Genomic DNA, 55614 nt, shown 5'->3' with positions numbered 1-55614 from the left:
AAGAGGCGCGCGAGCTGCACCGGCGCGCGATGCTCGCCGAGGCGCGGGCCAAGTACGAGGAGGCGCTGGCTATCTGGGAGCAGCCCGAGCTCCGGCTCTATCTCGGGCGGGTGTTGAAGCTCATGGGCCTGCCCCTCCTGGCCCACGAGAACCTGCGCCTCGCCCTGCGCTGGGGGCCCGGCTCGCTCGACGCCGAGAAGGAGCAGGAGGCGCGCGCGGCCATGCGAGCGCTCGCCGAGCGGGAGCTCGCCGCCATCCGGATCCGCTGCGACGAGCCGGGCGCCGTCGTGCTGATGGACGGCCAGCCCTGGTTCGTCGGCCCCGGCGCCGAGCGCCGGATGGTCATGCCGGGAGAGCACGTCATCACGGCGAAAAAGAGAGGCTATTTCACGGTCGTCAAGCCCATCCTCGTCTTCGCCGGCCAAGAGGCTTCGGGACAGATCGCCCTGAGCGCCGACACCGTCGTCGGCAGGCCGCGGTGGGCCACGTGGCTCCCGTGGGCCACGCTCGGGGCGGGCGCGGCCCTGGGCGTCGCGGGCGGCGCGCTGATGCGGCATGCCGCCGCCGAGCAGAGAGCAACCGACGGTCGCCTCCAGGCCCGCTGCGATCCGTCGTGCAAGCCGTTCGCGTCGGACGCGTACGACGGCACCGACCTCGAGAACGGGCTGGGGATCGGCGCCCTCCTCGTCGGCGGAGCGGCCGTGATCACGGGGACGGTCCTGCTCTTCGTGAACGGGCCCGAGGCCCACCGCACCCCGGATCGCGGCGGTGTGAAGATCGAGCTCCGGCCCGCCGCGTCGCCCGATGCTGCGGCGCTGTCGGCGCGGCTCGTGTTCTGATCCCGCGGAGTCGCCGAGCTCGGCTCGGCCGCTGACTGGGCTCCCACCGTCGAGGATTGCTTCGCCATGGACTCGTGCGACGGCGGCCTCGGCGCGTCCGGCGGCGGCTGCTACAAGTGGGCCGACGGCTCCGACGAGGACCGGTATCCGCGGTGACGCTCACGGCCCGCCCGAGCGCTGGAAGGAGAGCCCCGTACCCGGGGCATCGGTGTTGATATTTCCGGGGCGCCCTCCCGCGTGACGAAGCGGCCAGAGAGCCTCCGGGCGAGCGGAGCCCGCCCCTCACGCGCCCCGCTTTCCCTCTTTCCCCTCCCGCGCCGAGATGCCGTACTGCTTGAGCTTGAAGGTGAACGTGCGGACAGGCATCCCGAGGAGCGCCGCCGCCCGCTTCTGGACCCCGTCCGCGGCGTCGAGCGCCTGGCGCATGCGCGTGCACTCGATCTCCCGGAGCTCCTCGGCGATGGGCTTGAAGCGGGAGGGCCCCGCCGCGGGCGGCGCCGACGGGTCCGCCGCGGGCCGCGGCGGGAGCTCGAGCCCGGCGATGCGCTCGGGCAGACCCCAGGGCTCGATCACCGGGCCGTCCGCCGTGGCGGCGGCGTACTCCATCGCGTTCTTGAGCTCGCGCACGTTGCCGGGGAACGGGTGCGCGAAGAGCGCGGCGAGCGCGGCCTCCGAGAGCTCGAGCGCGGGCCGACCGGCCCGGGCGCACGCCTCGGCGAGGAACAGGCGGGCCAGGATCGGCAGCTCACGCCGCCGGTGCCGGAGCGGGGGCAGCTCGACGACGGCGGCGCTCAGGCGGAAGAGCAGGTCTTGACGGAAGCGGCCGGCGCGGACCTCCTCCTCGAGATCGCGGTTCGTGGCGGCGACGATGCGGATGTCCACCTCGCGATCGCGCACGTCGCCGAGGCGCGTGATCCGCTTCACCTCGAGCGCGCGGAGCAGCTTGGCCTGCGCGCCGAGGGGCAGCTCGCCGATCTCGTCGAGGAAGACGGTGCCGCCGTGCGCCCGCTCCAGCAGGCCGGGCTTGGGCGCCCGCGCCTCGGAGAACGCGCCCTTCTCGTAGCCGAAGAGCTCGCTCTCCACCAGCGTCTCCGGGAGCGCGGCGCAGTTGAGCGTGATCATCGGCTTCTGGGCCCGCGCCGACCAGTGGTGCACGGCGGCGGCGGCGTTCTCCTTGCCCGCCCCCGTCTCGCCGAGGACGAGCACCGGCAGATCGCTCGCCGCGAGGCGCCGGATCAGCTCGAACAGGCGGATCATGGCCGAGTCGGCCACCACGACGGTGCGCCCGCCGATGACGTGCCGGACGGCGGCCTCCGAGGCGGAGGCGATCGCCCCGGGGGCGGCGATCGACGCGGCGGTCCGCGCGCCCGCGAGGAGCGCCTCGGTGTCGCCGCCGTCGAACGGGTAGCAGGCCAGCCCGGCGCGCGCCTCGGGGGAGAGCGGCGCGATCGCCTCGAGCACCTGGAGCGCCGCGGCGCGCGCCGCCTCGCCGCCGAGCTCGGGGAACCCGATGGCGAGGTGAGAGGCGCCGTCCCAGGCGACGATGTCCACGAGCCGGAGCGCCGAGAGCGCCCGCTGCTCCAGCGTCGTGCGCATCTGCACGGACCCGAGGGACACCACCGCCAGGCCGAACGGTCGCGCCGAGTCGGCGGCGCGCTCGACCTCCTCCTCGACGCGCCGGCGCAGCCGGGCCATCTCGATGAGGGCGCTGCCCCGGGGCGGCGACTCGCGCCGGAGGATCAGCGTGGTGTCGCCCATGGTGATGACGTCGCCGGAGCCGAGCGCGCGCGAGCCCTCGATGCGCTCGCCGTTGACGAGCGTGCCATTGTGGCTGCCGAGATCGGCGATCCGGATCTCGCCCCGGGAGAAGACGAGCTCGGCGTGCCGCCGGGACACCGCGGCGGTGTCGAGCCGCACGTCGGCCTCGTCGCTGCGCCCCACGACGAGCACGCCGTCGTCCGGCAGGGCGCGCCGGTACGACGAGGAAGCGCCGATGACGAGGAGGTAGGAGTAGATTCCACGGCTGTCCGGGGACTGCCGCAGATCGAAGGTCTGCGTCGTCAACGGCGAGCTCGCGAGGCCGCTCATCAGCCCGAAGCTATACTCGAAGCGCTCGCGCATGCAAGGCGCGAGCCTCCCTCGTCAACGCCGGCAACAGCGCTCTCGACGGCTCGAGCGTCGATGGCGTGAACCGGACGTTTCCGAGGGATTCGCCCTCCCGCGCCGGAACCTTCGGCGCCAGCGCCTGTCAAGAGCGCTAGTCAAGGAGGCGCTCGTCATGGTTGAAGCGTTCCACATGGGCGGCTGGGGGATGTATCCGACGTTGGTCTTCGGTCTCCTGCTCCTCGCCGCGTCCGTCCGTTATGCCGTCTCGCCCGAGCGGCGGTTCGTGCCGCTCCAGATCAGCCTCGGTATTCTCACGCTCGTGTCCGGCGGCCTCGGGTTCGTCAGCGGCACCATCAAATCGCTCACCCTCATGGGCGCGGTGCCGCCCGACGCGCGCTGGCTCTGGATCGTCGGCCTCGGCGAGTCGCTCAACAACGTCGCGCTGGCGCTCGCGCTCCTCATCCTCTCGTCCCTCGCCGCGACCGTCGGCGCTTATCGCATCTCGCAGACGAGCCCTGCCCGCTGACGCCCGCGCCCCGAGCCCCGCTCTCGCGGCGCCGCCGGGCGCGGCGGCACGGCTACGTGCGCTGGGCGGCGGCGAGGGTGACGCGCCGCTCGATCCCGAGGAACAGGAGCGGGAGCGCGAGCGTGAAGGCGATCGAGAGCGCGGCGACGGCGGGCATGCCGTCGAGGCGCCGGTCGGGCAGCTCGTGGAGCATCCTCGCCGACCAGAACGCCGCGATCGCGGACGCCATGTGCTGCACGGCCGACTGCATCGAGGTGAAGCGCGCGCGCTCGGCCGGGCGCGGCACCTTGGACGTCAGCGTGTTGTGCGAGACGTTGCGGAACGTCATGCCGAGCATGAAGGCGATGAAGATGGCGAGCACGGGCAGCCCCGGCACGTACGAGAGGAACCCGGCGTAGAGGACGCCCACGAGCACCGCCGCCCCCACCGAGCCCGTCTGGAACGCGCCGAAGCGGTCGACGAGCGGCCCCACGGCGCGCATCGAGAAGAAGCTGACCAGGCCCCCCACGAAGTAGAGCAGCCCGAGCCGCTCGCGCGGGTACCCGAGGTTGTACTGCACGTAGGCGGAGATGTTGGGGATCACGAGGAACGACGCCATGGTCACGGTCGCCGTCGTCGCGTACGAAAGCATCACGATCGGCCGGTTAAGGAGGGTGCGGAGCTCGCTCAGGGCGCCGCCCGACGGCTGCTCGCCGGCGAGGTGATCGCGCATCGAGGGCAGCAAGAAGACCGCGAGCCCGGCGACGAGCAGCCCGAGCGCCGCGACGGCGAAGAACGGCAGCGGGAAGCCGCCGCGCCGGGCGAGCTCCAGCCCGGCCGGGATGCCGAGCACCGAGGCGACCGAGAACGAGCCCATCACGACGCCCATCGCCTTGCCGCGCCGCTCGGGCGGGATGACGTCCGCGACGATGGAGAACGCGACCGAGGTCGCGGGCCCGCCGAACGCCCCGGCGAGCACGCGCGCCGCCATGAGGCTCGGCAGCCCGGTCGCGAAGCCGCCGGCCGCGGTGCCGATGACGAGGCCGAGCATCGCCACCGCGAGCACGCTGCGCCGGTCGAACCGATCGAGGAAGAACGCGCCGGCGAGGCCCGACAGCGCGGCCGACGCCGTGTAGCTGCCGCCGATGAGGCCGATGTCGGACATCGGGATGCCGAGGGCGACCGCGAAGTCCGGCCCGAGCGGCATCACCATCACGAAGTCGAGGATGTTGATGAACTGGACCGCAGCGACGAGGAAGATGATGCTCCGCTCGGAGCGAGGTGTGGACACGAGGATCGACTGTAACCCTCGGCGAGGTGCTCGGACGAGGAGAATACGGACCGAGCACGTTGCGCGCGGGCGGCTCGATGGTTGCTCGATGGTTGCTGGCCACGCAACGCCGCGTTGCGCGCGCGCACCGTTGTCGCTTCCGGGGGGGCACCTTACGATGGCTGCCATGGATCGCCGCACTGCCCTCGGCGCCCTCGCCGCCGCGCCCGTCGCGGCCGCGTGCGCCCGCACCGAGCCCTCGCCCAGCCGCACCGATGAAGCCGCGCTCGCCGCGGAGGACGTGGTCCGCGGCGTCGCGCCGCTCGGAACCCCCTGGGAGACGCTCGACCCCTTCCTGTTCTGCGTCCACCACGACGACGCGTACCCGGCCGGCAACGAGCGGATGGGGCCGGCCGCCTCGCTCGCGGGCCGCGCCATCGGCCGCGATTTCGCGGGCAAGGACGGCTGGCGCATGTACCACGGCGCGGTGGTCCCCGGCTTCCCGCAGCACCCGCACCGCGGCTTCGAGACCGTGACGGTCGTGCGCCGCGGGCTCGTCGATCATTCGGACTCGCTCGGCGCGGCCGCGCGCTACGGCCGCGGCGACGTCCAGTGGCTCACGGCGGGGAGCGGCATCGTCCACGCGGAGATGTTCCCGCTCGTCGAGGAGGGCGGGCCCAACCCGCTCGAGCTCTTCCAGATCTGGCTCAACCTCCCGCGCGCCGACAAGCTCGCCGATCCGCATTTCGTGATGATGTGGGGCGACACGATCCCGAAGCAGCTCGTGCGCGACGCCGCCGGCAGGGCGACCGAGATCACCGTGGTCGCCGGCCGCTTCGGCGAGCTCCGCCCGCCGGCCCCGCCGCCGAGGTCGTGGGCGGCCCGCGCGGACGCCGACGTCGCGATCTGGACGCTCAAGATGGCGCCGGGCGCGCGGTTCGCGCTGCCGGCCGCCTCGCCGGGGACGAACCGCGCCCTCTACTTCTTCCGCGGCGCCGAGCTCGGCGTCGGCGCCCGCCGCGTCCCCGGGGGCCAGCGGATCACGCTCCGCGACGGCGCCGCCGCGCTCCTCGAGAACGGCCCCGACGAGGCGGAGATCCTGCTGCTCCAGGGCCGGCCCATCGGCGAGCCCGTCGCGCAGCACGGCCCCTTCGTGATGACCTCGATGGCCGAGGTCCAGCAGGCCTTCCTCGACTACCGGCGGACCGGCTTCGGCGGGTGGCCGTGGCCGAGCGACGATCCGGTCCACGGGCGCGCGGAAGGCCGGTTCGCGCGGTACCCCGACGGACGCGTCGACAAGGCCGGGTGACCGTCGCCCGGCCGCGAGCGGAGGCGCCGGCGCGGAGCCAGGCGCCCGCGGACGCCGCGCCTCACGGGCGCTCCGGGCACCTGCCCGCCTGCGGCGCCGCCTCGAGCTCGACCTCGCGGACGCGGCCGGGCGCGCCGGGATCGAGCTTGAGCTTCATCACCATGTTCCCGCCGCGCTCGCACACGAGGCGAAACGAGTGCTCGTGCTCCCCGTCGGACTCGATCGATCCGCCGAGCTTGCACCGCCCGTGCCCCGCGCGCAGCTCGGAGAGCTCTCGCTGGACGGCGCCCTCGTCGACGGCGCGCGAGAACACCTGCTGGAAGGGAGCCTTGTTCTGCCCGGAGGCGAGCGCGACGACCTGCTCCGCGCTGCGCTTCATCGCCTCGGTGGGCGGCGCGACGGCGCTGAAACGAAAGGCGCTGATCTTCGATGTCTCGGCGTCGAGGGTGAGCTTGGCCGCCATGCGCCCCCGCTCGCAGGCCATCGCGAACCGCGCCTCGCGCGCCCCCTTGGAGGAGATCAGCGCGCCGGGCTTGCAGGCGCCGTGGTCCTTCCGCAGCCGCTCGACGATCTCCTCGAAGGCGCCAGGCGAGACGTGCTCGACGAAGCCCTTAGTAAATAGCTCTTCGTAGCGCGCCCGCTCGAAGCGGTCGTACAGGGCGACGGACGCCTGGAAGGCCGACTCCAGGCGAGGGCTCGGGCGCTCCTTCCGCGGCGCGGTGACGCCGGCGCGCCGGAGCGCCGCGCGCACCTCGCCGAGCAGCGCCTCCCGGTCCGTGTCGACGAGGCTCGAGAGCAGCACGAGCCCCACGCCGGCGCGCGGATAGAGCTCCAGCCAGGCGGAGTATCCGTCGACCGCCCCGCTGTGCAGGACGACCTCTTCGTCCTCGCAGCTCTCGAGCGCGCGCCAGGCGAGCCCGATCGCGCTCGCCCTCGCGTCGACCGCGTAGCGGCCCCCGGGGCCCGCCGCCTCGACCGAGAGGTGCGCGGGCCGCGCCGCGGTATGGGCCTCGCGGACCGAGCTCCGCCGGAGGGGGCCCGCCTCCGCGCCGCTGCGCGCCGGATAGGCCGAGAGCTGGAAGGCGGCGTAACGTGCCATGTCGCGCACCGACGCGTAGAGCCCGCCGGCCGCCTCCGACGCGCCGAACCGCCAGTGGGGCTCCGGCTTCAGCTTGCCGTGCTTCTTCACGTGCCCTGTCGCGAGGCGCCCCGGGGGGGCGGCGCCCTCGTCCCAGACCGAGGACGTCATGCCGAGCGGCGCGAGGATCGTCTCGCTCACGTAATCGCGGTAGCGGCGCCCGGAGACGCGCTCGACGACGAGCCCGAGGAGGGAAAACCCGAAGTTCGAATAGACCTCCTTCGTCCCGGGGACGTACTCCAGGGCGGTGCCGGGCACCGCGGCGCGGACCTCTGCCGCGGTGACCTCGCGCGTCGAATCCGAGTAATCGAACCGGCCGAGCCGCGGCAGCCCCGAAGCATGGGTGAGCAGGTGCCGCAGCGTGATCCGCGGCGAGTCGGCGGTCGGATAGACGACCTCCGCGAGCTCCGGGAGGTAGCGCGACGCGGGGTCGTCCAGCGAGAGCTTGCCCTCGTCCCGGAGCTTCAGGATCGCGGCCGCGGTGAAGGTCTTCGTGATCGAGCCGACGCGGTAGACGGTATCGGCGTCCGGCGCCGCCCCGGTCGCCGGATCGATCGCGCCGAAGCCCCGGGAGACCGCGAGCTCGCCGTCGACGACGATACCGAGGGTGAACCCCGGGAGCTTTTGCCGATCGAGCTCGGCGCCGAGGTGGGCCTCGATCTGCGGCACGATCGCGAGGAGCTTCGCCCGGCGCCCGGGGTCGTCGACCCACGCGGGCGGCTCCTCCGCGACGAGGATCGGCGCGTCGGTCGGCGCAGGCGGCGCGGGCGCGGCCGGCGCCGCCGCGCGGGGAGCCGGCCGCGGCGCCGGGGCCGCGGGCGCGACGGGCCGCTCGCCCGCGGCGCAGCGGGTCAGCGTGAGGAGCAGCGACAGGAGGGCGGCGCGGCGCATGGCGAGGCGCGAGGCTACCAGGACCGGGTGGCCGGGGTCATCGCTCGCCGCGGGCGCGAACCGGGGGCGGGGCGCGCGCCCGTCACCCGGCGCGGGCGGCGGGCGGCGGCTCGGGCGGCTCGCTCAAGCAATCGTTCGCGCCGGCCCGGTGCTGCGCGCGGTACTCCGACGGGCTGACGCCCTCGGAGCGCCGGAACTGCTCGGCGAAGCGCGACGCCGAGTCGTAGCCGCAGGCCGTCGCGACCTCCAGCACGCCGTGGCGCCCCGAGCGCAGGAGCGTCTTGGCGAGCTCGAGGCGCTCCTTCCACAGCAGGGCCCGGAACGAGACCCCCTTCGCGCCGAGCCGGCGGCGCAGCGTCGCGTTGCTCACCCCGAGCGCGCGCGCCACGTCCTGGGCCGCCCAGGGGCGCGCCGGATCGCGGCGCACCAGCGTCCGGACCGCGAGCGTCGGATCGAGCGCCAGCGTCGACGCGGCGGCGCGCCCCGCCTCGAGCTGCTCCCGGTGCTGCAAGAGCAGGGTCAGGACGAGGTCCTCCAGCCGGTGCTCGAGGAGCAGCGCGTGCGCGCCGGGCAGGAGGAGGGTGCTCACGAGGTGGATCATCGCCTGCATCGACGGCAGCGCGGAGCGCAAGAGGTGCGGCCGATCCGCCTCGAAGCCGCCGAGCCCCCGCTGGACGCAGAGCGTGGGGTAGCGGCGCTGGAGCCGCGCGTCGACCTCGCCGAGGAGCTCGACGGTGAACGCGCGGTAGACGCCGCGCTCCGGGTCGGGCTCGTTCACGAGCTCGAGGGGGATGCCCTGCGGCACGAGCAGGATCTGCCCTTCCCGGGCGACGAGGCGCGCGTTGCCGTCCGGGCCGTCGAGGAAGATCCGCTTCGTGCCGTCGAGGATGAGCACGATGAGCGGCCGGGAGAGCCGCTGGATCGAGACCCGCTCGCGCGTGCGGGAGAAGACGCCGATCCACCGGGCCAGGCCGGCGCCGTTCGCGCCGCCCGCCGCGGACGCGCGCTCCAGGCGGGCCAGGGCCTCCCGGAGCGCGCTCCAGGCCTGGGCGTGATCGGAGGGCTCGAGCAGTCGGGTGAGCTGGGTCGTCATCGTCGCTCCTGATTCCTGGACCGTGGCTCGCTCGCCGCGGGACGCCCGCCGCCCCGGCCGGGGCGGCAGAGCGTAGCCGCGATGGTACGCGGGCCGAAGCGCTCTTCCGCCGGATCATCGGACGTCGAGCAGGACGACCTCGTCATCGTTGAAGAGCGGGACCAGCAGGCGGTTCCTCGATCGGTCCCAGCCGAGGTCGGCCGGGCTCGGGAGCCCCTCGGCGAGGGTGGAGACGCGCGGCGCCGCGCCCCCGGCCGGGTCGATCGCGAAGATGGCGCTCGCGTCCCAGCTCGACACGAGGACCCGGCCGTCGTCGAGGCGCACGAGGCCGTCCAGCGAGCCCGCCGGCAGCGCGAGCTCGCGCCGCCTCTCGCCCGAGGCGTCGTACACGTCGACCCGCGCCGCGCCGAGGTAGGCGACCCAGATTTCGCCGTCCGCGCACGCGACGCCGTTCGGGTGCGGCAGCGCGGGGTCGGCGACGATCCGCGACACCTGCCCGCCCGGCGTGATCACGACGAGCGCGTCCGTGCCGACGCCGGTGATGGCGCCGCCCTCGAGCGTCACGCCGGTGTCGGACACCACGATCGCGCCGTCGGGCATGACCGCGATGTCGTTGAGCAGGCCGGCGCCGGGCACCTCGATGTCCTGGATCGGCGCGCCGTCGCCCGCGTCGAAGACGCGGACCGCATCGATGTCGGCCACGTAGAGCTTTCCGCCCGCGATGGCCATGCCCTTGGGGGCGCTCAGGGTGACGCCCTCCGAGGCGCCGTCGATCCACGTCGGGTCGAGGACCTCGCCGTCCGGAGAGACGCGCGAGATGAAGCCTCGATCGTCCTTGTCGACGGGCGAGCCGACGATGTTCGAGACCAGGTACACGTCGCGCTCCTCGTCGTGAAGCACGGACTCGGGCGTGGTGAAGCCGCCGACGCGGCGGCGCTCCGGCGCGGCCGGCTCCGCGTCTTCGGCGCACGCCTGGAGGACGACGGCGGACAGGGCGATGAGGACCGGGGCGAGGCGCTTCGGGTGCGTTGTCATGAGGGCTCTCTCGGTTGAACACGGCCGGCGACGCGCCGGGTGTGCGCCTACCGTGCTCCCGGTCGCCGCGCGGCGCGCGCCCGCGGCGCTCATTGGCGCGCCTGAAACGCTCACGGCGGCGCCGAGCTGCCCGGCCTCGCGAGATGAAGAGTCCTCTCCTCGGCGCATTGGCGCCTCATCTCCTTGTCTGAGCAGCGCTCCCGAGCTCCGTGAGACAAGCACGGTAATCACCCCCGGCTCAGGCCCCATGGGCGCGCTCCGAGTACAGCTCGAACATCGCGCCGCGCGAGGGCCGGCGCCGCGCGAGGGCCGGATCTCCACGAGGTCGACGAACGTCTTGGTCGAGATCGATAGAGCACGCCTGCCCGCCAGGACGACGCCACAACGCGACGATGCGCGACGATGCCAAACGCCCAGACGCGACGAGAGCGACACTGGGACCTCGCTCGACCAGTGTTGCGCTCCAGACAATCATGCGCTAAATGTGGCGGCCAGCACGTGGTACACTGAATGCGGTCCGAGCCCGACAACGACACGCCGAACGACACGCCGCTGGACGAGCAGGTAGCCGCGCTGAGGAAGCGCGTCGCAGAGCTGGAGGGGGAGCTGGCCGAGGCGCGGCGGTCGCACGAGCAGCGGCCTGCCGAGCAGCAGCACGGGCTCCTGGCCAGGTTCTTCTCGGTGGACGCCTCCGGCCACGCCGCGCTGCTCGACGCGATCCCGGCGATGGTGTTCTTCAAGGATCGGGACCACCGCTACCTCGCCGTGAACAAGGCCTACGCCGAGCACTATCGCCTCTCGGCCGACAAGATCGTCGGGAGGCGCGACGAGGAGATCTTCGTCCCGGAGGTCGCGCAGAGCTACCGCGAGAACGACGAGATCATCATGTCGGACGGCGTGCCGCGGCTGAACGTGGAGCTCCGGTGGAAGCTCGAGGACGGGAGCGACGGCTGGACGCTGGAGAACAACGTCCCCTTCCGCGACGACAGCGGGCGCGTGATCGGGATGGTGGGGGTCGTGGTCGACATGACCGCACGAAAGCGGACGGAGGAGGCGCTGCGGCAGATCGAGTCCGACCTCCTCGCCAGCCAGTCGCGGCTGCTCGAGACGATAGCCGCCCTCTCGACGCCGGTCCTGCCGATCGACGAGGGCGTCCTCGTCCTGCCGCTCGTCGGGCACCTCGACCGGGCGCGCTGCCGAAAGCTCATGACAGCGATGCTGCAGGGCGTGGAGCACCATGACGCCGAGTTCGTGATCCTCGATCTCACCGGCGTCCCGCTCATCGACGGCGACGTCGCGAATCACATCTTGCGCGCGGTGCAGGCCGTGTACCTGCTCGGCGCGCAGTGCGTCCTCGTGGGCATGTCCGCGCGCACCGCCGGCTCGCTCGTGAACACCGGCGAGTCGCTCGACGAGCTCGTCCTCCTGAGGGACCTCCGGGCCGGCGTGCGCTACGCGATGGCCCGGCGCAAGGCGCTCGCCCGCGTCGACCCGATGGTGCTCCGGTAGGCGGCGAGGCCCGCCGCGCCCCTCACCCGCTCACGGCCGCCCCTTGGCCTGCGGCCTGCGCCTGCCGCCACGCTCACCCCCTCTCCTCGCACCTCCACCCAGCGTGCGCGACCCGGGGCGCGCGCCCGCGTCGCTGCAGAATCCATCGCCGCGCGGCCGGCGACGCGCCCCGGGCGCCAGATCTCACTTGACGGTCTGCCGCGGGGCTGGTGACATCGCTTCAGGATCGTCCTTACGAAGGTCGTTTGGAAGGTCGGTTGATCGCCTGGAGAACAGGCGCGGACCAGAGCTCGTCTTCGGGGCCGAATCGCCTCCTGTCTGGGCTCGCTCTGCCTCGAAAGAACGTCACGATGGGGGGCACGGAGGCCTTCACGAGGATGCTTGTCGACCCGAAGCTGCGCGCGCCGTCGCGCCAGTGCGGACAGGCGCCGCCCCGCTGGCTCGCGCTCGGCCGCGCGCTCCCGGGCCGGGCTCGCCTCGCGCTCGCGGCGGCGAGCTTCCTCTCGATGATCGCGCTCTACGCCTGGCTCCCGGATCGCGGCGGGGCGAGCGCCGCCATCGTCCCCACCCTCGCGAGCATCGGGCGCGCCACGGCCGACGCGCTCGCCGCCAGGGAGTTCTGGGTCGACGTCCAGCACAGCTTCCTGCGCGTCACGGCCGGGTTCGCCGCCGCCGCGCTCCTCGCGGTCCCCCTCGGCGTGCTCGCCGGCGCGTTCCGGTCGATCGCCGCGCTGCTCGAGCCGCCCACCGAATTTCTCCGCTACGTCCCGGTCCCGGCGCTGATCCCGCTCGTCATGATCGCGGCGGGCATCGGCGAGGGCGCGAAGGTCCTCCTCGTGTTCCTGGGGACCTTCTTTCAGCTGCTCCTCATGACCGCGGACGAGGTGCGGCGGGTCCCCGCGCACCTGCTCCACGTCAGCCAGAGCCTCGGCGCGAACCGGCGCGAGATCGTCTGGCGCGTCCTCACCCCGGCCGCCCTCCCCGGGATCTGGAGCGCGCTGCGCATGTGCAACGGCTGGGCGTGGAGCTACGTCGTCGTCGCGGAGCTCGTGGCGGCGACCGAGGGCCTCGGCTTCCGCATCCTGCGCTTCTATCGCTTCATCCAGACGCCGAGCATCTACGCTTACCTCCTGGTGCTGGGGCTCCTCGGCCTCGGGCTCGACTGGGTGTTCCGCGCGGCCTCTCGCCGCCTCTTCCGCTGGACGAGAGGAGCCGGGGCGTGAAGCTGTCGCTGCGCGGCGTCAGCAAGACGTACTCCGGCCGCCGCGGCGCGACGGACGCCCTCGCGCCGTTCGACATGGCCGTCCGCGAGGGCGAGTTCATCGGCCTGGTGGGCCCCTCCGGGTGCGGCAAATCGACGCTCCTGCACATCGTCGCCGGCCTCGAGCCGGCGACCTCCGGCGCCGTCGCGCTCGACGGCGAGCGCGTGCTCGGCCCCGGCGCCGAGATTGGACTCATGTTCCAGCAGCAGACGCTGTTCCCCTGGCTCAGCGTCCGCGAGAACGTCCGCTTTCCGCTGACGCTCGCGCACCACCGCGGCCGCGCGGCCGGGGGCGATCCCCGCCGGGAGGCGGCGCGGGTCGAGAGCCTGCTGCGCCTCGTCGGGCTCTGGGACTTCCGCGACAGCTACCCCGCGGAGCTGAGCGGCGGCATGCAGCAGCGCGCCGCCCTCGCGCGGGCGCTCGTCGGCAAGCCCGAGGTGCTGCTGATGGACGAGCCGTTCGGCGCGCTCGACGCCCAGACGCGCGAGCAGATGCAGGAGCTCGTGCTCCACCTCATCCAGCACCACCGCATCACCACGCTGTTCGTCACGCACGACGTGGACGAGGCCCTGCTCCTGTCCGATCGGGTCGTCGTCTTCTCGGAGCGGCCGGGCCGCGTCCTCGCCACCCTCGACGTGACCTTCGCGCGGGCCGCGCGCTCGTCGGGGCTCAAGCTCGACGAGGCGTTCCTGCACCAGAAGCGCGAGATCATGGCGCTCTTGCGCGGGCGCGATCGGTTCGAGACGCAGCGCGATCGCCTGCTCTTCGGGCTCACCAACACGCAATCGGACGCGGGAGAAGGGGGACCATGAAACGAAGGACCGTCTTGCAAGAGCTCGGGGCAGCGCTCGCCTGCCTCGTCCTGTCCGTGGGCTGCTCGAACAAGGACGCGGCGCCGAGCGACCCGGGCGCCGCCGCCGGGCCCAGCGCGCGCGCCGGGGCCGCCGCGCTGCCGGCCGCGGCGCCCGTGAAGCTCACCGTCGGTCACGACCTGTGGATCGGCTACTCGGGCGTCTTCCTCGCGAACGAGCTCGAGCTGTTCAAGAAGGCCGGGCTGACCGTGGAGCTCAAGCCGTTCTCGAACCCCGGGGACACGCTCGCGGCGCTGGCCGCGGGCCAGCTCGACGTCGGCCTCACCACCCTGCAGAACCTGGCGGTCTTGCACGGCAACAGCGAGTCGGACGTGGTGGCCATCGCCCTGGTCGACAGCTCGAACGGCGCGGACGCCGTGGTGGCGAAGGAGGGCATCGCGACCATGGCCGATCTCAAGGGCAAGACGGTCGCCCTCACGCTCGGCGAGGTCAACCACATGCTGTTCCTCTTCGGCCTCGAGAAGAGCGGTGTCAGCCCCGGCGACGTGAAGATCACGAGCATGAGCGCCGACGATGCGGGCGCCGCGTTCGTCGCCGGGAAGGTCGACGCCGCGGTCACCTGGGAGCCGTGGATCACCAAGGCCACCAAGAACGGAGGCCACGTGATCTTCACGAGCGCCAGCATGCCCGACACGATCACGAACTCGGTGGCCGTGCAGCGGTCGAAGCTCGCCTCCGGGGGCGACGCCTACACCCGCCTGCTCGGCGCCATCGATCAGGGCGTCAAGGCGCTGCGCAGCGAGCCGGACAAGGCCCACCCCATCATCGGCAAGTACTTGAACGCCTCGCCCGAGGACGTGAAGGGCATGCTGAGCGGCGACAAGATCTACGACCTGGCCGACAACAAGCAGCTCTTCGGCGCGACGGACAAGGCTGGCCCCGCCTACGCCTCGGTGAAGTCGGTGGTCGACTTCACGGTCCAGTCGAAGCTCGTCAAGAAGGCGCCGGCGCCCGAGGCGCTGCTCGACCCGAGGTTCGTCCGATGACCCGCGACGAGGAGCTCATGGGGCGGGCGCTGGAGCTCGCGCGCGGCGCGCAGCGCGCCGGCGAGCCGCCGTTCGGCGCGCTGGTGGTCGCCCCGGACGGCACGATCGTGGCCGAGGCGACCGACGAGGTGAACGGCCAGCGCGACCTCACGTACCACGCCGAGGTGGGCGCCGTTCGCCGCGCCTGCGCGGCCGTCGGGCCCGACTTGCAGGGATACACCCTCTACACGACCGTGGAGCCGTGCCCGATGTGCTTCACCGCGGCCTGGCTCGCCCGGATCAGCCGCGTCGTCTTCGGCTGCACGATGGCGGAGGTCACGGCGGCGACCGGCGGCGCGCAGCGCGAGCTCACCGTCCCGGCCCGGTGGATGAACGAGCACTCCGGTGCTCCCGTCGACCTCGTGGGCGGCGTCCGCGACGCGGAGTGCCTCGCGCTGTTCGGCCGAGCGTAGCGCGCGGGACGGACGGGCTCGCCGCCGGCGCCCGGGCGCAGGAAGACCGCCGCTGACGAACGACTGCTGCTGAGGAAGCAGACGCGCTGAACCGCTGCTCGGATCCGAGCAGCGCGCGGGGCGAGCGCGCCGGCGGGGCGCCGAGATCCACGGTCGATAAGGGCAAACGCGCGACGCCGGCCTCGGGGCACGCGCGTTGCAGCGAGCGGCGCGCCAGCACGGCCATCGACCCTTCACCGGCGGCCTCGGCGCGCCCCTTTCCTTCTCGGGAGTCTTCATGACCGACCGTATCGCTCGTCTCAAGGCCTCGCCCTCCGTGGCGGTCAAGGAAAAGCTCGATTACCCCGTCATCGACACGGACATCCACACCAACGATTACTCGCCGGCGCTCGAGGATTTCGTCGCCACGTACGGGGGCGCCAAGCTCGTCGACGATCTGCGCAAGGCGCTGAGCTCCCGCCGCCGCAACGCCGAGAACAGCAGCGGCAAGGACTGGTACACCCAGACGCCCGAGGAGCGGCAGCATCACCGCACGGTCCGGTCCCCGTGGTGGGCGCGGGTGACGCGCAACACGCTGGACGTAGCCACGTACCACCTCCCGTCGCTGCTCGCCGAGCGGCTCGAGGAGCAGGGCTCCGACTACTCGGTGCTGTTCCCGAACAACACCCTCGCGCCGCTCGCCGTGAAGGACCGGGGCGCGCGGCAGGCGCTGACCCGCGCGATCAACCACTACCACGCCGATCTGTTTCGCAAGTACAGCGACCGCCTCACCCCGGTGGCCGGCATCCCGCTGAACACGCCCGAGGAGGGGATCGAAGAGCTGGAGTTCGCCGTCAAGAAGCTCGGCCTCAAGGCGATCAACATCTCCGGCGGCGTCCGCCGCCCGATCAAGGCGATCGCGGAGAAGTACCCGCCGGACCAGCACCCGGAGATCGCGAAGTACGCGACCTACATCGATTTCTACGGCATCGACAGCGAGTACGACTACGATCCTTTCTGGGCGAAGGTGGTCGAGCTCGGCGTGCCCGTGCTCACCCACTATGGCAGCCAGGGCTGGACCGGGCGCTCGTCGATCAGCAACTACATGAACAACCACATCGGCCACTTCGCCGACGGCTCGGAGGCGTTCGCCAAGGCGCTGTTCTTCGGCGGCGTCACCCGCCGCTTCCCGGGGCTGCGCATCGGCATGCTCGAGGGCGGCGCGGACTGGGGCGCGCGGGTCTACATCCACCTCGTCGATCGGTTCCAGAAGCGCGGCCCCGAGGGCCTGAAGCACTACGACCCGGCGGCGACCGACCGCGCGCTCCTCACCGAGCTGTTCCGGCGCTACGGCGCGGATCTCGTGAAGGGGCGCTCCATCGAGGGCGAGCAGCTGATCGCCGACACGCTCGGGGTCGGGTACACGAGCGACGCGCGCCAGCCTCCGCCTGAGCACCGCAACGACTTCGCGGCCGCGGGCATCGAGAAGATCGAGGACATCCGCGATCGCTGGGTGAACAACTTCTTCTTCGGGTCCGAGTCGGACGATCGCACCATCGCGGCCGCGTTCAACGACAAGGCGAACCCGCTCGGCGCGAAGATCAACGCCATCTACTCCTCGGACGTCGGCCACTGGGACGTCCCCGACCTCACCGAGGCGCTCGCCGAGAGCTGGAGCCTCGTGGAAGAGGGCGTCATCAGCGCCGAGGACTTCAAGGCGTACGTCTTCGAGAACCCGTACAAGCTCTACACCGAGGCCAACGCGAGCTTCTTCAAGGGCACGCGGGTCGAGGAGAAGCTCAAGCAGAGGGCGGCCGCGCGGGGCGACGAGCGGCGCGGCCCGCAGCCGGGCGCGCGGGGCGAGGGCTCACCCGGCAAACCGGTCGAAATAAGCGCGTAGCCCCGCCGCGTCGAGGCCCGCTCCCAGCGCGAACATCAGCGCGAGCCGCGCCTTGGGCCCCGAGAGCGCGCCCGCGGCGATCACCCCGAGGCCCTGCAGCCGCCGCCCGCCGCCGGGCGCGCCGTACGTCGGCGTGACCCGGCCGCCGGGGCAGCGCGAGCTCAGCACCACCGGGATGCCGGCCTGCACCAGCGCCGCGATCGCCCCTTCCCAGCTCCCGCAGACGTTCCCCGCGCCCGAGCCCTCGATGACGACCCCGCGCACCCGGGCGTCGAGGAGCGCGCGCAGGAGGAGGTCGTCCATCCCCGACGCCATCTTGACGAGGTAGACCCGCGGCTCGGGCGAGGCGAGCGGGAGCCGCGGCGTCCTCGCGGGGCGCGCGAAGACGCGGACGCCCTCGCCGTCGACCGCGCCGAGCGGCCCCGCGCCCGGCGAGGCGAAGGTGCCGAGCGCGGTCGTATGGGTCTTCATCACCGACCGGGCGGCGTGGATCTCGTCGTTCATCGCGACGAGCACCCCGAGCCCCCGCGCCGCCGGCGCGACCGCGACCCGCGCGGCCGAGACGAGGTTGCGCGGGCCATCGGCGCCCGCCGTGCTCGCGTCGCGCATCGCGCCGGTGAGCACCACCGGGGTGTCGCCGTCGAGCAGCAGATCCAGCCCGAACGCGGTCTCCTCCAGCGTGTCCGTCCCGTGGGTGACGACGACGCCGGTCACGTCGGGATCGGCCTGGAGGGCGCGCGCGGCGCGCGCGATCTCCGCGATCCTGTCCGGGCCGAGGTTCCAGCTGCTCTCGAGGCAGAGCTCGGTGACCGCGATCTCGGCGACGCGCCCGAGCGCCGGCGCGCCGGCGACGAGCTCCTCCGCGCGGACGGCGGGCACGGCGGCGCCCGTCTGCGGATCGACGCGGCTCGCGATGGTGCCGCCGGTGGTGACGAGGTGGACACGAGGCATGGGGTGGCTCCGGGTCGAGGGGCGATGGCGAACGGCCCGGAGCACCTTACTACGGCGCGCCCCCGGGCCGCCGCGGGCGAGCGGCGCCGCGCCGGCGAGGTGCGGTGTCGCTCGCCCTGCTCCTGCCTCTCCATGGCCTGCGCCGCTCCGCGCTCGGCCGGCCCGGCCTGCCTGCAGCGCTGCAATCGGCGTCGAGCTCTGGCACACTGCACGCGGTCGTCCGCGGCACGTGACGGGCCCAGGCGCCGCAGAGCCTCCCATCGAGGGTCTGAGAGGCGCCTCATGACGAGAAGGAGAGCGATGGATCGCACAACCCAGAAAGAGCTCGGCCCTGTTCCGGACGAGCGCGGCGCGCGCACGGACGCAAGCGCAGCGGCTCCCGTCGCCGGATCGCCGGGAGCCAGCGGGGCGCCGTTCACGGCGCTGGACCTGGCGAGGCTGTACAATTTCCCGCCGGGGCTCGACGGATCCGGTCAGAAGGTCGGCATCATCCTTCCTGGCGGAGGACTGCCGGTCGAGGTGCTCGACACGTACTTCGCCCGACTCGGATTGAAGGTGCCCAAGATCGAGATCATCGAGGTCGACGGCGCAAAGAACGAGCCATCTCCCCTGGAAGACGTCCGCGATTTCATCCTGCAGTGGGGGCTCGAACAGCCATCCCGGCCCGCGGGGCGCGCAGACGGGGAAGGGCCTCGATGGCCCCGCCCTGGAACGACCGCTCAGGCCGTCAAGCCCAGCTGGAACCTGCTCTTCACGATGGAGATCCTGATGGATGTCGAGATCCTCGGGGCGCTCGCCAACGGGGCAGAGATCCGAGTCTACCGCACGCCAGCCGACCTGAAAGGCATCTACAACGCGATCCTGCAGGCCGCCGACGACGGTGTCACCATCCTCAGCAACAGCTGGGGCGGCGCCGAGGGTGACATGGTTGGCTGGATCGAGAAGACCGAGCGGGCGCTCCGCACCGCGGTCGAGAAGGGCGTCACCGTCCTCTTCGCGTCCGGCGACAACGGGTCCACGCCGAGCGGCTTCGAGACGGAACAGACGAGGCTTCAGCCCTGCTATCCTGCGAGCAGCGCATGGGTCGTGGCTTGCGGTGGCACCGCCATCGAGCTCGCGCCGAGCGGGCCGCATCCCGGGGAGATCGTGTGGAACGAGCGCGCGCTCGGGCGGCACCTGGCCAGCGGCGGCGGGTTCAGCGACGCCTTTCCGCGCCCTGACTGGCAGACCGGCGTGAACGGCGAGAAGCGCGGCGTGCCGGACATCTCCGCGAACGCCGCGGTGAAGTCCGGGGTATGGCTGTGGTTCGGCGAGGTGAACGCGACGTCCTTCGGCACGAGCGCCGCCGTGCAGCTCCTCGCAGGCCTCACGGCGCGCCTCTACCAGGGCCTCGGGTTCAATGTCGCGAACCTGAACGAGATCTTGTACAAGCCCGGTGTCCGCGAGGCGATGCGCCCGATCACGGAGGGAAACAACATCATCCGCCCCGACGTGGACGGATTCAACGCCGCCCCCGGCTGGAACGCTTGCACCGGCCTAGGGCGTCCGGACGGCGTGCGCCTGCTCAAGGCGCTCCGGGACCACTTCGGGCTGAGCGACGGCTAGGCGCGGGCGCCCGCCCGTCCGATCCGGCCCAGCGCACATAGAGGAGCTCCCGGAGCACGATGCGCCGCATCGCGTCCACGTCATCGAAGCCGGCCGCGCGCGCGTACAGCGCAAGATCAGCAGGAACGGCGCCGCCAAGGCGCTCCTCGAAGTACCAGCGAAAGAGGTCCGCCTCGGCCAGCCCCACATCGGCGAGGGTGGGATGCATGGTCCCGCTCGAGGCCAGCGCGCGCTGCTTGTCCAGCGCGCGGGCGGCGAACGCGGCCTGCTCGCCGCTGACGCGCAGGGTATCCGGGATGGCCTCCGCAGCTTCGGGCTCGAACATCGCCTCGGCCCACCGCCGCTGCGCCTCGTCGTGGAGGAAGCGCTCCAGATCGTCCACACGTTGCTCTCGGGCCCACCGCCGGAGCTCGTGCTCGTCGCGCAGCCCTCGCTCCACGCACAGGGATTCGGCGGCGTCGCGGAGGCCCTCCGGAGAGACGTGGAGGTTGTGCTGCCGGGCCATCTCCAGCGCGAGCGCACGCGTCATCGCGCCGCCCCGTACCCGGGCGTAAACCCCCGCGACCAGAAGCTCCTCCACGAGCGCGTCGTGAGGCGCGACCTCCTCGCCGGCGCCGTCGGCCGGACGCGCCCCCGCCGAGCCGAGCGCCTGTCGGCCGGCAGCGCGCCGCGCCTGCTCCCAGGCTTCCGTGTGCTGGAAGTGGTAGCGCACCTGCTTGGGCTCGGCGCCTGCCTCGAGGCGCGCGCGCATCGCCCGCAGCATGGCGATCGCGTCAAGGCGCTTCTGATTCACCCGACCCGCGGGCAAGAAGGCCAGGAGCGCGTCGACCTCCCCCTTCGGCAGTCCCTCGGCGAGCCCTCGCTGGAGCAGATGCGGCCAGGTCCGCTCGGCGTAAAAGAGCCCCTTGGCGATCCGCGCGAGCGCGGCGCGCGCCGCCTCGGTCAGCGCCCCGGCCGCGACCGCGGCCTGGAGCGAGCTGCGGATGTTGACCATCGCCTCCGACAGGGCGCGGTAGCCCTCCTCGGCAGCGCCGTGCGCCACGGCCACTTCATCGTCGTCCTCCAGCGCGTTCGCGGCGAAGGCTTCGTAGATGGCGCCGATGCCCTCCATCCCGAAGGTGGCGAGCTCCGCGGCTCGCAGGGCGCCCATGCTGGCGCTCCCGAAGACGTGGATCCCCTGCGACATCGCAGCGAGGATCTCCTTGTGCCAGACGGCAGGTACGCGCTCGAAGTAGCCGTCGATGATCCCGATCGCCACTGGCCGTTCGAGCGAGGCCCGGTAGAGGTCGCCCTGCGCCACGGGGGGCAGGTAAATCGCGTCGAGCTCGGCGCGGGCCTCCTCGGCAGAGAGCGTCGGCCCGGTGAACACGTACACCTTCATGTCCCGTGCTCCATCATGCGAGCGCGGGCACGCGGGCCCGCGACATAACCGGGGATGCCGCCGATCCCTTCGAGCCCCGGAATCACGACACGGACGACCGGAATCGCGAGCTCCGGCTTGGTCAGATCGACCACCGCCACCTGCTCGATCCCGGCAGCGCGGAGCCGGTCGAGCTCCCAGCGGACGTCGTCCTCGAACGCCTCCCCCTCCCAGGTCGGCGCGTCGTAAAAGCTACGCCCCGAGCGCTCGTCGCCGATCTCGCGCAGAACGCGGCGGTGGAGCTCCGGGTCGAGGCGCCGTACGTACTCGGCGCGGCTCATGTCGTCGCGGGAGCCGGTGATCATGGTCATGCGACTCTGGACGGCCTCGGTCAGCGCGCGCATCAGCGCCACGTGGCGCGCGGGGTGGCAGCCCATCCCGGCCGCGGGATAGATGGAGCTCATGCCGCCCGCTGCGCGCTCGGCGATCATGCATCGGAACGCCGGGATGCCGACGTCCGAGGTGACCTCCCAGACGGCGACCGCGATCGCAGCGCGCTCGCAGCGGTCCAGCAAGGCGCGGCAGCCCGGGTCGTCGACGGTGCCGAGATCGACGCGGGTGGCGCGCCGCGCCTCGTCGCCGAGCAGGCTCCAGAGCGTGCCCGCGTCGCGCTCGACGACCTCGCAGATTCCATGGCTCACGGCCTCGAGCACGTGGTTCCCGGAGGCGAGCCCGTTCGAGCTCGTCAGGAAGGCGCCGCTGCCGGTGGGGAGCGGCAGCGTGTAATTGGTGTGCACGAGCTCGAACGGCACCCAGAGCGGCTCGCTCCGGAGCCAGTCGAGCGCCTCTATCCAGAGCAGCGACGAGCCTGGGTGGAACGTGCTTCCGCGGAGCCTGGGCAATCCATCGACGTCGGCCAGCGGGTGAGAGAAGCGCAGCTCGTTGTAGCTGGCGAGCTTCAGCGGAGAGGTGATCCGCTCGGCATGATACAGCTCTGCGGCCTCCATGATACCGGACGCCTTCGCGGCGGCGAGGTCCAGGCCCTTGCCCTGCGACACGGAGAGCGAGCGCGCGTTCGGCCGGCAAACCATCACGACCGGAATACCGATGATGTCGAGCCCGGTCACGTTGGCTACCCGGGTGATCCCGAGCACGGGGAAGATCGGCGAGAGCCGCCGCACCGTGTCGGCGGGGGGAACCGCGCGGTGCGTCCCCGAGCGGAACTGCTTCGTGACAGGGCCATCGCGGCGCGCGTCCTCGGCGGAGGACGCGCGCCGCGGCTCGGATCCGGCGCGGCGCCGATCCCCGATCTCGGTCATTTGTTCTCGGGGTTCTTCTTGTTGAGCATGGCTGTATTGAGCAGGTAGCACGCGAAGAACGGCTCGATCGGGTTCATCGGCAGGTTCGCAGCGACGACCCCCTTCTTGAGAAAGCCCTCCTCGATCCAGCGCTTTGCCGGTCCGACGATCTCGAAGTCCGGGTCCTGCCACCGTTCCTTGGTGAGCCGAAAGAGGCGGCCATCGTCGCTGGCGATGATGACGCTGTCATCCTCTCCGCCCCTCGGCTCGCTCGCGAGCGCTTCTTCCGTCCGTCCGCCGTCGTCTTTGTGCGAACTCATCATCCATCTCCTTGCTTCGGGCAAACGCCCGGCGCAGTCGCATCCCCACGCCGACTCGTATGACGAGCATGCCGATGCTACACGAGCCGCTCGGCCCGGAAAAGGTCCCGGGCGCGTCGTGTCTGTGCCGAGACGAGCGTCCCGGTTTCGCGGAGACGTGGGCCTTCAGGTCCGCCCGGCGGCGGCGCATGGGCGGCCAGCGCGCCGATCCACGCCGATGCCGTCGAGGGAGAGCGCGCGCAGCGCGGCGCGGATCACCGCAGGTGCGCGAGCGGCAGCCCCGCGACGGGCGCGCGGAACGTGAGGAGCCGCGGCATCGCCAGCGACCCCATGTAGCACGTGCGGAGATCGGGCCCTCCGAACGTGATGCTGGTGGGCAGCTGCACGGTGTCTCCGGCGCAGGCGCCGAGATCGGCCGGCTCGATGGTGCCGCTCTTCTGCTTCAGGATCATCGCCTCCAGGACCGCAGGGCGCGGGTCCTCGAAGACGGTCTGGTGGCTGCCGTCGGGGAAGACCACCGAGAGGCCGTTGCGGCAGACGGCCGCCACCCAGATGTTGCCCTCGGCGTCGAAGGCGAAGCCGTCCATGTACCCGCCGATGCCGAGGCTGTCGGGGCCGAACTGCTCGGGATCGCCGAGGCTGCCGTCGTCCCGCACCGGGAAGCGGAGCAGGCGGCCGGGGATGGTCTCGACCGCGTAAAGGAACTTCTCGTCGGCGTCGAGGCGCACCTCGTTCGTCATGCTGAGGTTGTCGGCCACGATGCGCGGGCCCTTCTCGTCGACGAGCACGATGTACCCGTCGCGGATGTTGCCCGCGACGGCGAGCCACCACGGGAGCTGCCGTGTCAAGACGGAGATCCAGAGGCGGTCGCGCGAGTCGACGAAGCAGAAGTTGACGGCGCCGAGGGGCATGCCGTCGATGGAGTCGAGGAGGACCTCGGACCGGCCGTCGCGGTGGAGCTTGTAGACCTTGCCGCCGGACAGGGCGGCGACGATGAGGTTGCCCTGCCGGTCCATCGCCATGCCGTTCGGCTCGCCCACGTCCGGGCCGAGGGTCGCCTGCCTGCCGTCGGGATCGATGCGCGTCGCGATGCCGCGGGCATCCGAGGTCCAGAGCGTGCCGTCCGCCTCGGCGATGACGCACTCCGGCCGGACCAGCCCCTGCCCAACGTGCTCGATCCGGGCCGGATCGAGGGTGAAACCCCGCACAGATGACATGAATCGACCTCCCGGCGCGGCGCCTCGCCGCGCGCTAAGCGCAGGCGAGCATAACATCCCCGCCCCGGCGAGGGGGTCTCGGGAGCCGGCGCGTCACCCCGCCAGCCAGGTCGAACGAGCGCGGCGCGCGAGGGCGAGGGCCTCCGTGGCCAGCGCGGCGGGCAATCCTCGGCGCGACGCCGAGGTCGCGAGCACGTTTCATCCTTGGAACACGGGGGTTCCACCGGAATCCGCATTGAACCCCGTTGTCACGTCCATGCAAGCTCGATCTCAACATGAGAAGTCGTCTTCAATCGCGTAGCACGCTGGTCGTAGGTCTCAGCCTCGGGGTCGCCCTCGCCGCGTGCTCGGCGCGAGGCCCAGGCACCGAGACGTCCGCAGCATCTGGCGGAGGCGGGGGCGCCACGACGGGCGGAGGCGACGGCTCCAGCTCGAGCGGCGACTTCGACCCCACGGGCCCGGGTGTCGGAGGCAGCGTCCCGCTCGGGTTCACGGTCGAGCCGAGCGATCTCCAGACGATCGCCGTCGCGGCGGGGCAGACAGCGCCTTCCGTGAGCTACACGGCGATGCGGATGGACGCGCCCATCAACGTGGGATGGTCGGTCGACCGCGGCGAGCTCGGGGCCATCAGCGCGGGCCCCGCGAGCACGGCGACGTTCACCCCCACGGGGACCATGGGCGGCCTCGTCACCGTGCGGGCCGGCTTGAACGGCGAGACGGTGGAGCGCAACGTCTTGATCCAGCTGACCGCCGCGCAGAACGGCGCGGACGCGGCCATTCCGGCCCAGGCGCAGCAGATGGCCACGGATCCGACGCAGCTCACGCTCGGCGGCGGCGTCGGCGGGGTCGGCGGCGAGGGCCTCGGTGTGGCGGTCACGAGCACGGCCACCCTCGACGCCCTGGAGCACCCGGCCAGCGACGGAGGGGCGGAGCGGCTCGAGTTCTTTACCCGTACGACGGCACGGTATGGCCTCGAGGCCTGCTCGCGCCGCTCCTGATGTGGCAATGGACGCCCGGAGACGCCGACGCGATCAAGATCGAGCTCAGGACCACGAGCGGCTCGTTCTCGTGGAAAGGGACGTTCGGGCGGCCCGAGATCCTGTCCACCACCGGCCGGCCGTTCATCCGGCACCCGATCCCCCAGGACGTCTGGGCCATGGCCACCGAGAGCGCCGGCGGGCCGACGCACGACGGCTCGCCGGACCGGCTCACCGTGAGCCTCACCGTCGCGCGCGAGGGACAGGCGTACGGGCCGATCTCGCAGCCCTGGACCGTCGCCCCGGCCCGGCTGTCGGGGATCATCTACTACAACTCGTACGGCACCCGCCTGGCGGAGAACTACGACGGGGCCGTGGGCGGCAATGGCCGGTTCGGCGGGGCCGTGCTGTCGATCCGGGCGGGAGACACCGCGCCCCGGCTCGTCGCCGGGGGGAACGGCGACAGCAGCCAGTGCCGGGTCTGTCACTCCGTCTCGGCCAACGGATCGCGGCTCTTGGTCCAGAACGGGCTCGACTCCTACGGCCGGAGCGCGGCCTACGATCTGACCCCCGCGGGCGCCACCGAGCACGCCCTCTCGACCGCGGCGCCCTTCGCCGCGATCTCTCCGGACGGGTCGATCGCGCTTACCCAGGACGGCGAGCTCCTCTCGCTGCCGAGCTCCACGCGCCGCCCGACCTCCGGGCTCGACGAGGTGGCCTACGAGCTCGGGACGCCGGCGTTCTCGCCGGACGGCACGCGCGTCGTGTTCAACGCGATGTCCGGCCCTGGCGCGGACCCCCGCAGGAAGCTCTTCGTGATGAAGTTCGACGCGACGACGGGCGCCTTCACCGATCCGGAGGTCATCGTCGACGACACCGGCGAGCCCGCGGGCACGCGCCCGGGGTGGCCGGCGTTCCTCCCCGACAGCAAGTCGGTCGTGTTCCACCACCAGACCGACCCGGGCAACGAGGGCGACACCTTCGGCGACCTGAGGACGCGCCGGGGCGCCAAGGCCCATCTCGCCTGGGCGAGCATCGATGGATCGGGCACGGCCGTCCCCCTCGATCTGCTTGAACGGACGGGACGGCCTGCGCTCGACCTACCTGCCCAGCCTGAGCGCGCCGGTCCAGATGACCTGCACCGCAGACGAGACGCCGGTGGGCGACATCGACAGCCGCCACAAGGACGACATCAACATGAACTACGAGCCGACGGTCAACCCCGTCGCGTCGGGCGGCTACGCCTGGGTCGTGTTCACCAGCCGCCGCCTGTACGGGAACGCGGCGACGATCCCGCCGTTCTGCAGCGATCCCCGGGGCGTGGACCTTGTCGAGAACATCACGACCAAGAAGCTCTGGGTCGCCGCCATCGACCTGGACGCGACGCCCGGCACCGACCCGAGCCACCCCGCGTTCTACCTGCCCGCGCAGGAGCTGCTCGCGGGCAACGCGCGCGGGTTCTGGGTGCTCGATCCGTGCCGGTCCGAGGGCGCGCCGTGCGATACGGGCGATCAATGCTGCGGCGGGTACTGCCAGCCCGGCTCCGACGGCGAGCTCATCTGCTCGAACGCCCCGCCGGACGGGCAGTGCTCGCAACCTCAGGAGCGGTGCGAGACGGCCGCCGACTGCTGCGATCCGACCAACCGCTGCATCAACGGGTTCTGCGCGGTGGAGGGGCCCCTCTAGAACAACGATCACGTTGGTCGACCGAGAAATGAACCGCCAAGAACGCCAAGCAGAGAACAAAATTTTGGCGTCCTTGGCTCCTTGGCGGTTCATTTCTCTGCTCTTTCGAGCGGTTTCAACCCGTTTGCTCTAGCGCCGGTCACGTTCATCGATCGAGAGATCGAGCCGCAGGACGCCGCGGCTATCCTGAAAATGAAAGTGATTTTCATTTGCTTTTCGGAGGAGCCGTGCTATCTCGGAGGCACCGTCGAGCGCGGCTCGCCGGGACGCGCTCTCCGCCGCCGATCGTGCCTCCGCTCCTGTTCGTAGGCTCGTGGGCCCGCGCTCGGCCGGGATGAGGATTCGATGACCCCTGCCATCGCCCCCGAAGATCTCCTCTCCACCGACGCCTACGACCTCGTGCGCGCGAGGTACCGCGGCCGCATCATCGCGCTGAAGCGCCGGCGCCGCGTGACCGTTGGCCCCCACGTCTCGGTCCTGTTCGAGTCGCGCGAGACGGTCCTCTACCACATCCAGGAGATCCTCTGGCTCGAGCGCCCCGTGAGGCCCGAGCGCGTCAGGGAGGAGATCGCGGAGAACGACCGCCTCATCCCGAGGGCCGGCGAGCTCACCGCCACGCTCATGATCCACGGCGGGCCCCCGCTCGCGGGTCAGGCCCTGATCGCGGGCCTCGCCGCGGGGCAGGCCGTGGTGATGCTGTTGCTCGGCGAGCGGAGGGTCGCCGCCGAGCTGCTCTCCCCCGTGGACGACCCGTGTTGCCCCGTGCACTACCTGCGGTTCTCCCTCGACCACGCCGCCGTCCGCGCGCTGCTCGAGCGGCGCGCGGATGTCCACCTGGGCGTCCACCACGCGGGCGGGCTCGAGACCGTCGCGCTTTCGCGCGAGACGGTGGACGAGCTCGCCCTGGGCCTCGGCGCGGACAGCGCGCCGGCTGCCCGCGCTCCGATGCTGTCGTCTGTCGCCGATTGTTCGTGAAAGGAATGGATATGACCGTGCTGGTGGGCAAAAAAGCCCCTGACTTCTCCTGCGCCGCCGTCCTGCCGGACGGCTCGATCTCCGACGCGTTCCGCTTCTCGAAGTCCATCGAGTCGAAGTATGGGCTCCTCGTCTTCTATCCCCTCGACTTCACCTTCGTCTGCCCCTCGGAGCTGATCGCGCTCGATCACCGGATCGAGGCGTTCCGCGAGCGCAACGTCGAGGTCATCGGGGTCTCGATCGACTCTGCGTTCACGCACCACGCCTGGCGCGAGACCCCGGTGGAGCGGGGCGGCATCGGGCCGGTCCGCTTCACCCTGGCGGCCGACGTGAAGCACGAGATCTGCCGCGCCTACGGCGTCGAGAACCAGGACGGCGTGGCCCTTCGCGCGGCGTTCCTCGTCGACCGGGACGGCGTCGTGCGCTCCGCGATCGTCAATGATCTGCCGCTCGGGCGCAACATGGACGAGCTGATCCGGCTTGTCGATGCGCTCCAGTTCCACGAGCAGCACGGCGAGGTTTGCCCGGCCGGATGGCGGAAAGGCGAGCGCGGCATGACGGCCTCGACCACCGGCGTGGCCGCCTATCTCTCCGAGCACGCCGCGCAGCTCTGACAGGCTCGCGAGCACCGGGAGCCGGGCCGGGTGACCTGGCCAGGCGAGAAACCGTCGGGTTCCCCTGCGTCCGGTCGCGCTCGACGGGCGCGACGGAGGGATTCATCCATGTCCGTGAGGCCGGGGGCCATCTGCCGGCCATGCTGAACCAGCGGCCCCCGGGGAGCACGTCACTCGCTCACCGCTCGACCGCGATCAAGGCGTGGCGCAGATCGCATAGGCGTCCACGGTCCAGCTGTTCGTCGTGCCGCTCATCATCTCGAGGGCGGTCGTCAGAGTCCCCATGAACAGCATGTTGGGTGGACCCACCTCGTTCAGGCCGACGAAGCCTAGGCCGCTGGAGATCTCGGCGCCGGAATTGAGCAGCACGGTGTTGGTCGGGCAATCCACGACGACCCACTTGCTGCCGATGGAGTTGGCGGCGCTGAACGCGTCGACGCGCTGGAGCCCGGGCAGAGGATCGGCGCAGATGGCGTAGGCGGTCACGGTCCAGTTGTTGGTCGTCCCGAGCGCGTCCTCGTAGCCGGTCACGGTGACGCTGGAGAGCAGCGAGTCGGGACGAAGGTCGTCGATCATGACGCGCCCGAGGCCGTTCGTGATCTCGCCGCCGCTGCCGACCACCATCTTGCCGCTCGGGCACGTCGCGACCACGGTCTTGGTGAGCAGCGAATCGCTGGCGCTGACCGCCTGGACCCGCTCGAGGCCGGGGATCGGGTCGGCGCAGTTCGCGATCGCCCAGACCTCCCAGTTCCCGCTGGTGCCCGCCGCGTCCTCGTACCCCGTGACGGTCAAGGACGTCAACGTCGCGTTGGGCCTGATATCGTCCAGCACCACGCTCGCGAACCCGGGGTTGTTATCTCTGTTATAGACGCGGGCGCCCGTCCCGAGCACCTTCTTACCGGCGGGGCAGGTCACGGTCACGCTCTTGGTGAACACCGAATCGTGAGCGCTGTTGTTGATGACCCGCTCGTAGCCCGGAACCGCAGCGGACGCCGGACTCGCGAACGTCAGACAGAGCGCCGGCACCGCGGCGAGAGCGCCTCCGAGCCGCAAAGGCCGCGGCGCGTGCATGGAGGCGGAGCGGCGACGATACGTGGCTTCCGCGTGGTCATCGCCGCTCGCGGGCGTCTCCACGGACGCCGGACGCAAGGCGCCGAGCGACGACATGGGGCGCAAATGGATGGGTCGCATTGTTGAACGCATGCTTTGGCCTCTGTTCTCTCTCGTGAAAACGCAGAGCTTCGAACCGCCAAGCCGCCGAGAAGAGAATCCTGTCTTGGCGTCGTTGATGCCTTGGCGGTTCATCTCTCGCTTCATCAACGCGGCCGGTGCCAGCAAACGTCGGGCCAGCCTTTGGATAGCGAGATCGAGCGCATTTTCGCGGCAACGCTGGCGGAGAGAGAGCGCGTCCACCGTGACATGTCACGGATCGAGCGTGACATGTCACGGATCGAGCATGACATGGCCGCCCCCCAGCCCGCAGCTCATCATCACCACCTCTCCCAGGCTGGCCGAGCAGGGTGGCGCTCGGCCGGCTCCTTAGCCGCGCGCGCCCGTGGCGAGCCTGCGCGAGGGTCACGGTCGAGGTCGCCGAGTGTCCAGCGCCGCGGGCCGCGGCGCGCATTCCATCGAGCCATGTTCTTTTTCCGTGGCACGTTCACCGACCCTGCGAATCGGGTCTTCCCAACAAATCATGGCAATTTGCGGCCTCGCTCCGGAATGGGTCGCAGCCACGGTTCAGCGGGCGCGCTCCCGTCCGGCCAGTCGCTTTTTTCAGCTCACGATGCGCGAAGCCCCTTTTCGTCCTGGCCAGTTGTGCCATGAATCTGCGCGTCGATGCCGCTCGTCTTCCTGCCCGACGATCTCCGCTTCTTCCTCTGGGACGACTCGGCCCCTGATCGGCCCGCGGCCCGGTCGCTCGGCGCGACGACCCCGGCGGAGGCGGTGGTGGTCACCGAGGCGGGGCGCGCCGTGAAGAAGACCGGAGAGGCCGCGCCGCTCCTCGACGGCGTGTCCGCCCTCGTCAGGATGGCCCAGGACGATCTCGGGCGAGCGCCGCCGTCGGTCGCGGCGTGGAGCCTGGCGAGCAAGCTCGCGCTCGACCTCGTGGTGCGCGAGCGGGTCGTGCCCCGCGTCGCGCCCGCTGGCGCCGCCGGCGAGCGCGCCGAGGCCCGCTGGGCGGCGTCGCTCGCCGCCCCGGAGGACGCCGCGCGCGTCGCGGCGCTCGCCCGCGCCATGCCGCCGGCCGCGCACGCGGTGCCGGCGGGCGCGCAGGCCGCCGCCGCCCTCGACGGCCGCGAGGGCCGCGGGCGCCCCCGCGCGGGCGCCGCCCCGGAGGTGTGGTCCGCGGAGGCCCTGCTGCGCGCGTTCCTGGACGCCGTGGCGGACACGCTCGCGCGCGGCAGCGCGACGAACCGCCCCAAGGCGCCGCCGCGGCCGGCGCACGCGCCCTGGGAGCACCGGCTGGTCCTCGCCCTGACGAGCCCGCTGGCCGCCTTCGCCACCGACGGGCTCGCCGAGCGCGCGCTCGTCGCCGACCTCGACGCCTGGGTCCGGCCCGCGCTCGGGGCCTGCGACGCGCTGCGCGCCTGCTTCCGGCTGGAGCTGCCCGAGGGCGACCGCGGCTTCGCGCTCCGCTTCCTGCTGCAGGCGACCGACGATCCGAGCCTGCTCGTGCCCGCCGCCGACGTGTGGAAGGCCCGGGGTCGCACGCTGAAGGCGCTCGGGCGCGCGTTCTCCGACCCGCAGGAGGCGCTCCTCGCCGCCCTCGGCGCCGCCGCGCGGCTGTTCGCGCCGATCGCGCGCGCCCTCGGCGAGGCGCGGCCGGAGCAGGTCGCGCTCGAGCCCGCGGAGGCGTGGGCCTTCCTCGCGCAGGCCGCCCCGGCGCTGGGCGAGGCGGGGTTCGGCGTGATCGTGCCGGGCGAGCTCCTCGCCTCGGGGCAGCGCCGCCTGCGCCTCCGCCTGCGCGTCGGCGGGGCGGCTCGCGCGGCCGGCGTGGTCGCGGGCAGCGCCGGGCTCGGCCTCGACGAGGCGCTCGACTTCGCGTGGGAGGCGGCGCTCGGCGACGAGCCGCTCTCGGCGCGCGAGCTCGCCGCGCTCGCGCGGCAGAAGTCGCCGCTCGTCCGGCACCGCGGGGCCTGGGTCGTCGTGGTGCCCGAGGAGCTCGCCGAGATCCAGCGGCGCCTCGAGGCCGGCGGCGGGCGCCTGCCGGCGCGCGAGGCGCTGGAGGTCGCGCTCGCGGGCGAGGCCGAGATCGATGGCCTGTCGGTCCCCGTGGTCGCCGAGGGGGCGCTCGCGCAGGCGATCGCGCGGCTGCGGTCGGGCGCGGAGCGCGCCGCCGCGCCGCCCGCGGGGTTCGCGGGGGCGCTGCGCCCGTACCAGGCGCGCGGCGTCGCTTGGCTGCAGACGATGGCGAGCCTCGGGCTGGGCGCCTGCCTGGCCGACGACATGGGCCTCGGCAAGACGGTCCAGCTGCTCGCGTTCCTCTCGGGCCGGCGCGCGGCGGCGCCGGACGACGCGCGGCCGGCGCTGCTCGTCGCGCCCACGTCGGTGGTCGGCAACTGGGAGCGGGAGGCGGCGCGCTTCGCCCCTGCCCTGCCCCTCGTGCGGCACTACGGCGAGGGGCGCGCCCGCTCCGCCGAGGAGCTCGCGGCGCGGGCTGCGAGCGCGGGAGGCGGCGCGCAGGGCGACGGCGGCGGGGGCGGCGCGCTCGTCGTGACCACGTACGGCCTCCTCCGCCGCGACGCCGCGGCGCTCGCCGGCGTGGACTGGGCGGCGGTCGTGCTGGACGAGGCGCAGAACATCAAGAACGCCGCCTCGCGCACGGCCCGCGCCGCGCGCGCGCTCCGCGCCCCGCACCGCATCGCGCTGACCGGCACGCCCGTCGAGAACCGCCTCGCCGAGCTCTGGTCGATCCTCGAGTTCGCGAACCCCGGCCTGCTCGGCCCGCTCGCGGCGTTCCGGCGCGCCTACGCGGTGCCCATCGAGCGCTACGGCAACCGTGAGGCCGCAGAGCGGCTCCGGCGCATCGTCGGGCCGTTCTTGCTGCGTCGCGTCAAGACGGATCCGACCGTGGTTCCGGACCTTCCGCCGAAGATCGAGGCGCGGGTCTTCTGCGCGCTCACGCGCGAGCAGGTGACCCTCTACCAGGCGGCGCTCGACGAGGCGATGCGCCGCATCGAGGAGGCCGAGGGCATCGCCCGGCGCGGGCTCGTGCTCGCGCTCCTGACGATGCTCAAGCAGATCTGCAACCACCCGGCGCAATACCTCGGGGAGGCGGGGCCGCTCGCGGGCCGGTCGGGCAAGCTCGCGCGCCTCACGGAGATGCTCGAGGAGGCGCTCGCGGAAGGGGATCGCGCGCTCGTGTTCACGCAGTTCCGCGAGATGGGCGACCGGCTGGTCCGGCACCTCGCCTCGTCGCTCGACACGGAGGTCCTCTTCCTGCACGGCGGCACGCCGCGGCTCGCGCGCGACGAGATGGTGCGGCGGTTCCAGGACGATCCGCGGGGGCCGCGCGTCTTCGTCCTCTCGGTCAAGGCCGGCGGCGCGGGGCTCAACCTGACGGCGGCGAGCCACGTGTTCCACTTCGATCGCTGGTGGAACCCCGCGGTCGAGGACCAGGCGTCGGGCCGCGCGCACCGGATCGGGCAGCGGAGCGCGGTGCAGGTGCACAAGCTCGTCTGCGCGGGCACCGTGGAGGAGAAGGTCGACCGGATGCTGGAGCAGAAGCGCGACCTGGCGGCGCGGGTCGTGGGCGAGGGCGAGGCGTGGATCACCGAGCTCGACGACGCGTCGCTGCGCGAGCTGTTCGCGCTGTCGCGGGACGCGGTGGCGCTCGCGGGCGAGCTGGACGACCGCGACGAGCCGGAACCGGGCGGCGAGCGGCCGGAGGGGGGCGAGCCGGGGGAGCGGCCCGCGGAGGGCCGCCGGCGGGGCTCCGCGCGCGGTCCGGCGCGCGGCCGGGGCGAGGCGCGGACATGAGCGCGCCGCGCTGGGCGCAGATCCGCCGCGAGGCCGGGCCGAAGCCGCCGCCGCCGGCGAGGGGCATCCGGATGAAGCGGGCCGGCGCGACCTGGTGGGGCAAGCGCTGGGTGGAGGCGCTCGAGCGGATGTCGCCGGACGACGCGGCCCGCCTCGGCCGCGGGCGCACGTATGCGCGCGCCGGGCGGACGCACGATCTCGAGGTGAAGCCGGGCCTGGTGACGGCGCGCGTGACCGGCTCGCGGCCGCAGCCGTACAAGGTGATCCTCACGATCGCGCGGCTCGACGACGCCACGTGGGCGAAGGCGATCGCGGCCATGGCGGCGCGGGCGAAGTTCGCGGCGGACCTCCTCGCGGGCCGGATGCCGGAGGAGATCGACGAGGCGTTCCGGAGCGCCGGGGCGAGCCTGTTCCCGGAGCGGCCCGAGGACCTCACCACGGCCTGCTCGTGCCCCGACTGGGCGAACCCGTGCAAGCACGTCGCCGCGACGCACTACGTGCTCGGGGAGGCGCTCGACAAGGACCCGTTCCTGCTGTTCGAGCTCCGCGGGCGCACGCGCGCGCAGGTGATCGAGGCGCTCCGCGCCGCCCGGGGCGCCGCGCCGGGCGGCGCGAGGGGACGGAGAGCGCGCGGGGGCGCGGGCCGGAAACGCGCGCCCTGCGCCGCCGACGAGCCGCCCGTGGCGACGGTGACGCTGGGCCCGATGGAGGCGAGCGACTTCGACGCGTGGCGCGAGCCGCCGCCGGCGCTCGACGTGGCGCTGACGCCGCCCGCGGCCCACGCGGCGCTCCTGACGCAGCTCGGCGAGCCGCCGGGCTGGAGCGAGGAGCGCTCGCCGGCGGAGCTGCTCGGCCCGCTGATCCGGGCGGCCTCCGAGCGGGCGCGGGAGATCGCGATGGCGGAGGGCCCTCGTCGAAGCGGAAAATCCGATAGTTAGGCTACCTAACGATCCGGTTGGCGCGGCGCCACGCGCCCGCACGGTGGAACAGGGCGGTCCAGCTCCTGGACTGGGTGGAGCGCTGAAACCGGGTCGAGGCGCGCCCCGCGCGCGCCCCGTCAGAAGCTCCGCGCGGCGGGGGCGCCCGCGCGGGACGCGGCGGCGCGCACGGCGGCACGCTCCGACTCGGACAGCACCACGTTCAGCTCGAGCACGTCGCAGTCGCCGCTCCGCTCCACGTTGACGCTCACCTGGTCCAGATCGATCCGCTCGTACTTCGAGATGACCTGGAGCAGCTCCTGCTTGAGCCGCGGCAGATAATCCGGCTCGCCCGTCGGGCGCACGCGCTCGCGCGCCACGATGATCTGCAGACGCTCCTTCGCCACGGTCGCCGACTTCGGCTGCGACCTCCGGAAATAATCCATGATCGACATGGCACAACCCCCTAGGCGGTCGCCGCCTGGCCGCCGAAAATCCGGCTGAAGAACCCCTTCTTGGCCGGCTCGAGGAAGCGGTGCGGCCGCTCCTCGCCGAGGAAGCGCTGGACCACGTCGAGGTAGGCCTGCGCCGCGTCGCTCGTCGGATCGAGCACCACGGGCGTCCCGGCGTTCGACGCCTGGAGCACCGCCTGCGACTCCGGGATCACGCCGAGCAGCGGGATGCCGAGCAGCTCCAGCACGTCCTTGTGCCCCAGCATCTCGCCCTTCGCCACGCGCGCCGGCGCGTACCGCGTGAGCAGGAGGTGCGTCTTCACCGGCTCCTCGCCGAGCTCCGCCCTCCGCGTCTTCGCGTCGAGCAGGCCGAGCACGCGGTCCGAGTCGCGCACCGAGGAGACCTCGGGGTTCGTCACGACGATCGCCTCGTCCGCGAAATACATCGCCATCTGGGCGCCCCACTCGATGCCGGCCGGCGAGTCGCAGAAGATGTAGTCGAAGCCAGCGGCGCGGAGCTCGTCCAGGATGCGCCCGACTCCGTCCATCGTGAGCGCGTCCTTGTCCCGCGTCTGCGACGCGGGCAGCACATAGAGGGTCTCGATCCGCTTGTCCTTGATCACCGCCTGGCGGACCGTCGCCTCGCCGCGGATCGCGTTGACCAGATCGTAGACCACGCGGCGCTCGCACCCCATCACGAGGTCGAGGTTGCGCAAACCCACATCGAAATCGATGGCAATCGTCTTGTAACCGAGAGCCGCGATACCGGACGCGAGGTTTGCGGTCGTGGTGGTCTTGCCGACTCCGCCCTTGCCCGAGGTGACGACGACTACCTTTGACACCAGAAACCTCCTTAGATGGTTCGAAAGACGTGGCTGTCCGACGGCCGAGCCCGCCCGGATGCCCGTCCCTCCGGCGCTGAGGAGGCGCCGTCGACGTGTTCGGAGCTCGGCGCCCACCCGATTCCCTTGAGGCCGGGGACGCGCTCGACTGGGTACGCCATGGCGCGCCGAACGAACAACTTTTTTGCGGAGAAATTTCTTAGCTTAGATCGGCCGGCAGCTCAGATCCAAATAACCTACATGTAGGGAAAGCTGAGCCGGTCGCAGTTTCCGTGCAGGGGTGCTCCGGTCGCGGAGCCCTCCCCTTGCCGCTTCGCTTCCGGCAGGTGCGCTGAAGGCACGCGGCTTTCGCCGGTGCGGGTCACTTGCCCTTGAATTCAGGCTCGCGCTTCTGCATCCACGCCGCGACCCCCTCCAGGCAATCATTCGAACGGAGACACTTCAGCTGGCCTGCCTTCTCCAGCTTGAGGGCTCCGTCGATCGTCCCCCCGAACCCTTCCCGCACCGAGCGCTTGATCTCGGCAAATGCGATCGGCGGTCCCTTCGCGAGCTGGTGCGCGAGGCGCATCGTCTCCTCGCGCAGCGATGCAGCCGGAACGGCCCGGTTCGCCAGGCCGAGCGCCACCGCGCGCTCGGCGTTCACCGGCTCGCCCGTCAGCATGAGCTCCATCGCCCGCGCGATCCCGACGAGGCGCGGAAGCAAGAAAGTGCCGCCGCCATCCGGCATCAGGCCCATCTTCACGAACTTCTCCTGGAGGTACGCCTCCGTGGAGAGCACCCTCATGTCGCAGGCCAGCGCGAGGTCGCAGCCGAAGCCGACAGCGCCGCCGTCGACCATGGCGATGACGGGCTTGGGCGCGCCCACGATGGCGCGGATCATCGAGTGATACACGTCCACGAGCCCGTCGAGCTGCTCGAAGAGGTCCACGCCGCTGCTCACTGCGGCCTTGAGATCCGCGCCGGCGCAGAAGGCGCCGCCCGCGCCGGTCAGCACGATGGCGCGCACCTCGGGGTCGTCGCCTGCAGCCAGCAGGGCGGCCGGCAACGCCTTGAGCAAGGCGGGATCGAGAGCGTTCCTCGCCTTGGGGCGATTGAGGGTGATCACCGTTACGGCGCCGTCACGTTCGGTCAGGAGGACGTCTTCACTCATATCGTTGCTATAACGGGGCACGCCCGCGCTTTCAACCGCGGCTTGCTCACGGGCTCGCTCGCACGCTCGCTCCTCGCGCTCGTACATCGCCTCTTGTGTCGGAGCCGTAGAGGGACAGGGCGCAGACCGCGCTGGACTCGGCTCGCCCGCTTACACCTCCCGAGCCACGACGCGCGCGAGCCACGCGCTCGTGTCCTCGCATGCCTCTCCACGCGCGTCCACGCGCGCGAGCCACGGCACCGCCCGCGCGCCGGGCGGCGGCCGCTCTCCGGCGGAAGACACGGATCGGGGAGAAATGCTAGCATCCTCACACTTATGGGCTCCGTGCACTGGCTGGACTACACCCTCTCCCTCGCGATGACCCGACGCCGTCTCTTCGCCGGCGGCTGGGGCGAGCAGACGCTGCTCGACCGATTCGCTCCAACCCTGGAGCTCGGCGCGCGCCCTTGCCCGCTTGCCATCGCGTGGTCCCCCGTCACGACCGCCCAGGGCGGTTTTCTCGTCCGCGACGGCACCTTCACCTCGCCCACCGCCGGGCTGCCGGACGCCGCGAGCCGAGGGCACGTGCGCGCGCTTCTGCCGCGCAGAGAGCGCTCGATGCAACCTCGGCCGATGTACGTCTCGCTGGCGTCGTCCGGCGAGGAAGGGTTCGCCGTCCGCACGCGCCTCTTCGGGCCCATGGTGGAGCAATCAGGCATGGGCGTGCTGCTGCTCGAGAACCCTCTCTACGGCCTCCGCAGGCCGCCGGGGCAGCGGGGCTCGGCGATCCACACCGTGAGCGACCACATGCTCATGAACCTTGGAATGTTGGAGGAGTGCCTGTGCCTCCTCGAGACGCTTGCGCAGGAGGGGCATACGCGGCTGGGGGTCACCGGCTTCAGCATGGGCGGGAGCATGGCCGCGCTGGCCGCCGCGCTGTCGCCGCGGCCGCTCGCCGCGGCGATATTCAGCGCCGGCCGGTCTGCGGTATATGCCTTCACGACCGGGCTCCTCTCCCGTTCGATCGACTTCGAGCGCCTGGGCCGAGGCGAGGGCGGCACGACCGGGGCCCGGAGCAGGCTCGCCCGGCTCTTCGCGACCGCGGATCTCGATCGGCACGCGGTCCCGCGCTCTCCCGACGCCGCCGTCATCATCGGCGCGCGCCGCGACGGCTACGTCGACCCAGGGGAGGTGCAGAGGCTCCACGAGCTTTGGAAGGGCAGCGAGGTGCGATGGCTGGACACCGGCCACGTCGGCACGGTGCTCCAGCACGCGGGCGCGCTGCGGCGCGCCTCGCTGGACGCGATGGAGCGACTGCGCCGGACGGCTCCGGCCTGACGCGGCGGCGGACCGCCGGCGCCCGCCCGGGCCCGGCCGGCCCGTGCGGCTCCACCTCAGCCGTGCGGCTCCACCTCAATCGAGGCGGAGCCCGATCCGCTGCATCTCTGCGATGTCCTTGTGGCTCGGCCGCCGGCTCACCCCACGGAGGATGTCGCCGCCGAGCATCAGGTTGAAATTGCAGTTCATGTACCGGTGGTGCATGAAATGGTTCCTCGCCACGGCGCGGCCGTACCGCGTGCGCAGGAGCCAAGAAATCAGCGGTGGCGCCTTCGTCACCGCGACCTCGTGTGGCATGTGCAGGTAGGGGTGGAGATAGTTGCTGAACAGCGGCGGACAGAGCATCGGGAGCACGCTACCGACGAGCCCCCACGGCCCGAGCAGCAGGTAGACCACCGGCAGGAAGGGGATGAGCGGCGAGACGAAGACGAGCGCGCCCGTCCCGTGCAGCTTGACGGCGTAGTTCGACCTCAGGACGATCTGCCCGTGAGCGCCGCGCTCGGCGAGCTCCGCGTCGAGCGCTCGCCGCTCGTCGTCATTCCGGAACTGCGTCACGTGATCCTTCCGGAACGTCCTCAGATGGTGCACGCTGTGATGAGAGTAGTGGGTCCGGATGAGATATTTGAAGAGGCGCGGGTGCTGCGTCCACCACCGGACCCGGCGGGGCCGCGCGTCGGAGATGTGGTGATGGGCGAACGACTCCACGAGCGTCGCCGTGACATAGCCCATCGCGGCCCCGAGCAAGGTTGCAGCGATCGCGCCGCCCGTCGTATCCAACATCCCGTTCATCGGCTCTCCTCCTGCGCGAGCGCGTAGGTTCTGACCATCCGCCCCGCATCTTCGTCCCAGAGCTTCAGCGACGCGCAAGCCAGGCTGCTCCACAGCGTGAGGCGTGGGGCGCGCGCCAGCTCTGGGTTCTCATCGAGGCACTCCTGGAGACGGTAGTTCGGGATCTTGCTGTCCAGGTGGTGGATATGGTGGAGCCCGATGCTCGCCGTGAACCACCGGAGCACCGGCGGCAGCACGTAGTACGAGCTGCCGAGCATCCCCGCGGAGACGTAGTCCCACTCCGGACGGCGTCGCCAGTAGGTCCCGTCGAACTGGTGCTGGACGTAGAACAGCCAAACCCCCATGGAGGCCGCCAACGCCATGACCGGCAGCTGTACCGCGAGGAACGGCGCCAGCCCGACGAGCCTCGCCATGCCGTAGGCACAGGCGAGGATCGCCGCGTTGGTCGCATGGACGCTCCAGCGCTCGATCTTCCAGTCCTTCGGGACGTAGTAGGCGAAGCGCTGCCTCACCACGAACTGGAGGAACGGCCCCACGCCGAAGAGGACGAGGGGGGAGCGGTACACTCGGTAAGCGAATTTCCCCCTGGGCGACAGGCCCGCGTACTCCCTCACCGTGAGCATGCGGACATCCCCGTAGCCGCGCCGGTCGAGGTTGCTGGACGTCGCGTGGTGGGTGTTGTGGTACCGGCGCCAGCACTGAAACGGGGTCATGGTCAGGACGCCGAGAAAGAAGCCCACGATCTCGTTGGCCATCCGCGATCGAAACAGCGATCCGTGGCCGCAATCGTGCTGGAGGACGAAGAGCCGGACCATGCACCCGGCAGTCGGGATCGCGAGCAGAAGCGTCAGCGCATACGAGACGCGTAGGCTCGCCCAGGCCAGCGTCCACGCGAGACAGAACGCCATGAGCGACGTCGTGAGCTGTGCTGTGCTCCGTCGCACGTCCGGCGTTCGGTAGTTGACAAGTCGAATCTTCTGCACCGCGAGCCTCGACGGCCAGTTGCGAGCATTGCTCGATGCCATCATAAGAGGACCTGATGAAGCGTAGGTGCTTCGCGTCGTGCCTTTAACGCATCGCATATTCTTGCCTGACTCAAAGAAAGTCAAGCATCAGGTGACGACGCCAACAAATTTATGTCCCTCTGTTCCGTCCACACTCAACAGGCAATGTCATGAATCTGTCGAGCCTGCTCTGGATTGGGTGAGCGCATTTCTCGCTGAGGTAGATAAAATCTCCTTGAACCGGCTGGGGCAGCCAGGATAGAAGGTGTCGCGGCGCGTGGACAGCGGGGCCGCCATCGCGCTCCTCAGCGAGCGACTCGCCTGCAATTAACCCTGCAGTGAGGTGACGACCATGTTGATGAACAGCACGACGACGAACGCCGCCAAGAGCGGAGCTATCGCGGTCTCGACGGAGCCGAGCGCCCAGGCGGATCTTCAAGAAGTCATCGGCATCTCGTCCAGCTTCCGTGCGCTGAGCGAGCAACACGTCGGCGCGCTCGTGAGCACGGCGCGGGTCGAGGTCCTGCCCGCCGACCAGGTGGTCGCTCAGGAGGGGCAGGACGCCGACCGCCTCGTTCTGATCCTGAAGGGTGATGTGGACGCATACTGGGGCGAAGCGCTGCGGGAGGTGATGTCCAGCCTCACCCGCGGGGACGTCTTCGGTGCCGGGCTGATCCTCGATGAGCCGAACCTCTACTCGTTCGCCACCACGCGGCGGACCGTCGTGGCGAGCTGGGACCGGGACGCGCTCCGCCGCGCCGAGATCAAGGCGCCCGGGCTCCGCGCCCAGCTCACCGTGCGCCTCTCGAAGCACGCGAGGGAGGCCGAGCTCGCCGAGCTGCTCCAGCACGCTCCCCTGTTCCGCAACTCGAGCTCCGTGCTCCGCCACCGGCTCCTCAAGGAGATGACGCTCCTGCGGTACCCGACAGGGACGTTCATCTACAGGGCTGGCGAGCCGGCGAACTACTGCTACCTGGTCGTCCGTGGCGAGGTGGAGTTGAAGCCGGAGGCGCCGGACGGCCAGGAGGAGAAGGTCACGATCCTCGGCCGAGGCGTCCTGTTCGGCGACACCGACGTCCTCACGTCGGAGGTGCGCACGGAGTCGGCCGAGGTGAAGCACGACACGGAGGTGCTGGCGATCGATCGCATCGACATCGAGGCCCTCCGGCGGGCCTGCGGCTCCTTCCGCCGCGCCCTCATCACGCGGGTCGGATCGCCCAAGGTGGCGTCGAAGCCACAGGATTTGATCCTCGTCGTGAACCGCCTCTCGTGCGATGCGCGCTCCGTCGCCGCCCTGATCCAGGCGGCGTTCTCGGACGCCGGGGAGAAAGACGTGGCCTTGCTGGAGGTCGCCCCTGAAGGGAGCCGCCTCGCCGCGGACAGCAAGGCCCTCGAGCTTCCGAAGGACCCGGAGCGCGCGATCGAGATCCTCGACCAGCACGCGAAGCGGCTCGGGAACCGGTATCTGCTCCTGTACACGAGCGCGCCGGACGCGCTCGGATGGCTCCAGGAGCCCGTCTGGGACAAGGTGATCGACAACCGCATCTCGTCGGCTGTCTACTTCACGGACGACCTCCGGCATCCCTTCCCGATCGAGACGCCCCAGCTCGCACCCGTGCAGTACGTCGAGGTGCGCTCGTCGGGCGCGGAGAAGACGCACATGGTACGGAGCGGCTCGATCCGGCTCTCGATCGACGGCGCGCGTGGCGCCGAGCTCCGGTACGAGTCGCTTCCGCTGGCGAACCGGACTGCGCTCCAGCGCCTGGCGCGGACGCTCTCGCACCAGGCGGTGGGCGTTGCCCTCGGAGGCGGGTCCGCCTGGTGCTACGCGCACGTGGCGCTCCTGCGCGGGCTCCACGACGCCGGTATCCCCGTCGATATGGTCGCGGGGACCAGCATGGGGAGCGTGGTCGCGTGCGCCTTCGGGAGCCGCGGGCAGGACGGTCTGGACACCTTGATCAAGCTGAGGAGAGAGACCGCTTTCCGGCTCGCGTTCGCGCCGATCACGCGCAAGCCGATCGAGCACCTGATCGAGAAGAACTTGCTGAATCACCGCTACCTGCAGGACATGCCGCTGCCGACCTTTCCCGTGGCGGTGGACATCCAGACGGGCAGAGCGCGCATCTTCCGCCATGGGCCGGCGATCCAGGCGATGTTCGCGAGCGCGGCGCTGCCGACGCTGTTTCCCCCGGAGATCCTGCACGACGGGGTGCGTTACGTGGACGGCGGCATCGCCAACAACGTGCCGGTAAGCGCGCTCGTCGAGGAGGGGGCCGATTTCATTATCGCGTCCAACGTGATCCCGGCCCCGGCGCGGCTTGCGCGGGAGATCCACAAGCGGCGCGCAACGCGCATCCTATCCCAGCTCTCGCCGCTCGGCCGGATGCAGGACGGCCTGCGATCGATGTTCTTGCTGATGCACGAGGCAGGCACGCGTCAGGCCACCGCCGCCCATCTCACGTTCGCGCCGCTGCTCGGGAAGTTCGGTGTCATGGACTACCACCTCGCGGACAAGATCGTCGAGCACGTGCAGCCGGAGCTGCCTCGGTTCATCGAGGAGGTGAAGGAGCGCTACAGCGCGTTCTGCCGCAATCGCGACTACTAGCAAGCTCCGCGCGACGGGAGTCCGGCCAGAGGTGGCCGGACTTCCGAGCCGCCTCACGGCGGCGTCGCGCGACCGCCTGATGTCTCGGGGGAGATGGCGGCCGGGCGCGGCCGTCGCTGGCGGGCTTCGTCGAGCTGGAGAGAGGCTGCGCTCAACGCAGCCACGGCTTGACGACCTTCGACAGGCGCACGAGCTTCCGATCCGCCGTCTCTCGGTCGAGCGTGCGCTGGACGCGCTCCTGGATGGAAGCCGTGATCTCTCGGACACGTTGCCGCTGACGCTCGCTGTCACCTCCGGGGGAGCCGACCTCGACGCTGCTGACGCGCACGGGTTCGTGGAAAATGAACTTCCACCGCGTGGGGAGCGGCAGCAGGGAGAGCGGCAGCGGCAGGAGCGTGCCGACGAGCGGCTTCAAGAAGCGGATCGGAGCTATCGACGGCATGCTCTCCTCGCCACCGACGATCGCCAGGGGCACGATCGACGCGTCGCGCGCGGCCGCCAGGCGCACGAAGCTCGGTCGCCACGGCCGCATCTGATAAGCGTGCAGAAGCGACTTGCAGTTGCCTTCGGTCCCCTCCGGGTAGATGCACAGGACGTCGATCGCGGGCGGGAGCGCCTCGGGCGTCTTCAGCCACGACGCCGGAAACCCGCCGATGCCCTCGAAGAAGGCGCCGATCCTCGGCGTCTTCAACAGTTCGTCCTGGACGGCGGCCCATGGGAGCCGCTCCAGACCGAATTGTTCTGCCATCACGAGCGCCCCGACGAGGGTATCCAGCGTGAACCATCCGGCATGGTTCGGAGCATAGATGACGGGCCCGCTCCGCGGCACGTGCTCCGCGCCCTCCACGTCAATGGAAAAGTACCCCCACCGGAGGAGCGCCCGGAGCGCGGGAAACACTTGACCCGTCCAGATCGCAAGATCCCGCCGTGGCATCGGGCCCAGCGTCGGCGTCTGGCCAGCCTTATCGGCCTGTTGCTCGGCATGGGTCGCCCGATCGGTGCTGGCTGCTTCAAGCGAATCGTTCATGCAACAACCCTCCTTGGTGATCGGGGTGCGCGCCTGACGAAAAGAGGGCGTTCGGCTCCGCCCGAGTGGGCACGAGGCCGAACGCCGCCGTCCGTCGTGCGGAGTGATCCCCGCCTCGGCTCACGGCTTCGCCGTGGAGACCTTGGGGAGCCCCGTGAAGCCGATGTGCGGGGGCTCCACGCCCGGCACGCACTGGTACCTAGAGAAGTCGGTGACCCCCTCCTCACGGAGCAGATCCTCATCGATCCACGCCTTGCCGGGTCGGGCCGACGGCTCTCGCGCGAGCAGCGCCAGCGTTGCGTCGGCGAGGATGTCGGCCTTGCGCCAGATCTCGGGGCCCCCGAGGCCGAAGTTCTTGGTCGCGTAGCTCTCGACCGCCGTGGCGGGCCAAAGGGCGTGTGCCGTGATGTTGTGCTCGGCGTACTCCTCGGTGATGGCGTGCGCGACCATCGTCATCCCCAGCTTGGAGACCGCATAGGCGCCGTGGTGAGCGCAGACCGAGACGTCGACCGGCGGCGACATCATGACGATGTGCCCGTACTTCTGCGCGATCATGTGCGGGAGGACGGCCTGCGACAGGGCGAACGAGGCGCGCACATTGACGCTCATGACGAGGTCGAACCTCTTCATGGGTGTGTCCAGGACATCTGCCCAGAAGAGCGCGCCGGCGTTGTTGACGAGGGCGTCGATGCGCCCGAAGCGCTCGATGGCCGCGGCGACGGCGCTCCTGCAGGCCTCGTCGTCGCGCACATCGAGCTTGAGCGGCAGCGCGCGGCGGCCGAGCGCCGCGATCTCGCCGGCGACGTCGTGGATGGTCCCCGGCAGGCGCGGGTTGTCGGCGACCTCGGTCTTCGCGGCGACCACGATATCTGCGCCCTCACGCGCGCAGATGAGGGCGACGGCCCGGCCGATGCCGCGGGAGGCTCCCGTGATGAAAACGACACGATCTCTGAGACGCATGCGGCCGTCATAGCACGAGACGGGCACGGTCCTGGGGGTAGATCCTGATCCCCTGGGGCCACGCAATCTCCTCGCCGCCGGCCGCGCTGTTCTGAGGACGCGTCGCCGAGATCACGATAGAGTGGCCGCCCATGGACACCACCCAGCAACGAGCAGCCATCCCCGCATTCCATCTCCTCCGGGACGCCCGTGTCGTCGCCCGCACGGCGGGCTTGATTGGCGTCACCTGGAGCGCCGTCGCCTGCCTCGACGCCGAGCTACTGACGAGCGACGAGGCGTCGCGGCAGACGGTGACCTACAAATGGGTGGGCCGCTGGGGCAAGGCGCTGCTCCAGGTCTTCGGCCTCGAGGTGACGGCACGAGGCCTCCCGACCGCCGACGGGCGCTACCCAGCCGTCGACGCGCAGGGCCGCGGGCGGGTCTTCGTGATGAATCACCGGTCGATGCTTGACATTTTCGTGAATCTTGCCTTCGTGGAGGCGAACATGGTGAGCCGCGCCGATCTCTCGCGGTGGCCGGTTATCGGCAGGGCCGCGCGGAAGGTGGGGACGCTCTTCGTCGATCGCGCGAACAAGCAGAGCGGCGCCGCGGTCATCCACGCGATGTGCGACGCGATCGAGCGAGGCCAAGGCGTGCTCGTCTACCCGGAGGGCACCACGTTCATCGGCGATGAGGTGCGGCCTTTCCGGGCCGGGGCCTTCATCACGGCGCAGCGCACCGGCGCGGAGATCGTCCCGATCGGGATCGCGTACGGCGGCCAGGGGACGTCGTACTTCCAGGAGCCGTTTCCGATCCACTACCGGCGCGTCACCTCGTCGCCAGCGACGAAGATCGGGCTCGTCTTCGGTGAGCCGATCGCCGCGGGCGCAGACGTCGAGACCCTGAGGAGCGTGGCGCACGAGCGAGTCCAAGAGCTCGTGCGAGAGGCGCGAGCGGCGCTCTGCGAGGGCTGAGCCGCGGCGCCTCGCCCGGCCGCACCTCACGACGGCCTTCCTCCGCGCGCCGTCGCGCGATCGGGCGCCCGGGCCGGCGGGCGCGCGGCACGCCGAGCGACCGTGCCGCCGGAGAGCGGGCGCGATGGGCGGCCGCGCCGTTACGCGAGGCGCTTCCAGGCGGCCTCGGTGCGCTGCACGCGCGCCTTGTGAGCTACCGAGAGCAGCGGCTGGTCGCGTTCCCAGCGGGCACGCCAGTCGGGGTCGACCTGCGCCCACTCCGGCGCGAGATCCGCGAGGAGTCGCTCTGTCCCTGCCAGCCAGCCCGAGAGCGCCAGGTGGACCGCCGGCTCGCGCGGCGCCGCGGCCAGCGCGGAAGCAGGCGCGATCTGCGCCAGGAGGCGCTCGATCGCCCCGCGCGGCCAGGCGAAGCGGGTCGCGGTGTGGAGGACGAACCCGAGCGTCGCCGCGAGGACATGGATATCCTCGATGGTGCGGAAAAGCTTGAGGTAGTCGTCGTAGCCATCGCCGGGAAGGATTTCATCCGGTCGGACCGCGACGTCGAGGTGGACCTCGGCATGGTCGATCTCGGGACAGAACGGGGTCGGTGGAAGCCGGGTTCGGATCACGCCGGGGCGGTCCGCCGGGATCATCACGGCATGCAGACGGTTGCGCCCGCCTTCCGCGCCGGACGACGCGACGACGATCAGCGTCTCTGCCTCGATCCCCTGGGTGGCGAAGCGCTTGCGTCCGACCAGCCGCCCGTCGCCCAGCTGGGTGCGGATCGCCGCGGGGTGACCGCCGCCCTCCTCGGTGACCAGGAAGCTGCCGACGGTGCAGAGACCGGGTACCAGCGCGCGAAGCGCCGCCTGGTAGCCAGCGGCGAACGCCACAGCCAGTCGATCGGCGCCGGCCCCGCCGCGCGCCGCGTCGCCGACTGTCCCCGAGGCGAAGGTCGATAGGAGTTCCATCGATCGAAAGGATAGCGGACCGCGCACGAAATGGCGCGGCTACCCTCGCGCAGCAGGCCCGAGCACGAGGCGCATCTCACCTGAGGTCGCTCGCCGGGGGCTCTATCCATGAGCGCTCGCGCCCTGGAGCGATGGCGTGGAGCCGTCGAGCGGTGTTCTGGATACCGCGCCGCCCGGAGGCGCGCGCAAGCCAGCGGACGGCTCTCCCGTGCGATACTGCTGTCCTCATGACACCGGGCGAGCGTGCCGGAGGGCAGTACACCATCGAGCGGCGGGCCGGGGCAGGCTCGCTCGGCACGGTCTACCTCGCGCGGCACGTCGCGACCGGCGAGCCGGCGGCGATCAAGGTCCTCCGGGATCCGAGCGAGGAGGCGCTCAAGCGGTTCGCCCGCGAGGCGCGCGCGCTGGCCGCGCTGCAGCACCCGCATATCGTCCGGTACGTCGATCACGGGGTGATGGCGGACGGCGAGCCGTACCTCGTGATGGAGTGGCTCGAGGGGGAGGACCTCGGCGCGCGGCTCGCGAGCGGGCGGCTGGAGCCGGCCGCAGCGCTCCGGCTCGCGGCCAGGGTCGCGGAGGGGCTCGAGGCCGCGCACGGCCAGGGGGTCGTCCACCGCGACATCAAGCCGCAGAACCTCTTCCTCCCGCAGGGCGACCTCGATCGCGTCAAGATCGTCGATTTCGGCCTCGTCCACCTCCGCGACGCCACGTACGCGCTGACGCGCGAGGGGCAGACGCTGGGCACGCCGTCCTTCATGCCGCCCGAGCAGGTCACCGGCGAGCAGGAGATCGACGCCCGCGCCGACCTGTACGCGCTCGGGTGCGTGCTGTTCGCGTGCCTGACGGGCCGGCCGCCCTTCGCCGCCGCGCAGCTCGTGGCCACGCTCGCCAAGGTCGTGTTCGACGAGGCGCCGCCGCCGAGCTCGCTCTGCCCGGGGCTGCCGGCGGCGCTCGACGCGTTCGTCGCGCGGCTGCTCGCCAAGAAGCCCGCCGCGCGGCCCGCCAGCGCCGCCGCCGTGGCCGAGGCGCTGCGCGCGCTCGAGGCCCGGGTCGCCGGCCCGGCCTCGTCGAGCGCGCCCGCCTCGTCGGCCGCCCTCACCGGCCGCGAGCGCCGCGTCGCCAGCGTGATCCTCGCCGCGGGCGCGGGCGACATCGGCCGCGGCCTCGCCGCCGCCGACCGCACCGCCCCGCTCGGCGGCGCCCTCCCGCTCGACGCCCTCGCCCTGACCGCGCAGGCGCTCCGCCAGGTCGTGACGCGCCACGGCGCCCAGCTCGAGCTGCTCGGCGACGGCTCCCTCGCGGCGCTGCTCCCGGGGGCCGGCTCGCCCACCGAGCTCGCCACGAGCGCGGCGCGCTGCGCGCTGACGATCCGCGGGCTCCTGCCCGGCGCGCGCGTGGCCCTCGCGACCGGCTGGGACGAGGTCGAGCGCACGCAGCCCATGGAGCAGGTCATCGACCGCGCCAGCGCGCTGCTTGAGGGCCGCGCCGAGGGCCCGGCCGACGGCGCGCCGCCGATCCTGCTCGACCCGATGACCGCGGCCCTCCTGAGCGACCGCTTCGAGGTCTCGCGCGGCGCGGGCGCGCTCGTGCTCGCCGGCGAGATCGAGCCCGCCGACGAGGCGCGGCGGCTCCTCGGGAAGCCGACGACGTGCGTGGGACGCGAGCACGAACTGCTCCTCCTGCAGGCGACCTTCGACGAGTGCGCCGCCGAGTCCGAGGCGCGCGCGGTGCTGGTCACGGCCGGCGCCGGCGTGGGCAAGTCGCGCCTGCGCCACGAGCTCGTGCGGCGCCTCGCGGCGCGCGGGGAGCCGGTCGAGATCTGGACCGCGCGCGGCGACTCGATGCGCGTGGGCGCGCCGTTCGGCATGCTCGGCCAGATCGTCCGGCGCGCGGCGCGGCTGCTCGACGGCGAGCCGATCGCGGCGCGCCGGCAGAAGCTCGCCGCGCGCGTGTCGGCGCACGTGCCCGAGCCCCTGCGGCGGCCGGTCACCGAGTTCCTCGGCGAGATGGTGGGCACGCCCTTCCCGGACGACGACAGCGTGCTGCTCCAGGCGGCGCGGCAGGACGCCAAGCGCATGGGCGACCAGATGCAGTGGGCGTGGGTCGAGCTCGCCCGGGCCGAGTGCGCCGCCCGGCCGGTCCTGCTCGTCCTGGAGGACCTCCACTGGGGCGACCGGCCGACCGTCGAGTACGTCGACGCCGCGCTCCGGCTCCTCGCCGGCGAGCGGCTGATGGTGCTGGCGCTCGCCCGCCCCGAGGTGCGCAAGGCGTTCCCCGGCCTCTGGGGAGATCGAGCGCTCACCGAGCTCCGGCTCAAGGAGCTGTCGCTGAAGGCGTGCGAGCGGCTCGCGCGGGAGGCGCTCGGTCCGGGCGCCCCGGCCGCCACGGTCGCCGAGATCGTGGGGCGATCGGCGGGCAACGCGTTCTTCCTCGAGGAGCTCGTGCGCGCGGCGATGGAGGGCGGCCCCGGCGGCGTCCCGGAGACGGTGCTGGCGATGATGCAGGCGCGCCTCGGCGGGCTCGTGCCGGAGGCGCGGCGGCTGCTGCGCGCCGCCAGCGTCTTCGGGGAGGTGTTCTGGCGCGGGGCGGCGCGGGCGCTGCTCGGCGCCTGGGTGGACGAGCCCGAGCTCGACGCCGGCCTCGCGGAGCTCGAGCAGCGCGAGCTCATCGCGCGCCGGCCGGACGCGAAGTTCCACGGCGAGGTCGAGTACGCCTTCCGGCACGCGCTCCTGCGCGACGCGGTCTACGAGATGCTGACCGAGGACGACCGGGCGCTCGGCCACCGCCTCGCGGGCGAGTGGCTCGCCCAGTCGGGCGAGACCGACGCGATGGTCCTGGCGACGCACTTCGAGCTCGGCGGCGAGCGCGGGCGCGCCATCGACTGCTACCGGCGCGCGGCCGAGCAGGCGCTCGGCGGCAACGACTACGCGGCCGCGATCGAGCGCGCCGAGCGCGCGATCGCGTGCGGCGCGGCCGGCGACGAGCTCGGGGAGCTCGACACGATCAAGGCCGAGGCGCACCGCTACCGCGGGGATTTCGCCTCGGCCGAGCGGCACGCGGTCGCGGCGATGGCGGCGCTGCCGGAGGGCAGCGTGCGCTGGTACCGCGCGGCGAACCTGGTGGCCCTGGCGGCGACCCCGCTGGGCCACGAAGAGAGCGCCACGGCGCTCGCCCGGGCGCTGTGCGCGCGCTGGTCGGAGCGGGCGGCGCGCGGCGCCGAGCTCATCGTGATGGCGCAGGCGGCGAGCGGGCTCCTGGTCCTGCGGGGCGAGTGCGAGGACGCCGAGGCGCTGTGCCGCCGGATCGACGCGGTGGCCGAGCGGTTCCGGGGCGACCCGGCCGTGAGCGCGACGATCCTGCGCCTCGGCATGCACCGGGCGATCCTGGCGGGGGATCTCGGCACCGCGCGGGAGCGCTGCGAGGCGGCGGCGCACGGCTTCTCGCAGGCGGGCGACGCGCGCATGGCGTGCAGCTCGCGGAGCAACGCCGGGCACCTCTGCAACGAGCTCGGCGCGTACGCCGAGGCCGCGGCCCTGATCCGCGCCGCCCTGGCCGACGCCGAGCGCCTGGCGCTCGCGAACACGGTGGCGCACGCCAAGGAGAACCTCGGCCGCGCGCTCCTCCACCTCGGCGCCCTCGACGAGGCGCGCGCCCTGGAGCTCGAGGCGCGCCGGCACTTCGTGGCGGCGCGCCAACGGCGGCTCGAGGGCGGCACCTACATCTACCTGGCCGAGGTCTTCCGGCGCGCCGGGGACCTCGCCGCGGCCGAGGCCGAGGCGCGCCATGCGTGCGAGCTCCTCGCCGACGTCCCCCCGCTCGTGCCCTGCGTGCTCGCGACGCTCGCGAACGTGCTGCTGGCCCAGGGGCGCGCCGCCGAGGCGCTCGAGAGCGCGGCGCGCGCCGCCGAGCTCGCCTCCGCGGCGGTGACCTCGCGCGGCCACCTCGAGACGGGCGAGTCCCTGGTCTACCTGGTGCACGCCGAGGCGCTCGCGGCGTCGGGCGACCTCGGCGGTGCCCGCGCCGCCATCGCGCTCGGCCGCGATCGGCTGCTGGCGCGCGCCGCGAAGATCGCGAACCGCGCGTGGCGCGCGGGCTTCCTCGATAACGTGCCCGAGAACGCCCGCACGCTCGCGCTCGCCCGGGCGTGGCTGGGGGAGCATCGATGACGTCGCGGTCCGCCGACGAGGGCGATGCGTCCGCCATCCAGGCCTCCCCGCGGCGGAGCCGCACCACGATAAGTTAGTTAGACTTACTAAGTCCCTCCATCGGGCTTCGTACGGCGCGCGCAGCGCTCGCCGTAGCGCGTCGCGCGGCCCGCTTCGCCGCTGCTCCGAGCTCGCCCGGTGCGCCGTGATGCGCGAGCAGGAAAAGATCCCGGTCCGTGCCATTCGAGCGAAGGACGACCGAGGTCGCCGGCATTCACCAGGTACAAACGAGCGGCGGCGCAGGGACCAGCCGAGCTTCGAGGATCGAGGCCGCTGGGCTTGCCGGACGAGCGTCGTTCTCCGGTCCTCGGGGAGCTCTCGGGGCAGCCCACGTCCACGCCTGGCCCCTCCCGCTCAGCTCGACAGCCAAGCGGAGCTTATCATGAGAAGAGGCATGATTTTCGTGGCCGCAGCAATCCTTTCGGCGTGCACGGGAGAGGTGGACGACCTCCCCCTGGCCGAGACGGACGAGGCGCCCGCAGGCATCATCGGAGGCACCGTCGACGAGGGCGATCCGGCCGTGGCGATGCTGCGAATCTACCCGGAAGGCGAGGACTTTGGGGAGATCTGCACCGCTTCGCTCATCGCTCCGAAGGTGCTTCTGACCGCGGCCCACTGCTTGACGCCGGACAAGGTCGACGGCGGGACCGTCACGGCCTTCTTCGGCACCGACTCCTATGGTGAGGAGGGATTCTGGGTGAACGTGGTCGAGACCCACGTCGACCCCGCGTACGACCACACGAACAAACAGGCGGGGCACGACGTCGCGGTGGCCATTCTCGAGGAGCCCGTCGCCATCCAGCCGCTGCCGTACAACCGGGCGCCGCTGACCGAGGACAGGGTCGGCGAGCCGGGCCGGCTGATCGGCTTCGGCGATGATCATGAGATCTGGGGGTTTGGCGGCGTCAAGTACCACGTGTCCACCACCGTCCACACCGTCACCGCGTCTCTGGTAGGTCTCGGCGACCGGGACCACCACACGTGCCAGGGAGACTCGGGCGGGCCTGCGCTGATGGACGTGAACGGCGTCCCCACGATCGTCGGCGTGACGTCGTTCGGAGGCGTGCAGGCCCCCAGCATCTGCACCGACGGCTGGCATGCGCGGGTCGACCTCTCCCTCGACTTCATCGACCAGTTCGTCAACGCACCCTAGCCCCGCGTCGCCCGAGCGGCGTCGCCAGGGTTCCTTCTCCCTCCTCTCGCCTTCACACCCACATCGCGGGCCAAACGCCGCGATCCACGGACATGAGATCGCGGCTTTTCGGGACCAGGCTCCGGCCATCGTGCCCCGAGTCACACATTCCCCTGAATTGTGCCTCGGCCTCCAAACCTCCCCCTTACGGAACATTTATATCCCCCTTGACAGCCGGATCCTCGTTCTCGTAACACGAAGGATCGAGCATGATCGCTGCTGCATCGACTTTCACGCGAGGATATCCCGCGCGACCGAGCGAACCACGGACGAGGAGGGATCTCATGAAGACGATCGGACGATGCTGGGCGGCCTTCGGGCTCATGCTGGCGGCGGCGGCGTGCGGATCGAGCGATGCCGGCGACGAGGGTACCGAGGGCGACACCATCACGCGGGCGGAGATACCGGACAACGAGTTCTTTCCGGTGGAGCTCGAGTCGAGGATCGACAGCCTCGTCGCCGAGCTCAACAAGAGCTCGCTCGAGCCGATGCAGATGGTGGTCTTGCTGAAAAACCTGTCCGATTTCTTCGAGCCGATCTCCGTGGGTGCGAACCGGGCCATCGGCGAGCTCGAGGCCATCGGGAATGTGCTCGGGCCCACGGACCAGTCGGACGATGATCCCACGACAACGCAGGACCTTCAGAACCAGCAGATCCAACAGGCGGTGGCGGACGGCGCCAAGGGGATCGGCGTCTCGCCCTTCGGCGACGTCAACAAAGCCACCATCAACGAGGCGGCCGACGCCGGCATCCACGTGGTGACGTTCGACAGCGACCTGGTGGACTCGAAGCGCTCGCTCTACGTCGGATCGCTCGGCTATTCTGCCGGAAAAACGGCCGCGAGCACCCTGCTCGGGATGCTGCCCGAGCCGCCAGGCACGGTGTTGATCCAGGGCATCACCGGAAAGGACTGGCCCGACGCATTCGACCGGACGCAGGCGGCCCAGGATGTGTTCGGGAAGGCGGGCTACACGTTCACCGTGACCCAGGCCGTCTTCGTCGGCGACGAGAACGCCGACGTCGACCAGATGAAGGCCGTCCTCCAGGCCGCGGACCCGCCCGTCGTCGGCATGCTCGGCCTGTTCAACATCTCGTACCGGCTCGTGATGGCCGCAGACGCCGCGGGCATCGAGGATGTCCCCATCGTCGCCTTCGATTACGATCCGAAGACCGTCGATTACATGCGCGAGGGGCGCATCCGGGCCACGCACACCCAGCGGCAGTACTACGAGGGTTACCTCGTGCCCTACATCCTCTACGGCATCAACACCATCGGCCTCGACGCGACAAAGCAGATCCTGGCCCCGCTGGTCGACGACATGGGTCGGGTCAACATCGGCATCGACGTAGTCCTGTCGGAGAAGATCGACGCCTACAACGACTTCCTCAACACGATCGGCGCCATCCAGTAGCGGCGGCGCAGCTCGCGGGAGGCCCGGCGCGGTTCCCGCCGGGCGCCGCCGGCGCCGTGGGATAGACTCGGGCCATGACCGTCATCCGCTTCTATCGCGCCGGCGACGCCCACGGGGTCTTCTCCAACTTCTCGCGCCACCCGGTCACGCTGAAAGGCAAGGTGTGGCCCACGAGCGAGCACTACTTCCAGGCCCAGAAGTTCGCCGGCACGGACCACGAGGAGGAGATCCGGACGGCCCCCGGCCCCGGCGAGGCGGCCCGCATGGGCCGCCAGCGGAGCCGCCCGCTGCGCCCCGACTGGGAGCAGGTGAAGGACGACATCATGCGCGATGCGGTGCTGGCGAAGTTCACCCAGCACGAGGATCTCCGGCGCGCCCTCCTCGACACCGGGGACGCCGAGCTGGTCGAGCACACCGCGAACGACGCCTACTGGGCCGACGGCGGCGACGGGAGCGGGCGGAACATGCTGGGGAAGATCTTGATGGAGATCCGCGACCAGCTGCGCCGCCCGGCCTGAGGGCGAGCCGCCGCCCGCGTCGGGAGGTCCGACGGGCCCTCGCAGCGGCCGGGCGGCGCCCTGCCGCGGAGCTCAGAAATCCGCCACCGAGAACGGCTGCGCAGATACAACCGCATCGGGCCCAGTCCCGATCGGGTGGCTCTCGGCGACGCCATGGATCGTGCCGGAGACGGCGCTGCCGGTCAGCTCGCCGCTCAGGTACACGAAGAGCTCCCTGAACTCGGTGGGATCGACCTCGGTGACCTCGTACGAGCCCTGGAGCGCGTCGAGATCGATCCTGTGAAAGAAGCGGCCCGCGCCGACCTGCGGGACCCTGAGCGTGACCGCGAACGACTCGTCGAACGCGCCGTCCTCGGTCGAGAAGGCCAGCGCCACGTCGAGCTGCAGGTGATCCGCGCAGTCCACGGCGAGCGCCGGCTCGGCGCCCCCCGGCTCGCTCGCCGCCACGGTAGACCGCACGAAGCGCGCCGCGACGAGCTCGCCCGCGGCGACGGTCGCCGTGGTGCTGCCGCCCTTCGCCCACGCGAGCGGGGCGGAGCGCTCCCCGGAGAGGGCGGCGAGCGCGTCTCGCGCCGAGAAGCCCAGCGGGGAGACGTCGTCGGCGCCGATGTCCTCCTTCTCCTCGTCGCACCCGCCCTCGTTGACCTGGACGCCGCCGATCTGGCCGCCCGGCGCCGTGTCGTCCGAAGGCCCTCCGCCCTCGCCGGACACGCACCCCCACAGGCCAACGCTCATCACCGCCGCCGCCACCCAAGAAAGACAAAGCCGCTCGCGCATGTTCATGACCTCCTGCGGCCTACCTTGCGTCGGCCCCCGGAGCGACGCCAGCTCAGCTTCGCACATTTCATAGAGCAAACAGGCCTGTATATGTGCGAATCTGCGATACGTGAACCACGAATCCCTCGCAAAAGAGCTGATCCGCGCGCTCCGCGGCCGGCGCTCGCAGCTCGGCTTCAGCCGCCGGCTCGGCTTCCGCACCAACGTCGTCTACACGTGGGAGTCGGGCAGGCGCTGGCCGACCGCGGCGACGTTCCTCGTCGCGGCCCGGCGCGCCGGCGTCGACGTCGCGGGGGCGGTGGGGCGCTTCTTCCCCTCGACGCCCGCCTGGCTCGCGCACACGGACCCGGCTTCCGACGAGGGCGTCGCGGCGCTCCTCTCGGAGATGCGGTCGATGTCGCCCATCGTCGACGTGGCGCGCCGCGCGGGCAGGAGCCGCTATGCGGTCGCGCGCTGGCTCTCGGGCGAGGCCGAGCCGCGGCTCCCGGACTTCCTGCGGATGATCGAGGCCTGCTCGCTGCGCCTGCTCGACTTCGTGGCCCTCTTCGCCGACCCGGCGGCGCTCCCGGCCACGAGCGCGGCGTGGCGCACGCTCGAGGCCCAGCGCCGCGCCGTCTACGAGGAGCCGCTGCTCCCCGCGATCCTGCTCGCCCTGGACATGCCGTCCTACCGCGCGCTGCCGCGCCACGAGCCGGGGTGGATCGCGCGGCGGCTCGGGTTCCCCGTCGAGGACGAGGCGCGCTGCCTCGACCGGCTCGCCGAGGCCGGCCAGATCCGGAAGAGCCGCGGACGGTGGATCGTCGCGCCGATCCGGACCGTGGACACGCGCCCCGACCCTGACGCCGAGCACCGGCTCAAGTGCTTCTGGGCCGGCGTCGGGCTCTCGCGGCTCACGCGCAAGGCCGAGGGGCGCTTCTCGTTCAACGTGTTCACGGTCTCCGAGGCAGACCTCGCGAAGCTCTCCGAGCTCCACGTGAGCTATTTCCAGAACATGCGCGCCGTGATCGCCGAGTCGCGGCCGCCCGAGCGCGTGGTCGTCGTCAACCTGCAGCTCTTCCCGCTCGACGGGGGCTGAGCCGCTCCCGCCGCGGCGAGCGGCGCGCGCGATTCACACGATGGCGAACGCCCGCACCGGGAACGTGCCGAAGGCGCGGACCTTCACCGGGACGGCGAAGAAGCGGGCGCCGGCGGCGGGGAGCCGTTCGAGCCCGGTCATGTGCTCGCAGATGGGGATGTCCGCGCCGAGCAGGATGGAGTGGACCGGCCGCGTGGGATCGGCCGTATCGTCGATGTTGTAGGTGTCGACGCCCACGAAGGCGGCGCCCGCGCCGGCCAGGAGCCGCGCCGCGCCCCGCGTGAGGAACGGGTGCCCCTCGAAATAGCGATCCGTGCGCCAGTGGTCGCTCCAGCCGGTG

The 55614-nt window shown here is 71.7% G+C and carries 47 protein-coding genes (2 of these 47 cut by a window edge); 24 read left to right on the top strand and 23 right to left on the bottom strand.

Translation table 11 applies throughout. The features are described 5' to 3' along the window. On the top strand, positions 1 to 839 hold the 3' portion of the coding sequence (locus tag NQZ70_RS21260; protein WP_129575841.1) for a hypothetical protein. It extends 175 nt beyond the left edge of the window; 839 of the gene's 1014 nt are visible here — the last part of the coding sequence; its start codon lies off the left edge, out of view; it ends in the stop codon at positions 837 to 839. 282 nt (positions 840 to 1121) lie between these two features. Here the strand turns inward: NQZ70_RS21260 and NQZ70_RS21255 are convergent, their stop codons facing one another. Continuing rightward, positions 1122 to 2960: a sigma 54-interacting transcriptional regulator gene (locus NQZ70_RS21255; protein WP_129575840.1), complete on the bottom strand. Its 1839-nt coding sequence runs from the start codon at positions 2958 to 2960 to the stop codon at positions 1122 to 1124. Positions 2961 to 3117: 157 nt separating this feature from the next. Here NQZ70_RS21255 and NQZ70_RS21250 point away from each other — a divergent pair, with 157 nt between their 5' ends. Beyond that, the gene (locus NQZ70_RS21250; protein ID WP_129575839.1) at positions 3118 to 3471 is read left to right on the top strand and encodes a hypothetical protein; all 354 of its coding nucleotides are present in this window, start codon (positions 3118 to 3120) and stop codon (positions 3469 to 3471) included. 52 nt (positions 3472 to 3523) lie between these two features. Here the strand turns inward: NQZ70_RS21250 and NQZ70_RS21245 are convergent, their stop codons facing one another. Beyond that, positions 3524 to 4741 carry an MFS transporter gene (locus tag NQZ70_RS21245; protein WP_129575838.1) on the bottom strand — a complete coding sequence of 406 codons (1218 nt, stop codon included), beginning with the start codon at positions 4739 to 4741 and terminating at the stop codon, positions 3524 to 3526. 157 nt (positions 4742 to 4898) lie between these two features. Between NQZ70_RS21245 and NQZ70_RS21240 the strand changes: the two genes are divergently transcribed. After that, a complete protein-coding gene (locus NQZ70_RS21240; RefSeq protein ID WP_237245481.1) occupies positions 4899 to 6029 on the top strand; it encodes a pirin family protein in 1131 nt (376 codons plus the stop codon). A gap of 61 nt (positions 6030 to 6090) precedes the next feature. Here the strand turns inward: NQZ70_RS21240 and NQZ70_RS21235 are convergent, their stop codons facing one another. From NQZ70_RS21235 to NQZ70_RS21225, 3 genes are all read right to left on the bottom strand, one after another. Beyond that, positions 6091 to 8058: a serine hydrolase gene (locus NQZ70_RS21235; protein ID WP_129575837.1), complete on the bottom strand. Its 1968-nt coding sequence runs from the start codon at positions 8056 to 8058 to the stop codon at positions 6091 to 6093. 82 nt (positions 8059 to 8140) lie between these two features. Continuing rightward, complete coding sequence (locus tag NQZ70_RS21230; protein WP_129575836.1) at positions 8141 to 9151, bottom strand: AraC family transcriptional regulator; 1011 nt, start codon at positions 9149 to 9151, stop codon at positions 8141 to 8143. Between the two features lie 114 nt (positions 9152 to 9265). Beyond that, complete coding sequence (locus NQZ70_RS21225) at positions 9266 to 10186, bottom strand: SMP-30/gluconolactonase/LRE family protein (RefSeq protein WP_129575835.1); 921 nt, start codon at positions 10184 to 10186, stop codon at positions 9266 to 9268. Between the two features lie 510 nt (positions 10187 to 10696). On the opposite strand from NQZ70_RS21225, the gene NQZ70_RS21220 reads away from it, so the two are divergent. The 6 genes from NQZ70_RS21220 to NQZ70_RS21195 all read left to right on the top strand — a co-directional run bounded on the left by NQZ70_RS21220 (position 10697) and on the right by NQZ70_RS21195 (position 17146). Further along, entirely contained in the window at positions 10697 to 11695 is a 999-nt protein-coding gene (locus NQZ70_RS21220; protein WP_129575834.1) for a PAS domain-containing protein, read from the top strand. Between the two features lie 350 nt (positions 11696 to 12045). Then, positions 12046 to 12918: an ABC transporter permease gene (locus NQZ70_RS21215; protein ID WP_129575833.1), complete on the top strand. Its 873-nt coding sequence runs from the start codon at positions 12046 to 12048 to the stop codon at positions 12916 to 12918. After that, complete coding sequence (locus NQZ70_RS21210) at positions 12915 to 13769, top strand: ABC transporter ATP-binding protein (RefSeq protein WP_129575832.1); 855 nt, start codon at positions 12915 to 12917, stop codon at positions 13767 to 13769. The genes NQZ70_RS21215 and NQZ70_RS21210 overlap by 4 nt, the downstream gene beginning before the upstream one ends. Continuing rightward, a complete protein-coding gene (locus NQZ70_RS21205; protein ID WP_165374084.1) occupies positions 13766 to 14815 on the top strand; it encodes an ABC transporter substrate-binding protein in 1050 nt (349 codons plus the stop codon). Before NQZ70_RS21210 ends, NQZ70_RS21205 begins: the two co-directional genes overlap by 4 nt. Next, a complete protein-coding gene (locus tag NQZ70_RS21200) occupies positions 14812 to 15267 on the top strand; it encodes a nucleoside deaminase (protein ID WP_129575831.1) in 456 nt (151 codons plus the stop codon). Before NQZ70_RS21205 ends, NQZ70_RS21200 begins: the two co-directional genes overlap by 4 nt. Before the next feature lie 277 nt (positions 15268 to 15544). Next, positions 15545 to 17146, top strand: coding sequence for an amidohydrolase family protein (locus NQZ70_RS21195; RefSeq protein ID WP_237245480.1), 1602 nt, complete (start codon positions 15545 to 15547; stop codon positions 17144 to 17146). Here NQZ70_RS21195 and NQZ70_RS21190 read toward each other — a convergent pair. After that, entirely contained in the window at positions 17114 to 18097 is a 984-nt protein-coding gene (locus NQZ70_RS21190) for an asparaginase (RefSeq protein WP_129575829.1), read from the bottom strand. The genes NQZ70_RS21195 and NQZ70_RS21190 overlap by 33 nt on opposite strands. 300 nt (positions 18098 to 18397) lie before the next feature. Between NQZ70_RS21190 and NQZ70_RS21185 the strand changes: the two genes are divergently transcribed. Beyond that, entirely contained in the window at positions 18398 to 19702 is a 1305-nt protein-coding gene (locus tag NQZ70_RS21185; protein ID WP_165374083.1) for a S8 family serine peptidase, read from the top strand. Here NQZ70_RS21185 and NQZ70_RS21180 read toward each other — a convergent pair. From NQZ70_RS21180 to NQZ70_RS21165, 4 genes are all read right to left on the bottom strand, one after another. Next, positions 19662 to 21083, bottom strand: a complete 1422-nt coding sequence (locus NQZ70_RS21180; protein ID WP_129575827.1) for a TfuA-like protein — start codon at positions 21081 to 21083, stop codon at positions 19662 to 19664. The two genes, NQZ70_RS21185 and NQZ70_RS21180, sit on opposite strands and share 41 nt — an antisense overlap. Next, a complete protein-coding gene (locus tag NQZ70_RS21175; protein WP_129575826.1) occupies positions 21080 to 22381 on the bottom strand; it encodes a YcaO-like family protein in 1302 nt (433 codons plus the stop codon). The genes NQZ70_RS21180 and NQZ70_RS21175 overlap by 4 nt, the downstream gene beginning before the upstream one ends. Beyond that, positions 22378 to 22680, bottom strand: coding sequence for a hypothetical protein (locus NQZ70_RS21170; protein ID WP_129575825.1), 303 nt, complete (start codon positions 22678 to 22680; stop codon positions 22378 to 22380). The genes NQZ70_RS21175 and NQZ70_RS21170 overlap by 4 nt, the downstream gene beginning before the upstream one ends. Before the next feature lie 254 nt (positions 22681 to 22934). Further along, complete coding sequence (locus tag NQZ70_RS21165) at positions 22935 to 23897, bottom strand: SMP-30/gluconolactonase/LRE family protein (protein ID WP_129575824.1); 963 nt, start codon at positions 23895 to 23897, stop codon at positions 22935 to 22937. Between the two features lie 275 nt (positions 23898 to 24172). Here NQZ70_RS21165 and NQZ70_RS21160 point away from each other — a divergent pair, with 275 nt between their 5' ends. Then, positions 24173 to 24895 (top strand): hypothetical protein, encoded by a 723-nt coding sequence (locus tag NQZ70_RS21160; protein WP_129575823.1) that lies wholly within the window; start codon positions 24173 to 24175, stop codon positions 24893 to 24895. Here the strand turns inward: NQZ70_RS21160 and NQZ70_RS21155 are convergent. After that, a complete protein-coding gene (locus NQZ70_RS21155) occupies positions 24843 to 25199 on the bottom strand; it encodes a hypothetical protein (RefSeq protein WP_165374082.1) in 357 nt (118 codons plus the stop codon). The genes NQZ70_RS21160 and NQZ70_RS21155 overlap by 53 nt on opposite strands. Before the next feature lie 393 nt (positions 25200 to 25592). After that, positions 25593 to 25841: a hypothetical protein gene (locus NQZ70_RS21150; protein WP_165374081.1), complete on the bottom strand. Its 249-nt coding sequence runs from the start codon at positions 25839 to 25841 to the stop codon at positions 25593 to 25595. Between the two features lie 71 nt (positions 25842 to 25912). Here NQZ70_RS21150 and NQZ70_RS21145 point away from each other — a divergent pair, with 71 nt between their 5' ends. From NQZ70_RS21145 to NQZ70_RS21135, 3 genes are all read left to right on the top strand, one after another. Beyond that, positions 25913 to 26560 carry a hypothetical protein gene (locus NQZ70_RS21145; protein WP_165374080.1) on the top strand — a complete coding sequence of 216 codons (648 nt, stop codon included), beginning with the start codon at positions 25913 to 25915 and terminating at the stop codon, positions 26558 to 26560. A gap of 345 nt (positions 26561 to 26905) precedes the next feature. Then, complete coding sequence (locus NQZ70_RS21140; protein WP_129575821.1) at positions 26906 to 27535, top strand: DUF3501 family protein; 630 nt, start codon at positions 26906 to 26908, stop codon at positions 27533 to 27535. Positions 27536 to 27546: 11 nt separating this feature from the next. Further along, entirely contained in the window at positions 27547 to 28149 is a 603-nt protein-coding gene (locus NQZ70_RS21135; protein WP_129575820.1) for a peroxiredoxin, read from the top strand. A 195-nt stretch (positions 28150 to 28344) separates the two neighbouring features. On the opposite strand, the gene NQZ70_RS21130 is transcribed toward NQZ70_RS21135, so the two are convergent. After that, complete coding sequence (locus tag NQZ70_RS21130) at positions 28345 to 29562, bottom strand: hypothetical protein (protein ID WP_129575819.1); 1218 nt, start codon at positions 29560 to 29562, stop codon at positions 28345 to 28347. Between the two features lie 423 nt (positions 29563 to 29985). On the opposite strand from NQZ70_RS21130, the gene NQZ70_RS21125 reads away from it, so the two are divergent. Together NQZ70_RS21125 and NQZ70_RS21120 are read left to right on the top strand one after the other, a co-directional pair. Beyond that, a complete protein-coding gene (locus NQZ70_RS21125) occupies positions 29986 to 33129 on the top strand; it encodes a DEAD/DEAH box helicase (protein ID WP_272828947.1) in 3144 nt (1047 codons plus the stop codon). Beyond that, on the top strand, positions 33126 to 34067 hold the full coding sequence (locus NQZ70_RS21120; RefSeq protein ID WP_129575818.1) for an SWIM zinc finger family protein: 942 nt from the start codon (positions 33126 to 33128) through the stop codon (positions 34065 to 34067). The genes NQZ70_RS21125 and NQZ70_RS21120 overlap by 4 nt, the downstream gene beginning before the upstream one ends. A 119-nt stretch (positions 34068 to 34186) precedes the next feature. Here the strand turns inward: NQZ70_RS21120 and minE are convergent, their stop codons facing one another. The 3 genes from minE to NQZ70_RS21105 all read right to left on the bottom strand — a co-directional run bounded on the left by minE (position 34187) and on the right by NQZ70_RS21105 (position 36577). Continuing rightward, positions 34187 to 34501, bottom strand: a complete 315-nt coding sequence (gene minE / locus NQZ70_RS21115; protein ID WP_020736016.1) for a cell division topological specificity factor MinE — start codon at positions 34499 to 34501, stop codon at positions 34187 to 34189. Positions 34502 to 34512: 11 nt separating this feature from the next. Beyond that, positions 34513 to 35340, bottom strand: coding sequence for a septum site-determining protein MinD (minD, locus tag NQZ70_RS21110; protein WP_020736015.1), 828 nt, complete (start codon positions 35338 to 35340; stop codon positions 34513 to 34515). A gap of 361 nt (positions 35341 to 35701) precedes the next feature. Continuing rightward, positions 35702 to 36577: an enoyl-CoA hydratase/isomerase family protein gene (locus tag NQZ70_RS21105; protein WP_129575817.1), complete on the bottom strand. Its 876-nt coding sequence runs from the start codon at positions 36575 to 36577 to the stop codon at positions 35702 to 35704. A 228-nt stretch (positions 36578 to 36805) separates the two neighbouring features. On the opposite strand from NQZ70_RS21105, the gene NQZ70_RS21100 reads away from it, so the two are divergent. Then, the gene (locus NQZ70_RS21100; protein WP_129575816.1) at positions 36806 to 37807 is read left to right on the top strand and encodes an alpha/beta hydrolase family protein; all 1002 of its coding nucleotides are present in this window, start codon (positions 36806 to 36808) and stop codon (positions 37805 to 37807) included. A 75-nt stretch (positions 37808 to 37882) separates the two neighbouring features. Here NQZ70_RS21100 and NQZ70_RS21095 read toward each other — a convergent pair whose 3' ends face one another. Continuing rightward, positions 37883 to 38596: a hypothetical protein gene (locus NQZ70_RS21095; RefSeq protein ID WP_237245477.1), complete on the bottom strand. Its 714-nt coding sequence runs from the start codon at positions 38594 to 38596 to the stop codon at positions 37883 to 37885. After that, positions 38593 to 39579: a fatty acid desaturase gene (locus tag NQZ70_RS21090; protein WP_207217908.1), complete on the bottom strand. Its 987-nt coding sequence runs from the start codon at positions 39577 to 39579 to the stop codon at positions 38593 to 38595. Before NQZ70_RS21090 ends, NQZ70_RS21095 begins: the two co-directional genes overlap by 4 nt. A 373-nt stretch (positions 39580 to 39952) precedes the next feature. On the opposite strand from NQZ70_RS21090, the gene NQZ70_RS21085 reads away from it, so the two are divergent. Further along, positions 39953 to 42205, top strand: a complete 2253-nt coding sequence (locus NQZ70_RS21085; protein ID WP_129575814.1) for a cyclic nucleotide-binding and patatin-like phospholipase domain-containing protein — start codon at positions 39953 to 39955, stop codon at positions 42203 to 42205. 151 nt (positions 42206 to 42356) lie between these two features. On the opposite strand, the gene NQZ70_RS21080 is transcribed toward NQZ70_RS21085, so the two are convergent. Together NQZ70_RS21080 and NQZ70_RS21075 are read right to left on the bottom strand one after the other, a co-directional pair. Further along, complete coding sequence (locus NQZ70_RS21080) at positions 42357 to 43232, bottom strand: 1-acyl-sn-glycerol-3-phosphate acyltransferase (RefSeq protein WP_129575813.1); 876 nt, start codon at positions 43230 to 43232, stop codon at positions 42357 to 42359. Positions 43233 to 43352: 120 nt separating this feature from the next. Further along, positions 43353 to 44192: an SDR family oxidoreductase gene (locus tag NQZ70_RS21075; protein ID WP_129575812.1), complete on the bottom strand. Its 840-nt coding sequence runs from the start codon at positions 44190 to 44192 to the stop codon at positions 43353 to 43355. A 131-nt stretch (positions 44193 to 44323) separates the two neighbouring features. Between NQZ70_RS21075 and NQZ70_RS21070 the strand changes: the two genes are divergently transcribed. Then, positions 44324 to 45145, top strand: a complete 822-nt coding sequence (locus tag NQZ70_RS21070; RefSeq protein ID WP_129575811.1) for a 1-acyl-sn-glycerol-3-phosphate acyltransferase — start codon at positions 44324 to 44326, stop codon at positions 45143 to 45145. 140 nt (positions 45146 to 45285) lie between these two features. Here NQZ70_RS21070 and NQZ70_RS21065 read toward each other — a convergent pair whose 3' ends face one another. After that, positions 45286 to 46122, bottom strand: coding sequence for an acyl-CoA dehydrogenase family protein (locus NQZ70_RS21065; protein WP_237245476.1), 837 nt, complete (start codon positions 46120 to 46122; stop codon positions 45286 to 45288). A 200-nt stretch (positions 46123 to 46322) separates the two neighbouring features. On the opposite strand from NQZ70_RS21065, the gene NQZ70_RS21060 reads away from it, so the two are divergent. From NQZ70_RS21060 to NQZ70_RS21045, 4 genes are all read left to right on the top strand, one after another. Next, a complete protein-coding gene (locus NQZ70_RS21060; RefSeq protein WP_129575810.1) occupies positions 46323 to 50261 on the top strand; it encodes a serine/threonine-protein kinase PknK in 3939 nt (1312 codons plus the stop codon). 442 nt (positions 50262 to 50703) lie between these two features. Further along, on the top strand, positions 50704 to 51453 hold the full coding sequence (locus tag NQZ70_RS21055; RefSeq protein ID WP_165374079.1) for a trypsin-like serine protease: 750 nt from the start codon (positions 50704 to 50706) through the stop codon (positions 51451 to 51453). A gap of 323 nt (positions 51454 to 51776) precedes the next feature. Next, entirely contained in the window at positions 51777 to 52904 is a 1128-nt protein-coding gene (locus NQZ70_RS21050) for a substrate-binding domain-containing protein (protein WP_129575808.1), read from the top strand. Positions 52905 to 52978: 74 nt separating this feature from the next. Further along, positions 52979 to 53422 carry an NADAR family protein gene (locus tag NQZ70_RS21045; RefSeq protein WP_129575807.1) on the top strand — a complete coding sequence of 148 codons (444 nt, stop codon included), beginning with the start codon at positions 52979 to 52981 and terminating at the stop codon, positions 53420 to 53422. Between the two features lie 72 nt (positions 53423 to 53494). Here NQZ70_RS21045 and NQZ70_RS21040 read toward each other — a convergent pair whose 3' ends face one another. Next, positions 53495 to 54157 (bottom strand): hypothetical protein, encoded by a 663-nt coding sequence (locus tag NQZ70_RS21040; protein ID WP_129575806.1) that lies wholly within the window; start codon positions 54155 to 54157, stop codon positions 53495 to 53497. A 151-nt stretch (positions 54158 to 54308) separates the two neighbouring features. Between NQZ70_RS21040 and NQZ70_RS21035 the strand changes: the two genes are divergently transcribed. Then, positions 54309 to 55274 (top strand): DUF4423 domain-containing protein, encoded by a 966-nt coding sequence (locus NQZ70_RS21035; RefSeq protein ID WP_129575805.1) that lies wholly within the window; start codon positions 54309 to 54311, stop codon positions 55272 to 55274. A gap of 33 nt (positions 55275 to 55307) precedes the next feature. Here NQZ70_RS21035 and NQZ70_RS21030 read toward each other — a convergent pair whose 3' ends face one another. Beyond that, positions 55308 to 55614, bottom strand: partial view of a cyclase family protein gene (locus tag NQZ70_RS21030; protein ID WP_129575804.1) — the 3' end only. It continues 365 nt past the right edge of the window; 307 of the gene's 672 nt are visible here — the last part of the coding sequence; its start codon lies off the right edge, out of view; it ends in the stop codon at positions 55308 to 55310.

The sequence above is a fragment of the Sorangium sp. So ce836 genome, from assembly GCF_028553905.1.
Taxonomy (GTDB): Bacteria; Myxococcota_A; Polyangia; order Polyangiales; family Polyangiaceae; genus Sorangium; species Sorangium cellulosum_D.
Note: the sequence above shows the minus strand (reverse complement) of the source record. Positions and strands in the feature narration are given on the sequence as shown.

What these genes read in the sequence shown, in the direction of transcription:
- NQZ70_RS21165 (WP_129575824.1), bottom strand. Translation starts at nt 23,897, where the DNA reads ATGTCATCTGTGCGGGGTTTCACCCTCGATCCGGCCCGGATCGAGCAC.
- NQZ70_RS21225 (WP_129575835.1), bottom strand. Translation starts at nt 10,186, where the DNA reads ATGACAACGCACCCGAAGCGCCTCGCCCCGGTCCTCATCGCCCTGTCC.
- NQZ70_RS21140 (WP_129575821.1), top strand. Translation starts at nt 26,906, where the DNA reads ATGACCCCTGCCATCGCCCCCGAAGATCTCCTCTCCACCGACGCCTAC.
- NQZ70_RS21080 (WP_129575813.1), bottom strand. Translation starts at nt 43,232, where the DNA reads ATGAACGATTCGCTTGAAGCAGCCAGCACCGATCGGGCGACCCATGCC.
- NQZ70_RS21215 (WP_129575833.1), top strand. Translation starts at nt 12,046, where the DNA reads ATGGGGGGCACGGAGGCCTTCACGAGGATGCTTGTCGACCCGAAGCTG.
- NQZ70_RS21195 (WP_237245480.1), top strand. Translation starts at nt 15,545, where the DNA reads ATGACCGACCGTATCGCTCGTCTCAAGGCCTCGCCCTCCGTGGCGGTC.
- NQZ70_RS21200 (WP_129575831.1), top strand. Translation starts at nt 14,812, where the DNA reads ATGACCCGCGACGAGGAGCTCATGGGGCGGGCGCTGGAGCTCGCGCGC.
- NQZ70_RS21160 (WP_129575823.1), top strand. Translation starts at nt 24,173, where the DNA reads ATGAGAAGTCGTCTTCAATCGCGTAGCACGCTGGTCGTAGGTCTCAGC.
- NQZ70_RS21135 (WP_129575820.1), top strand. Translation starts at nt 27,547, where the DNA reads ATGACCGTGCTGGTGGGCAAAAAAGCCCCTGACTTCTCCTGCGCCGCC.
- NQZ70_RS21185 (WP_165374083.1), top strand. Translation starts at nt 18,398, where the DNA reads ATGGATCGCACAACCCAGAAAGAGCTCGGCCCTGTTCCGGACGAGCGC.
- NQZ70_RS21085 (WP_129575814.1), top strand. Translation starts at nt 39,953, where the DNA reads ATGTTGATGAACAGCACGACGACGAACGCCGCCAAGAGCGGAGCTATC.
- minE (WP_020736016.1), bottom strand. Translation starts at nt 34,501, where the DNA reads ATGTCGATCATGGATTATTTCCGGAGGTCGCAGCCGAAGTCGGCGACC.
- NQZ70_RS21045 (WP_129575807.1), top strand. Translation starts at nt 52,979, where the DNA reads ATGACCGTCATCCGCTTCTATCGCGCCGGCGACGCCCACGGGGTCTTC.
- NQZ70_RS21155 (WP_165374082.1), bottom strand. Translation starts at nt 25,199, where the DNA reads ATGATCCCCGACAGCCGGGCCGGGGCGACGGTCCAGGGCTGCGAGATC.
- NQZ70_RS21040 (WP_129575806.1), bottom strand. Translation starts at nt 54,157, where the DNA reads ATGAGCGTTGGCCTGTGGGGGTGCGTGTCCGGCGAGGGCGGAGGGCCT.
- NQZ70_RS21105 (WP_129575817.1), bottom strand. Translation starts at nt 36,577, where the DNA reads ATGTACGAGCGCGAGGAGCGAGCGTGCGAGCGAGCCCGTGAGCAAGCC.
- NQZ70_RS21230 (WP_129575836.1), bottom strand. Translation starts at nt 9,151, where the DNA reads ATGACGACCCAGCTCACCCGACTGCTCGAGCCCTCCGATCACGCCCAG.
- NQZ70_RS21075 (WP_129575812.1), bottom strand. Translation starts at nt 44,192, where the DNA reads ATGCGTCTCAGAGATCGTGTCGTTTTCATCACGGGAGCCTCCCGCGGC.
- NQZ70_RS21050 (WP_129575808.1), top strand. Translation starts at nt 51,777, where the DNA reads ATGAAGACGATCGGACGATGCTGGGCGGCCTTCGGGCTCATGCTGGCG.
- NQZ70_RS21175 (WP_129575826.1), bottom strand. Translation starts at nt 22,381, where the DNA reads ATGACCGAGATCGGGGATCGGCGCCGCGCCGGATCCGAGCCGCGGCGC.
- NQZ70_RS21250 (WP_129575839.1), top strand. Translation starts at nt 3,118, where the DNA reads ATGGTTGAAGCGTTCCACATGGGCGGCTGGGGGATGTATCCGACGTTG.
- NQZ70_RS21240 (WP_237245481.1), top strand. Translation starts at nt 4,899, where the DNA reads ATGGCTGCCATGGATCGCCGCACTGCCCTCGGCGCCCTCGCCGCCGCG.
- NQZ70_RS21145 (WP_165374080.1), top strand. Translation starts at nt 25,913, where the DNA reads ATGGATCGGGCACGGCCGTCCCCCTCGATCTGCTTGAACGGACGGGAC.
- NQZ70_RS21220 (WP_129575834.1), top strand. Translation starts at nt 10,697, where the DNA reads ATGCGGTCCGAGCCCGACAACGACACGCCGAACGACACGCCGCTGGAC.
- NQZ70_RS21180 (WP_129575827.1), bottom strand. Translation starts at nt 21,083, where the DNA reads ATGAAGGTGTACGTGTTCACCGGGCCGACGCTCTCTGCCGAGGAGGCC.
- NQZ70_RS21060 (WP_129575810.1), top strand. Translation starts at nt 46,323, where the DNA reads ATGACACCGGGCGAGCGTGCCGGAGGGCAGTACACCATCGAGCGGCGG.
- NQZ70_RS21190 (WP_129575829.1), bottom strand. Translation starts at nt 18,097, where the DNA reads ATGCCTCGTGTCCACCTCGTCACCACCGGCGGCACCATCGCGAGCCGC.
- NQZ70_RS21205 (WP_165374084.1), top strand. Translation starts at nt 13,766, where the DNA reads ATGAAACGAAGGACCGTCTTGCAAGAGCTCGGGGCAGCGCTCGCCTGC.
- NQZ70_RS21235 (WP_129575837.1), bottom strand. Translation starts at nt 8,058, where the DNA reads ATGCGCCGCGCCGCCCTCCTGTCGCTGCTCCTCACGCTGACCCGCTGC.
- NQZ70_RS21120 (WP_129575818.1), top strand. Translation starts at nt 33,126, where the DNA reads ATGAGCGCGCCGCGCTGGGCGCAGATCCGCCGCGAGGCCGGGCCGAAG.
- NQZ70_RS21170 (WP_129575825.1), bottom strand. Translation starts at nt 22,680, where the DNA reads ATGAGTTCGCACAAAGACGACGGCGGACGGACGGAAGAAGCGCTCGCG.
- NQZ70_RS21070 (WP_129575811.1), top strand. Translation starts at nt 44,324, where the DNA reads ATGGACACCACCCAGCAACGAGCAGCCATCCCCGCATTCCATCTCCTC.
- NQZ70_RS21100 (WP_129575816.1), top strand. Translation starts at nt 36,806, where the DNA reads ATGGGCTCCGTGCACTGGCTGGACTACACCCTCTCCCTCGCGATGACC.
- NQZ70_RS21125 (WP_272828947.1), top strand. Translation starts at nt 29,986, where the DNA reads ATGCCGCTCGTCTTCCTGCCCGACGATCTCCGCTTCTTCCTCTGGGAC.
- NQZ70_RS21255 (WP_129575840.1), bottom strand. Translation starts at nt 2,960, where the DNA reads ATGCGCGAGCGCTTCGAGTATAGCTTCGGGCTGATGAGCGGCCTCGCG.
- NQZ70_RS21095 (WP_237245477.1), bottom strand. Translation starts at nt 38,596, where the DNA reads ATGAACGGGATGTTGGATACGACGGGCGGCGCGATCGCTGCAACCTTG.